General features: G+C 68.5%; 56 protein-coding genes (1 of these 56 cut by a window edge). 28 read left to right on the top strand and 28 right to left on the bottom strand.

Annotated features, from left to right (window positions below; all coding sequences use genetic code 11):
* A protein-coding gene (parE, locus tag MKK51_RS08635) for a DNA topoisomerase IV subunit B (protein ID WP_243976361.1) crosses the window boundary here: on the top strand, positions 1–1450 show its 3' portion. 641 nt of this gene lie to the left of the window's left edge; only the last 1450 of its 2091 coding nucleotides appear in the window; its start codon lies beyond the left edge, outside the window; the stop codon is at positions 1448–1450.
* Positions 1451–1701: 251 nt separating this feature from the next.
* On the opposite strand, the gene MKK51_RS08630 is transcribed toward parE, so the two are convergent.
* From MKK51_RS08630 to MKK51_RS08610, 5 genes are all read right to left on the bottom strand, one after another.
* Positions 1702–2529, bottom strand: a complete 828-nt coding sequence (locus MKK51_RS08630; protein WP_243976360.1) for an outer membrane protein — start codon at positions 2527–2529, stop codon at positions 1702–1704.
* Between the two features lie 772 nt (positions 2530–3301).
* Complete coding sequence (locus MKK51_RS08625; protein ID WP_243976359.1) at positions 3302–4102, bottom strand: formylmethanofuran dehydrogenase subunit C; 801 nt, start codon at positions 4100–4102, stop codon at positions 3302–3304.
* Positions 4099–5055, bottom strand: a complete 957-nt coding sequence (gene fhcD / locus MKK51_RS08620; RefSeq protein WP_243976358.1) for a formylmethanofuran--tetrahydromethanopterin N-formyltransferase — start codon at positions 5053–5055, stop codon at positions 4099–4101. Before fhcD ends, MKK51_RS08625 begins: the two co-directional genes overlap by 4 nt.
* Before the next feature lie 67 nt (positions 5056–5122).
* A complete protein-coding gene (locus MKK51_RS08615) occupies positions 5123–6766 on the bottom strand; it encodes a formylmethanofuran dehydrogenase subunit A (RefSeq protein WP_243976357.1) in 1644 nt (547 codons plus the stop codon).
* Positions 6760–7839 (bottom strand): formyltransferase, encoded by a 1080-nt coding sequence (locus MKK51_RS08610; protein ID WP_243976356.1) that lies wholly within the window; start codon positions 7837–7839, stop codon positions 6760–6762. The genes MKK51_RS08615 and MKK51_RS08610 overlap by 7 nt, the downstream gene beginning before the upstream one ends.
* 378 nt (positions 7840–8217) lie before the next feature.
* Here MKK51_RS08610 and MKK51_RS08605 point away from each other — a divergent pair, with 378 nt between their 5' ends.
* The 7 genes from MKK51_RS08605 (at position 8218) to fae (ending at position 15145) form a co-directional block, all read left to right on the top strand.
* Positions 8218–9201: a beta-ribofuranosylaminobenzene 5'-phosphate synthase family protein gene (locus tag MKK51_RS08605; protein WP_409565650.1), complete on the top strand. Its 984-nt coding sequence runs from the start codon at positions 8218–8220 to the stop codon at positions 9199–9201.
* 112 nt (positions 9202–9313) lie between these two features.
* A complete protein-coding gene (locus MKK51_RS08600) occupies positions 9314–10207 on the top strand; it encodes an NAD(P)-dependent methylenetetrahydromethanopterin dehydrogenase (protein WP_243976354.1) in 894 nt (297 codons plus the stop codon).
* Positions 10208–10301: 94 nt separating this feature from the next.
* The gene (locus tag MKK51_RS08595; RefSeq protein ID WP_243976353.1) at positions 10302–11471 is read left to right on the top strand and encodes an ATP-grasp domain-containing protein; all 1170 of its coding nucleotides are present in this window, start codon (positions 10302–10304) and stop codon (positions 11469–11471) included.
* A complete protein-coding gene (mch, locus tag MKK51_RS08590) occupies positions 11468–12454 on the top strand; it encodes a methenyltetrahydromethanopterin cyclohydrolase (protein ID WP_243976351.1) in 987 nt (328 codons plus the stop codon). The genes MKK51_RS08595 and mch overlap by 4 nt, the downstream gene beginning before the upstream one ends.
* 163 nt (positions 12455–12617) lie before the next feature.
* Entirely contained in the window at positions 12618–13532 is a 915-nt protein-coding gene (locus MKK51_RS08585; protein WP_243976349.1) for a RimK family alpha-L-glutamate ligase, read from the top strand.
* Positions 13529–14374 carry a triphosphoribosyl-dephospho-CoA synthase gene (locus MKK51_RS08580; RefSeq protein ID WP_243976347.1) on the top strand — a complete coding sequence of 282 codons (846 nt, stop codon included), beginning with the start codon at positions 13529–13531 and terminating at the stop codon, positions 14372–14374. Before MKK51_RS08585 ends, MKK51_RS08580 begins: the two co-directional genes overlap by 4 nt.
* 258 nt (positions 14375–14632) lie before the next feature.
* On the top strand, positions 14633–15145 hold the full coding sequence (gene fae / locus MKK51_RS08575; protein WP_018043473.1) for a formaldehyde-activating enzyme: 513 nt from the start codon (positions 14633–14635) through the stop codon (positions 15143–15145).
* 139 nt (positions 15146–15284) lie between these two features.
* Here fae and MKK51_RS08570 read toward each other — a convergent pair whose 3' ends face one another.
* A complete protein-coding gene (locus MKK51_RS08570) occupies positions 15285–15968 on the bottom strand; it encodes a HisA/HisF-related TIM barrel protein (protein ID WP_243976345.1) in 684 nt (227 codons plus the stop codon).
* Positions 15969–16013: 45 nt separating this feature from the next.
* Here MKK51_RS08570 and MKK51_RS08565 point away from each other — a divergent pair, with 45 nt between their 5' ends.
* Both MKK51_RS08565 and MKK51_RS08560 read left to right on the top strand, forming a co-directional pair.
* The gene (locus MKK51_RS08565) at positions 16014–17057 is read left to right on the top strand and encodes a hydantoinase/oxoprolinase family protein (RefSeq protein WP_243976383.1); all 1044 of its coding nucleotides are present in this window, start codon (positions 16014–16016) and stop codon (positions 17055–17057) included.
* A gap of 20 nt (positions 17058–17077) precedes the next feature.
* On the top strand, positions 17078–17278 hold the full coding sequence (locus MKK51_RS08560; RefSeq protein WP_018043476.1) for a hypothetical protein: 201 nt from the start codon (positions 17078–17080) through the stop codon (positions 17276–17278).
* A 35-nt stretch (positions 17279–17313) separates the two neighbouring features.
* On the opposite strand, the gene ruvX is transcribed toward MKK51_RS08560, so the two are convergent.
* Both ruvX and MKK51_RS08550 read right to left on the bottom strand, forming a co-directional pair.
* Entirely contained in the window at positions 17314–17814 is a 501-nt protein-coding gene (gene ruvX, locus MKK51_RS08555) for a Holliday junction resolvase RuvX (protein ID WP_243976343.1), read from the bottom strand.
* Entirely contained in the window at positions 17811–18350 is a 540-nt protein-coding gene (locus MKK51_RS08550; RefSeq protein WP_243976341.1) for an SMI1/KNR4 family protein, read from the bottom strand. Before MKK51_RS08550 ends, ruvX begins: the two co-directional genes overlap by 4 nt.
* A gap of 108 nt (positions 18351–18458) precedes the next feature.
* On the opposite strand from MKK51_RS08550, the gene MKK51_RS08545 reads away from it, so the two are divergent.
* From MKK51_RS08545 to MKK51_RS08520, 6 genes are all read left to right on the top strand, one after another.
* Positions 18459–18689, top strand: coding sequence for a hypothetical protein (locus MKK51_RS08545; protein ID WP_243976340.1), 231 nt, complete (start codon positions 18459–18461; stop codon positions 18687–18689).
* Between the two features lie 104 nt (positions 18690–18793).
* A complete protein-coding gene (gatC, locus tag MKK51_RS08540) occupies positions 18794–19081 on the top strand; it encodes an Asp-tRNA(Asn)/Glu-tRNA(Gln) amidotransferase subunit GatC (RefSeq protein ID WP_243976338.1) in 288 nt (95 codons plus the stop codon).
* A gap of 92 nt (positions 19082–19173) precedes the next feature.
* Positions 19174–20655 (top strand): Asp-tRNA(Asn)/Glu-tRNA(Gln) amidotransferase subunit GatA, encoded by a 1482-nt coding sequence (gene gatA, locus MKK51_RS08535; protein WP_243976336.1) that lies wholly within the window; start codon positions 19174–19176, stop codon positions 20653–20655.
* 193 nt (positions 20656–20848) lie between these two features.
* Positions 20849–21148 (top strand): hypothetical protein, encoded by a 300-nt coding sequence (locus MKK51_RS08530; RefSeq protein ID WP_243976334.1) that lies wholly within the window; start codon positions 20849–20851, stop codon positions 21146–21148.
* Between the two features lie 68 nt (positions 21149–21216).
* Positions 21217–22689, top strand: coding sequence for an Asp-tRNA(Asn)/Glu-tRNA(Gln) amidotransferase subunit GatB (gene gatB, locus MKK51_RS08525; protein ID WP_243976332.1), 1473 nt, complete (start codon positions 21217–21219; stop codon positions 22687–22689).
* A gap of 53 nt (positions 22690–22742) precedes the next feature.
* A complete protein-coding gene (locus MKK51_RS08520; RefSeq protein ID WP_243976330.1) occupies positions 22743–23246 on the top strand; it encodes a GNAT family N-acetyltransferase in 504 nt (167 codons plus the stop codon).
* Positions 23247–23655: 409 nt separating this feature from the next.
* On the opposite strand, the gene MKK51_RS08515 is transcribed toward MKK51_RS08520, so the two are convergent.
* Entirely contained in the window at positions 23656–25419 is a 1764-nt protein-coding gene (locus tag MKK51_RS08515) for a methyl-accepting chemotaxis protein (protein ID WP_243976328.1), read from the bottom strand.
* Positions 25420–25618: 199 nt separating this feature from the next.
* The gene (locus tag MKK51_RS08510) at positions 25619–26407 is read right to left on the bottom strand and encodes an SDR family NAD(P)-dependent oxidoreductase (protein WP_243976327.1); all 789 of its coding nucleotides are present in this window, start codon (positions 26405–26407) and stop codon (positions 25619–25621) included.
* A gap of 109 nt (positions 26408–26516) precedes the next feature.
* Here MKK51_RS08510 and MKK51_RS08505 point away from each other — a divergent pair, with 109 nt between their 5' ends.
* Entirely contained in the window at positions 26517–26684 is a 168-nt protein-coding gene (locus tag MKK51_RS08505) for a hypothetical protein (protein ID WP_243976324.1), read from the top strand.
* A gap of 35 nt (positions 26685–26719) precedes the next feature.
* Here the strand turns inward: MKK51_RS08505 and MKK51_RS08500 are convergent, their stop codons facing one another.
* The 5 genes from MKK51_RS08500 to MKK51_RS08480 all read right to left on the bottom strand — a co-directional run bounded on the left by MKK51_RS08500 (position 26720) and on the right by MKK51_RS08480 (position 30741).
* On the bottom strand, positions 26720–27730 hold the full coding sequence (locus tag MKK51_RS08500) for an HlyD family secretion protein (protein ID WP_243976323.1): 1011 nt from the start codon (positions 27728–27730) through the stop codon (positions 26720–26722).
* Positions 27731–27765: 35 nt separating this feature from the next.
* A complete protein-coding gene (locus MKK51_RS08495; protein ID WP_243976320.1) occupies positions 27766–27960 on the bottom strand; it encodes a DUF1656 domain-containing protein in 195 nt (64 codons plus the stop codon).
* Between the two features lie 12 nt (positions 27961–27972).
* A complete protein-coding gene (locus MKK51_RS08490) occupies positions 27973–29994 on the bottom strand; it encodes an FUSC family protein (protein ID WP_313898802.1) in 2022 nt (673 codons plus the stop codon).
* Positions 29991–30407 (bottom strand): DUF4345 domain-containing protein, encoded by a 417-nt coding sequence (locus MKK51_RS08485; RefSeq protein WP_243976318.1) that lies wholly within the window; start codon positions 30405–30407, stop codon positions 29991–29993. The genes MKK51_RS08490 and MKK51_RS08485 overlap by 4 nt, the downstream gene beginning before the upstream one ends.
* 64 nt (positions 30408–30471) lie before the next feature.
* Entirely contained in the window at positions 30472–30741 is a 270-nt protein-coding gene (locus MKK51_RS08480) for a hypothetical protein (RefSeq protein WP_409565647.1), read from the bottom strand.
* Between the two features lie 211 nt (positions 30742–30952).
* Here MKK51_RS08480 and MKK51_RS08475 point away from each other — a divergent pair, with 211 nt between their 5' ends.
* Positions 30953–31588 carry a glutathione S-transferase N-terminal domain-containing protein gene (locus tag MKK51_RS08475; RefSeq protein ID WP_243976317.1) on the top strand — a complete coding sequence of 212 codons (636 nt, stop codon included), beginning with the start codon at positions 30953–30955 and terminating at the stop codon, positions 31586–31588.
* 4 nt (positions 31589–31592) lie between these two features.
* Here the strand turns inward: MKK51_RS08475 and MKK51_RS08470 are convergent, their stop codons facing one another.
* A complete protein-coding gene (locus MKK51_RS08470; RefSeq protein ID WP_243976316.1) occupies positions 31593–32132 on the bottom strand; it encodes a DUF2147 domain-containing protein in 540 nt (179 codons plus the stop codon).
* A gap of 268 nt (positions 32133–32400) precedes the next feature.
* Here MKK51_RS08470 and ndk point away from each other — a divergent pair, with 268 nt between their 5' ends.
* Together ndk and MKK51_RS08460 are read left to right on the top strand one after the other, a co-directional pair.
* Positions 32401–32823, top strand: coding sequence for a nucleoside-diphosphate kinase (gene ndk, locus MKK51_RS08465; RefSeq protein ID WP_243976315.1), 423 nt, complete (start codon positions 32401–32403; stop codon positions 32821–32823).
* A 213-nt stretch (positions 32824–33036) separates the two neighbouring features.
* A complete protein-coding gene (locus MKK51_RS08460; protein WP_243976314.1) occupies positions 33037–33414 on the top strand; it encodes a hypothetical protein in 378 nt (125 codons plus the stop codon).
* Between the two features lie 155 nt (positions 33415–33569).
* Here the strand turns inward: MKK51_RS08460 and MKK51_RS27175 are convergent, their stop codons facing one another.
* The 5 genes from MKK51_RS27175 to MKK51_RS08435 all read right to left on the bottom strand — a co-directional run bounded on the left by MKK51_RS27175 (position 33570) and on the right by MKK51_RS08435 (position 38057).
* A complete protein-coding gene (locus tag MKK51_RS27175; RefSeq protein WP_279601034.1) occupies positions 33570–33911 on the bottom strand; it encodes a type II toxin-antitoxin system HigA family antitoxin in 342 nt (113 codons plus the stop codon).
* 71 nt (positions 33912–33982) lie between these two features.
* Entirely contained in the window at positions 33983–34264 is a 282-nt protein-coding gene (locus MKK51_RS08450) for a type II toxin-antitoxin system HigB family toxin (RefSeq protein ID WP_243976313.1), read from the bottom strand.
* A gap of 77 nt (positions 34265–34341) precedes the next feature.
* Positions 34342–35013 (bottom strand): phosphoribosylglycinamide formyltransferase, encoded by a 672-nt coding sequence (purN, locus tag MKK51_RS08445; RefSeq protein WP_243976312.1) that lies wholly within the window; start codon positions 35011–35013, stop codon positions 34342–34344.
* Positions 35010–36092 carry a phosphoribosylformylglycinamidine cyclo-ligase gene (purM, locus tag MKK51_RS08440; RefSeq protein ID WP_243976311.1) on the bottom strand — a complete coding sequence of 361 codons (1083 nt, stop codon included), beginning with the start codon at positions 36090–36092 and terminating at the stop codon, positions 35010–35012. The genes purN and purM overlap by 4 nt, the downstream gene beginning before the upstream one ends.
* A gap of 213 nt (positions 36093–36305) precedes the next feature.
* Positions 36306–38057 carry a methyl-accepting chemotaxis protein gene (locus tag MKK51_RS08435; RefSeq protein WP_243976310.1) on the bottom strand — a complete coding sequence of 584 codons (1752 nt, stop codon included), beginning with the start codon at positions 38055–38057 and terminating at the stop codon, positions 36306–36308.
* Positions 38058–38282: 225 nt separating this feature from the next.
* Between MKK51_RS08435 and MKK51_RS08430 the strand changes: the two genes are divergently transcribed.
* From MKK51_RS08430 to MKK51_RS08410, 5 genes are all read left to right on the top strand, one after another.
* Positions 38283–39374, top strand: coding sequence for an AI-2E family transporter (locus MKK51_RS08430; RefSeq protein ID WP_243976309.1), 1092 nt, complete (start codon positions 38283–38285; stop codon positions 39372–39374).
* 8 nt (positions 39375–39382) lie between these two features.
* Positions 39383–40105, top strand: a complete 723-nt coding sequence (locus tag MKK51_RS08425) for a DnaA ATPase domain-containing protein (protein ID WP_243976308.1) — start codon at positions 39383–39385, stop codon at positions 40103–40105.
* Between the two features lie 97 nt (positions 40106–40202).
* Positions 40203–42749 carry an RNA degradosome polyphosphate kinase gene (locus tag MKK51_RS08420; RefSeq protein WP_409565646.1) on the top strand — a complete coding sequence of 849 codons (2547 nt, stop codon included), beginning with the start codon at positions 40203–40205 and terminating at the stop codon, positions 42747–42749.
* A gap of 25 nt (positions 42750–42774) precedes the next feature.
* Complete coding sequence (ppx, locus tag MKK51_RS08415; protein WP_243976306.1) at positions 42775–44325, top strand: exopolyphosphatase; 1551 nt, start codon at positions 42775–42777, stop codon at positions 44323–44325.
* Between the two features lie 43 nt (positions 44326–44368).
* A complete protein-coding gene (locus MKK51_RS08410; RefSeq protein WP_243976305.1) occupies positions 44369–44692 on the top strand; it encodes a DUF1648 domain-containing protein in 324 nt (107 codons plus the stop codon).
* A gap of 16 nt (positions 44693–44708) precedes the next feature.
* Here MKK51_RS08410 and MKK51_RS08405 read toward each other — a convergent pair whose 3' ends face one another.
* The gene (locus MKK51_RS08405; RefSeq protein WP_243976304.1) at positions 44709–46151 is read right to left on the bottom strand and encodes an acetamidase/formamidase family protein; all 1443 of its coding nucleotides are present in this window, start codon (positions 46149–46151) and stop codon (positions 44709–44711) included.
* Positions 46152–46275: 124 nt separating this feature from the next.
* Here MKK51_RS08405 and MKK51_RS08400 point away from each other — a divergent pair, with 124 nt between their 5' ends.
* Complete coding sequence (locus tag MKK51_RS08400) at positions 46276–46410, top strand: hypothetical protein (RefSeq protein WP_279601033.1); 135 nt, start codon at positions 46276–46278, stop codon at positions 46408–46410.
* Positions 46411–46514: 104 nt separating this feature from the next.
* Here MKK51_RS08400 and MKK51_RS08395 read toward each other — a convergent pair whose 3' ends face one another.
* Positions 46515–48848 (bottom strand): NADP-dependent malic enzyme, encoded by a 2334-nt coding sequence (locus MKK51_RS08395; RefSeq protein ID WP_243976303.1) that lies wholly within the window; start codon positions 48846–48848, stop codon positions 46515–46517.
* A 63-nt stretch (positions 48849–48911) separates the two neighbouring features.
* Here MKK51_RS08395 and MKK51_RS08390 point away from each other — a divergent pair, with 63 nt between their 5' ends.
* Positions 48912–49556 (top strand): CatB-related O-acetyltransferase, encoded by a 645-nt coding sequence (locus MKK51_RS08390; protein WP_243976302.1) that lies wholly within the window; start codon positions 48912–48914, stop codon positions 49554–49556.
* 76 nt (positions 49557–49632) lie between these two features.
* Positions 49633–49884, top strand: coding sequence for a DUF3297 family protein (locus MKK51_RS08385; RefSeq protein ID WP_027173633.1), 252 nt, complete (start codon positions 49633–49635; stop codon positions 49882–49884).
* A gap of 6 nt (positions 49885–49890) precedes the next feature.
* Here MKK51_RS08385 and MKK51_RS08380 read toward each other — a convergent pair whose 3' ends face one another.
* The 5 genes from MKK51_RS08380 to aspS all read right to left on the bottom strand — a co-directional run bounded on the left by MKK51_RS08380 (position 49891) and on the right by aspS (position 54955).
* A complete protein-coding gene (locus MKK51_RS08380; protein WP_243976301.1) occupies positions 49891–50547 on the bottom strand; it encodes a hypothetical protein in 657 nt (218 codons plus the stop codon).
* A gap of 35 nt (positions 50548–50582) precedes the next feature.
* Positions 50583–51638 (bottom strand): hypothetical protein, encoded by a 1056-nt coding sequence (locus tag MKK51_RS08375; RefSeq protein ID WP_243976300.1) that lies wholly within the window; start codon positions 51636–51638, stop codon positions 50583–50585.
* Between the two features lie 175 nt (positions 51639–51813).
* The gene (locus MKK51_RS08370; protein ID WP_243976299.1) at positions 51814–52110 is read right to left on the bottom strand and encodes a hypothetical protein; all 297 of its coding nucleotides are present in this window, start codon (positions 52108–52110) and stop codon (positions 51814–51816) included.
* Positions 52107–52976 (bottom strand): glycosyltransferase family 2 protein, encoded by an 870-nt coding sequence (locus tag MKK51_RS08365; RefSeq protein ID WP_243976298.1) that lies wholly within the window; start codon positions 52974–52976, stop codon positions 52107–52109. Before MKK51_RS08365 ends, MKK51_RS08370 begins: the two co-directional genes overlap by 4 nt.
* Before the next feature lie 164 nt (positions 52977–53140).
* A complete protein-coding gene (gene aspS, locus MKK51_RS08360; RefSeq protein ID WP_243976296.1) occupies positions 53141–54955 on the bottom strand; it encodes an aspartate--tRNA ligase in 1815 nt (604 codons plus the stop codon).
* Positions 54956–55044 lie beyond the last annotated feature (89 nt).

The following is a 55044-nucleotide window of genomic DNA, read 5'->3' as shown; positions in this document are numbered from 1 at the left end:
CGGCACGCGGGTGCGCTTCCACCCCGATGCGCAGATCTTCGGGGCGCTGAAGTTCGATCCGCGCCGGCTGTTCAAGATGGCGCGCTCCAAAGCCTACCTGTTCGGCGGCGTCGAGATCCGCTGGCGCTGCGCCCCCGCCCTGCTGGAGGGGATCTCCGACGTGCCGGCCGAGACCGTGCACCGCTTCCCCGGCGGCCTGCGCGACTATCTCGCCCGCGACCTCGACGGCAAGGAGCTCGTCACCGACGCGGTCTTCGCCGGCAAGGTGACGAAGCCCGGCGGCCACGGCTCCCTCGAATGGGCCGTCGCCTGGATGGTGGTGGAGGACGGGGTCTCGCACTCCTACTGCAACACGATTCCCACCGCCGAGGGCGGCACCCACGAGAGCGGCCTGCGCGTCGCCCTGCTGCGTGCCCTGCGCGAGCATGCCGAGCGCGTCGGCCAGGCCAAGCGGATGACCTCCGTCACCACCGACGACGTGATGGCGACCTGCGCCTCGATGCTCTCCGTCTTCATCCGCGAGCCGGAATTCCAGGGCCAGACCAAGGACAAGCTCGCCACGGTGGAAGCCTCGCGCATCGTCGAGACGGCGATCCGCGACGCCTTCGACCATTGGCTCGCCGCCTCCCCGGCCCAGGCCAACAAGCTCCTCGACTGGGTGATCGACCGGGCCGAGGAGCGCCTGCGCCGGCGCCAGGAAAAGGAGGTCGCGCGCAAATCGGCCACCCGCAAGCTGCGGTTGCCGGGCAAGCTCGCCGATTGCTCGAAGGCCGGTACGGCGGGCTCCGAAATCTTCATCGTCGAGGGTGATTCCGCCGGCGGCTCGGCCAAGCAGGCACGTGACCGCGCCAGCCAGGCGATCCTGCCCCTGCGCGGCAAGATCCTCAACGTGGCCTCGGCCAGCCGCGACAAGATGGGCGCCAACCAGCTCATCTCCGACCTGACCCAGGCCCTCGGTTGCGGCACGGGCAATGGCTACAAGGGCGAGGACCTTCGCTACGAGAAGGTCATCATCATGACAGACGCGGATGTCGACGGCGCCCACATCGCCTCGCTGCTGATCACCTTCTTCTACCGGCAGATGCCCAAGCTCATCGACAAGGGCCATCTCTACCTTGCGATCCCGCCGCTCTACCGCCTCCAGCATGGCGCCAAGACGGTCTATGCCCGAGACGACGCCGACAAGGATCGGGTGATCAAGACCGTCTTCAAGGGCGGCAAGGTGGAGATCAGCCGCTTCAAGGGCCTGGGCGAGATGATGCCGGCGCAGTTGAAGGAGACCACGATGGACCCCAAGAAGCGCACGCTCCTGCGCGTCGCGGTCCTCGACGAGGCGCGGGACTCCACCGGCGATGCCGTGGAGCGACTGATGGGCAACAAGCCGGAAGCCCGTTTCGCCTTCATCTCCGAACGCGCCGCCTTTGCCGACGAGGCGACACTCGACATCTGAGGACGGGTGGGGCGCGAAGTCGATTGATCCGCGCTCGCTGCCTTCCTCGGACGGGTGAAGCGCGCGAGCGGGCCCTCAAACGACAAGCCGCAGAGGCGGCACGTCCCGCGTGGGATCCGGACGTCCGAGAACGGATGAGGTGCAGGGGCGGATCAACGCAAAAAACCCGGCCGCGAGGCCGGGTTTTTCACAGTGACGACCCCGATGCCGCGCGATCCTCGATGAGGACCGCGCGACGATCATGGACGATCCTAGTAGGTGCCGAACTTGTAGTTCAGGCCGGCGCGGACGACGGCGAACTCGTCGTCGCGACGACCGGTGCTGACCGAGCGCACAACCGAGTTGTCGGTGGTGTCGATGATGAAGGCACCCTGGTTGCGGTTGCCGCGATCGAGGTTCACGTACAGGCCTTCGACCTTCAGCGTCACAGCGGAAGCGCGGAAGAAGTTGAAGAACGAGTCGGTGGGGAGAGCGTATTCGATACCACCGCCGACGGCGTAGCCGGTGCGGAAGTCGTCGTTGCCACGGAAGCCGCCGAAGCTACGCTCGGTGCTGCCGGCGCCGTAGGCGAAGCCGCCGGTGCCGTACACGAGGGTACGGTCGAAGGCGTAGCCGAGACGACCGCGGACGGTGCCGAAGTAGTCGAGGCTGGAGAGGCTGCGCGGGTCGTTGATGGCGAAGCCCGGAGCGGCAACGATGCCCGAGTCACGACGCTTGGCGCCGAAATCGAGGTACTGGGCGTCGGCTTCGATACCGACGACCACGCCCGAACCCGGGGTGAACTGGTAGTTGTAGCCGATCTGCGCGCCGCCGGTGAAGCCGTCCTGGCTGTCGTTGCGGAACGTGGCGACCTGCGGGACGCCGGTCGCGGTGAAGCGGCCCGGCACGGCGAAGGAGTTCGGGCCTTCCTTGCCAGCGTCGAAAGCGTAACCGGCGTTGATACCGGCGTAGAAGCCCGTCCACGTGAAGACCGGGACCGGGACGAAGACCGGCGGGGCGGCGCGACGGGGAAGGTCGGCGGCCGAAGCGACAGCGGTCAGGCCGGCGAGAACGGTCGTAGCGAGAAGCAGTCTTTTCATTGTGTGTCTGGTCCTGATGGGCATTAAGCCTGAGCGCTTGTAGGCTTGGACGGGCGTGAGGTCTGTCGCATTCCTGCAACAACACTCATCGAATACAGCGGCAGCCGTCAACGAAGGGTAAAGGTTAGGCGCAAGTGAGGAACGAGAGACCAGTCACGTGCTCTGGCGCACTTCCGGCACCTGGTCCGCTCACCTCGGCGTGATCCAGATCACGCCACCGCGACGACGGGTTTCCACTTCCCGCAAGCATTTATTAAGCGGAACAATTCTGCAGCATGCCGGTTAGGAACAACTTTTTGTCCTGGCTCGCGATGCGAAGATTGCTTGCGGGGAGGGCGGCACGAAGGCTTCGGCCTATCGGCAGGGTTCGGCAAGCAAATGCAGGCAACGAGACGTTAAGGGCGTCCGGCGGTCCCGCGGTCGCGCGTCTGTGGCCGGTTTGACGTTCGCCCCGGCATTCGCCGGGCCTGTCGCAGCGGAATCGATTCCGGTGATCCGGTCGTCCGTTGAAGACCGGACCGAGCCATGCGGCGGCAAACACACCGCGGGGATGGCCGCTCTGCCATGGGCGGTCAGCGTCGTCCTCGTCGTGACGGCGGCCGGACGCTCGGCGGGAGTGCCCGGCGCACCGGCGACGCCGGACGCTATCGCGCAAGGCGGCGGGTCGTCCGGCAATGTTCGGCCGGTCCCCCTCGATCGAAGCCGTGACCTTCAGGCTTCGCTGATCGTCTCGCCGACAGCGTCGTGCGCCGCCGGGGAGGGATCGCCGGGCCTATCGCCCGGCCGTGACCCAGAGTTCACCCTTGCCGAGGGTGGCGAGATCGCCGGAATAGCGCTTGAGCGCCCCGGCGGCGAGGTCGGCATGGGCGGGGCTGAGGGCACGCAGGGACCGGGCGAGCAGGCGCAGGAACACGAGATCGTGCGTTCCGGTCTCGACGAAGCTCGGGCTTAGGGCACCGTGTCCGCCGGTGAGGATCGTCCCGCGCCGCATGCCGTAGCCCGGATGGTCGCCCACCGAGAGGGCGGCGATCGTGCCCGCGATCATCCGCGATCCGGCATGGGCGCCCGCGGCGCCGACCAGGATAAGCCCGCGCCGCATGCGGTCACCGAGGTAATCGCCGGCCGATCCGCGGATCACCAGCGTGGCGCCATCGAGCCCCGCCTTGGCGGCATAGACCGCGCCGCCCGCGTGATCGCCGGCATCGCCCTCGATGGTGATCGTCCCGCCCTTGGCGCCGGATCCGGCATAGGGGCCGGCCGATCCCGTGACCGTGACGGATCCCGACGCCATGCCGGCGCCGAGGCGCTGACCGACATCGCCGACGACATGGACCGAACCGCCGCTGAGGGAAGCGCCGACATTGTCGAAGCGGGATGAGCCGCCTTCGATGGTCAGGCTGTCGGAGCCGTCGAGGCTGATCGTGAAGACGTCGCCGAGGGTCAGGCCGCGTCGGCTGGTGCCGATGGGGAGCCTGGCCGCCTCGGTCTCGGAGAGGGCGCTCAGGGAGAGCGGATTCACGTGGAGGAAATCGAGCCGCTCCGGCGGCTCCTGGCGCAGGGTGAGGGTGCTCATGCCGCTCCAGCCTCGCTCGCCGGCTCCTTCGAGAGCAGGTCCTTCAGGTGATAATGGTGGCGGCCGAGATTGCCGCCGTAATTGCCCGCCGTCACCGCCACGAGCCCGTGCGCGGCACCGGCCTCGGTGGAAGCGTGGAGCGCAGCGCGCATGGATTCGGCCACCGAGCGCGAGGTGAGGCCGTCGATGACGATCTCGAGCACCACGCCGACCTCGGCCGCGAGTTCCGAGCCGGCCCGTCCCTTGAGGGTCGGGCAATAGGCGTCGTTGGTGGAAGCCATCATGCCCTTGGTGCGCGCGCCGACCTTCGAGCCGGAGCGGACGATGCCGCCGGGGAAGGGCAGGATCACGTCTGGCACCGAACGGGCGGCGTCCACCGCGATCTCGGCGACCTTGAGGGTCTCGGCATGGTTGCGACCGAGGAACAGCAGGTTGCCGCCGCCCACCGCCCCGTCCACCGCGCGGACGAAATCCTCGCACAGGAACTCGCCGTCCATGACCGGCACGCGCCAGTAGCGCCGTGCCTTGCCGGAAACGGGGTCGGTCAGGCGCTTGGCCACCGCGAACCCGTCGCCGAAATAGCGGATCGCGCCACCGAGCTTGATCTTGTGCGGCCCGTCGACGCCCGCATAGCAGGCCGTGCCGGGGCAGGTGAGGATGCACTGGCCGACGCGCTTCAGGAGCTGGTCCTTGAGGCCGTTCGGCTCGAAGCCGAACAGCAGCACCCGCACGCCGGGGCGGCCGTCCGGCGTTTCCTCCGGCGAGAGTTCGCAATCGATCCCGGCCTCGGCGCCGCAGCCGATCACCGAGGTGGCGAACCCGGTCATGGTCACCGCGGCGATCATCGCCCATTTGGCGGTGTCGTTGGTGATGATCAGCGCCGTGCCGGCGACGTCGAACGCCTCGGCGAAGGTGTCGATCACCGGGATGCCGTTGAGGGTGAGGTCAGTCATGCTTGGTCATCCGTCCTCACGCGACGCATCGTCATCAAGTCCGGCGGGATCGTCACCGGCAGGATCTTCAAACGCGACATGCCACGTCCTCGAACACATCGCTCACGGGGAAGGCCTCGTCCGGCACGGTGAAGCTGTCGAGGCCGGCGCCGAAGCGGGCGTCGAGATAGGCATCGGTGCGCGTCTCCATCGCCTTGTCGGATTCCACCGTGAGTTCCAGGGTATGGCCGGCGCGCCAATCGACGATCTCGCCATCCTCGACGATGACATGGCCGTCCTTGAGCACCAGTCTGGCGCGGGCGAACATCGCGGTCCGGTTCGTGTCGTCGCGGTAGATCGCGACGTCGGCGCGCGCGCCCTCGCGCAAATGGCCGCGATCGGCGAGGCCGAGGAGTTTGGCCGGGCCGGAGCGCGTCAGCTGGGCGATCTCGGAGAAAGTGTATTCCCGCTCGATCCCGCAGAGGCCGGAGCGCTCGGCGATGACCTTGTGCAGGCCCGCGATCTCGCGGTCGCGCTCCTCCTTGTCCATCAGCAGATGGATGATCCGCGGATATTCGGTGAAGGGGCCGCCGTTGGGATGGTCGGTGGTGAGGATGGTGCGCTCGGGGTCGCCCGACAGCAGCATCAGTTCGAGGCCGATCGCCCATTGCAGGGAGCTCACCGGGCCGCGCGGCTTGTAGAGGAACGGCACGATGCCGCCGCCTTCCGCGTCGCCCGCCGTGATGATCCACTTCTTCGGGTTCGCGCCCTTGCGGCCGGCGAACTGGCGGATGACGTCCAGCGAGATCGTCACCGTCTGACCGAAGGCGACCTGACCCACGTCGAAGGTGGCGTTGGGGTGTTTCTCCATCGCCTCCGTGATGCGCTCGGCCGCCGAGCGGAAGCCGCCGGTGCCGGGATTGGCCGGATCGACCGCGCCGTAGGCGTAGAACTGCGCATGGGCGAAGTGGATGCGCCGGCCTTCCGCCGCCTCCATCGTCGCCACGAAGGAATCGTCGGCACCCGGAATGCCGAGGTTGTTGGCGTGGACGTGCAGCGGATGCGGCACGCCGATTTCCTCCACCGCGTCGAGGAGGGCGTTCATGATCTTGCGGGTGGAAAGACCGTAGACCGGGATCTCCTCGTCGAGGCTGAGATTGAGCATCCCGTCCTTGAAGGCCGAGGCGCCGCCCGCGTTGATGCACTTGACACCCAGGCCCCGCGAGGTGGCCACCGACAGGGCGACGAGATCCCGCACCGCCGCCTTGCCTTCGCGCTGGCGCAGCAGGTCGAGGAGCTGGTCGTCGTTGCCCATCACGGTGAGGGCGCCGCGGTCGAGGAGGGGGATGTCGGCGAGTTCGAGCTGGGTCGCCAGCGCGTTGGTCGGCGGCATCGCCGGCTCGACGGCGATGGTGTAGCCCATCCGCGCGTAGTTCGCGCCGATCCAGGCAGCCGAGCCGCCGGCATGTGCGAAGGGATGGCCCTCGGGCGCGGCTTCGCTGACATAGAGGTCGGGCAGGAGTAGGCGGCTCATCACCACGTTGCCGCCGGCGATATGCGAATGGACCTCGACGCCGCCCGCCATCACGACGCAACCGGTCGCGTCGATGGTCTTGTTGGGCTTGCGCTCGGACGGGGCGACGACGCGGCCGTCCTCGATCCAGACGTCGCCGACGCCGTCGCGGCCGGCGGTGGGATCGACGACCCGGCCGCCCTGGATCAGGATCAGCATGAGGCGCCCTTCTTCTGCGTGAGGCGATTCTGGATGGCGGCGAGCACGCCGGCCGCGTTCAGGTCGGCCGGCTGGCCGGAAGGAGGCGTATAGGTGATCGCCGCGCGGCGCTCGTTCCACAGGGCGCCACCGGCCGTCTCGCCGGGGACGCCCACCGCGATGACGATTTCGGCGACGTCCCCCGTGGCGTCGGCGCTACCCTCGCCGACGATGGCGATGGTGGGCAGGGTGCCGAGCCAATCGGGGCGCGGGGCGGGGAGGGGGGCGAGCCACAGGGCGGCGTCGGCCTCACCGGCGGCCACCTGGCGCTGGCTGTCGAAGCGCCAGGGATCGTGTTCGGGCAGGGCGCGGCCGAAGCCCACCCGCGGCGGCTGCCCGGTGGTCCAGGACGCGAGCTGGGTCACGGCCCGCCCCTGGAACCCGTCCGACAAGGAGAGCGCGAAGAAGCGCGTCAGGTCGTTGAGATCGCGCACCAGCCCCTGCAGCATCTCGACGCCGAGCTCGCCGAGTTCGGCGGCGTCGTAGAGGACGACACCGTATTGCGCCGTCGTCAGGCGCCGGCCGAGATCGGCATAGGCCGCTTCCCCGGAGAGGTTGCCCTTCACGTAGGCGCGCAGATGCGCCACCGAGACGGCGAGACCGCCGGCGGCGGCCGGATAGGAGACATGGCGGGTGGCGCCGTCGCCGGGGCCGCCGAGGGAGAGCAGCGTGCGTTCGGAACCGGCGGCGCGGCCGCGCGACGGCACGGAGGCGGCGATCTCCTGCACGATCGGCCGGTCCCACGGGCGCAGGCCGACGATCAGCACCGCATCGGCCCGGCCGATCGCCTCGGCCGGCGTGGTGTTGAGATTGCCGAACTGGCTGAGGGGGCGGAGCTCCGCATAGAGGCCGTCGCCGCCGACGGGATCGACGGAGGCACCGATGAGCCCGGCCAGATGATAGGCCGCCCGCACCGCGCTCGTATCCGCACTCAATCCCGTGACGATCGGAGTCTTCGCTGCGGCAAGGAGCGTGGCTGCGGCCTCCACCGCTGCGCTCACGTCCGCCGCACCACCCTTAACCCAGGCAGCCATGCCTACACCTTGGAGAACGAGGGCCCGGCACGCGCTGTGTTCAGCGTCGCGCACGGCGGGACTGCGCCAGTCCAATCCTAGTGGGCCGGCACGTTTGCATCGCGGAGGCGCCGCAAGCAACCCCCCACCGGCCGCCGCCGGCCCCCTTCTGTCAAGCTGCCACGCCGCGCCTCCCCGGCGTCCGGCGGAGCCCGGCCCTGCGGAAGCCCGACGATTGATGGTATGGCGACGCTTGCGACCGATCCGTCCTCCGTGGGAGAAGCCCGCGCCGGCAAGCGCCATGCGATCGCCATTTCGGTCCGGTCTCACCGGGGGCCGATGAGTTCGCGGCCCGCGCGGCGCTAAGGATGAGAGCTTTTTTTAATGAAAGGGGTCGACGTGGACCAGATCCCGGATCAACGGCCAGCCGAGACGGCGGACCAGGCCCGTGCGGTGCGGGTGCACGCGCCGGCGCGGCTCCACTTCGGCTTCCTCGATCTGCACGGGGGACTCGGCCGGCGCTTCGGCAGCATCGGGCTCGCGGTCGACGCCCCCTCCATCGCCCTCACCGCGCATGCGGCCCCCGTCCTCGACGTGGTCGGGCCGGAGGCGGCCCGCGCCCGCACTTATGCCGAGGCCGCGTCGCGCCATCTCGGCCTTCGGGGAGCGGCCGCCATCCGGGTGGACGAGGCGATCCCGGCCCATGCCGGATTCGGCTCGGGCACGCAGCTGGCACTGAGCGTCGCCGCGGCCCTCGCCGCCCTCGACGGTCGCCCCTTCTCGCCCGACGCCTTCGCCGACGCCCTGGATCGCGGCAACCGCTCGGGCGTCGGCCTCGCCGCCTTCACCCAGGGCGGCCTCATCGTGGATGGCGGCCGTGACGCCAGCAACGGGCCACCGCCGTTGATCGCGCGTCTCGCCTATCCCGAGGCGTGGCGGATCGTGCTGATCCTCGACGAGAGCATGACCGGCGTGCATGGCACCCGCGAGGTCGAGGCGTTTCGCGATCTCCCACGCTTTCCCGAGGAGCAGGCCGCCGCGATCTGCCGGATCGTGCTGATGCAGGTTCTGCCGGCCGTAGCCACCGCCGAACCGGACGGTTTCGGCGCCGGCATCACCACCATCCAGCGTCTCATCGGCGACCACTTCGCGCCGCACCAGGGCGGGCGCTACGCCAGCCCCGCCGTGGCCGAGGCACTCGCCGCCATCGCCGCCCAGGGAATCGCCGGATACGGCCAGAGCTCGTGGGGACCGACGGGCTTCGCCCTGGTGCCGTCCGAGGCGGCGGCACGTGCCCTCGTGGCATCCCTCGAGCGGCCCGGCCCCTTGCGTTTCGTGATCGCGCGCGGGCGCAATACGGGCGCCTCGGTCACGCCACTTTAAGACAACAAGCGCATCAGCGATGCTTGACGCAGCCGGTCTGTCCGGTTCCGACGGTACACATGCGAGAGGTGGCGCTGCGATGGCGCCGGACACTTGCGGAGGGAGAGACACGATGGCCCGCTCGATTCTGCATATGCTGACGCCCCTCAAGCACATGAGCCCGTTCGACGTGAACATGGCCGTGGATGCGGGTTTCGAGACGATCGCGACCTATACCGACGTGACCCTGCCGGACGTGACCTCCCTGGTGCAGGATTCGATCTTCTCCCGCTCCCCGCAGGATGGCGCCCGCACGACCATCTTCATCGGCGGCAAGAACGCCGAGGACGCCCTCGACATGATGGACCGGGCCAAGAAAGCCCTGGTGCCGCCGTTCGCCAATCACATCGTCGCCGACCCGGCCGGCTCCTTCACCACCGGCGCCGCCATGGTCGCCGAGGTGACCCGCGCCCTGAAGGCGAAGTTCGGCACCGACCTGAAGGGCAAGCGCATCGTCATCTTCGGCGGGGCCGGCGTCGTCGCCTACGTGGCGGCGGTGATCGGAGCGCTGGAAGGCGCCAAGTCCGTCCTCGTCGGGCATGACGGCGAAGAGCGCGTCTCGAAGATCGCCTTCACCATGAAATGGCGCTTCGGCATCGATGTCGGCGCCGTGGACGGCTCGACCCCCGAGGCGCGCCGCGCCGCCATCGCCGAGGCTGACGTGATCCTCTCGGCCGGCCCGGCCGGTATCCCGATCCTGTCGGCGGCCGATCTGGAATCGGCACCGAAGCTCCTCGTCGCCTCCGACGTGAACGCGGTGCCGCCCGCCGGCATCGCCGGGATCGACGTCAATGCCAAGGACGTGGCCCTGCCCGCCGGCCGGGGCATCGGCATCGGCGCCCTGGCCGTCGGCAACGTCAAGTACCAGACCCAGTCCCGCCTGTTCCGCCAGATCCTCGCCGCCAGCGAGCCCCTCTGCCTCGACTTCCGCGACGCCTACAAGGTCGCCGTCGAGGTCGCCGGCTGACAGGCGCTCACCCGCCCACCCGATCCGGCCCGTGACCTCGGGATGAGGCAGGGTGGTGGGAGCAGCGTGGGCGTGATCCGAAGCGATCGCCGCGATGGCAGCATCATCCGAACGGCCGCCGCCCCGGGGCGACGCGATCCTCATCGCCGCCCAGTCCGGGCGCGCCCTGGCGCAGGCCGCGCGCCGGGCGGGACTGCGCCCCTATGTCCTCGACCTCTTCGGCGATGCCGACACCCGCGCCCTCGCCGAAGGCTATCGCCCAGCCCAAGGCCGGTTCGGCGACGGGCTGGCGGGGGAGGGCGTGCTCGCCGGGCTCGATGCCCTGGCCGCCATGGCGGAGAAGCCACCGATCGGGATCGTGCTCGGCAGCGGCTTCGAGGGTGCGCCCGACCTGATGGCGAGGATCGGCCGGCGCCACAGGCTTCTGGGCGCCGGGCCCGATACGGTCCGGGTCCTGAAGGATCCCCTCGCCTTCGCCGCCCTCTGCGCCCGCCTCGCAATCCCTCATCCGGCGGTGACGCGGGAAGCCGTGACGGACCGGCCGGACTGGCTCCTCAAGCGTTCCGGCGGGTCCGGCGGCAGCCATATCCGTCCCGCCGGCGCGGGGAGGGCACCGCCGGGCGCCTATTTTCAGAGGCGGGTCGACGGCACCGCCCACGCCGTCGCCTTCCTCGCCGACGGGCGCGGGGCGGCGATCCTCGGAGTGACCGAGCAATGGAGCGCGCCGTCCCCCTTACGCCCCTTCCGCTTCGCCGGGGCGCTGGAACGCGCGGCTCACGAAGCGCCGGTCCTGTCGGCCGCGACCCTCTCCCGAGTGACGGCGGCCCTCGCCGGACTCGTCGCGGAAACCGGGCTTGCCGGTCTCGCCAGCGCCGACCTCCTCGTCGCGGAGGAGGGGTGGTGGCTCACGGAGATCAACCCGCGCCCGGGGGCCACCCTCGACGTCCTCGACCGCCGCGACTCGCCGCTCCTGGCCGCGCATATCGACGCGAGCCTCGGCGTTTTGCCGCGAATCGACCCATCGCCGGTGGATGCGGCGGCCACGGAAATCTGTTACGCGGCAGCCGGCTACGCGCCGATGCCGCCCCTCGACTGGCCGGATTTCGTTCGCGACCGCCCACAATCCGGCACCTGCGTGCCACGCGATGCTCCCCTGTGCACCGTGTTCGCCGCAGGCCCGGACTCGGCCGCCACCCGAGACCTATTGCGCGTCCGGGCCGCCACCCTGCGGACCCTGCTCGCCACGACGGAGGAAGCCCGATGACCACCCATCCCCCCGCCACGCTCCGGACCACGCCGAGCCTGAACGCCCTCGCCAATCCCCTCGTGGAGAAACTGGTGGCCGATGCCGAGGCCCTGCGCCTTGCCGTCACCACGGAGAACGGCGCGCGCATGGTCGATGCCGGCGCCACCGTGCGCGGCTCGATCGAGGCCGGCCGGCGCATCGCCGAGATCTGTCTCGGCGGCCTCGGCACCGTGTCGATCGTCCCCACCGGGCCGATCGCGGCCTGGCCCTATTCCGTGGTGGTGCATTCCGCCGACCCGGTGCTCGCCTGCCTCGGCAGCCAGTATGCCGGCTGGTCGCTGGCCGACGAGACCGGCGATTCCGGTTTCTTCGCCCTCGGTTCCGGCCCCGGCCGCGCGGTCTCGGTGGTGGAAGACCTCTACGCCGAGCTCGGCTACCGTGACACGGCCAGCCGGACGGCCCTGGTGCTCGAAGCGGCCGGCGGACCGCCGGCCTCCGTCATCGCCAAGGTCGCCGAGGCCTGCGGCCTGTCGGCGGACGCGCTGACCTTCATCTACGCGCCGACCCAGTCGCTGGCCGGCTCGACCCAGGTCGTCGCCCGCGTCCTCGAAGTCGCCCTGCACAAGGCCCATACCGTGGGCTTCGACTTGCACAAGATCGTGGACGGCATCGGCTCGGCCCCGCTCTCGCCGCAGCATCCCGACTTCATCCAGGCCATGGGCCGCACCAACGACGCCATCATCTACGGCGGCCGGGTGCAGCTCTTCGTCGAGGCCGACGAGGCGGATGCCAAGCAGCTCGCCGAGCAGCTGCCCTCCACCACCTCCGCCGACCACGGCGCCCCCTTCGCCGAGATCTTCGGCCGGGTGAACGGCGACTTCTACAAGATCGACGGCGCACTCTTCAGCCCGGCCGAGGTCATCGTCACCTCGGTGACCACCGGCAAGAGTTTTCGCGGTGGCCGGCTGATGCCGGAGCTGGTGGACGCCTCCTTCAGCTGAGGCCCATCACGCAACCCTCCCCCCTCTGCGGGGGAGGGTGGTCGCGGAGCGACCGGGAGAGGGGAAGCCCTGTCCGGAACCTCTGCTCCCCTCTCCCGACCCGCTTCGCGGGCCACCCTCTCCCGCAAGGGGGAGAGGGATCGACGTCGAGGTTGCGAACAACATGCGCATCGGGCTCGCGGCCGATAACGGCAATTGGCACAAGGCACGCCTGAGGGCCGCCCTGGAACATCTCGGCGCCGAGCCGGTGCTGTTCTCCCTCGCCGACGTGGCGGTGGTCACCGGCGCGGGCGAACCGCTCCGGGTGCCGGGCTTCGAGGACGGGCTGCCCGACGGCGTCCTCCTGCGCACCATCGCCGGAGGCACCTTCGAGGCCACCACCATGCGGCTCGGCGTCCTGCATGCCCTGGTCGCCTCCGGGGTCACGGTGTGGAACTCGCCCGGCGCCATCGAGCGCTCGGTGGACAAGGCGATGACGAGCCTCCTCGTCGCCAGGGCCGGCCTGCCCACCCCCGACACCTTCGTCTTCTCCAGCCGCGAGGCCGCCGCCGCCTGCGTCGCCCGCGAGGCGGGACCGGGCCGGCCGCTGGTGCTCAAGCCGCTCTTCGGCTCGCAGGGGGAGGGCCTGCAGCTCATCACGCGGCCGGAAGACCTGCCCGGCGAGGAGGCCGTGTCGCGGGTCTACTATCTGCAGCGCTACATCGCGCGGAACGACGGATTGTGGCGCGATTACCGCGTCTTCGTCTGCGAGGGCAGGGCCATCGCCGCCATGATCCGCGAGGGCGACGGCTGGATCACCAACGTCCATCGCGGAGGCCGGCCCCTGCCCTGGGCCATGCCGGCGCAGGCCGCCGAACTCGCCGAGCGGGCGGCGGCGGCCATCGGCGTCGACTATACCGGCATCGACCTCGTGGAGGACGGGGAGGGCGGCTACCTCGTCCTCGAAGTCAACTCGATGCCGGCCTGGTCGGGCCTGCAGCAGGTCACCGAGGTCGATGTCGCGGCCGCCGTGGCCCGGGGCTTCCTCAACGCCGTGCGGGCGGCAAGGCCCCCCCGGCTCCTGGCGGCACTGGGATGAGCGGGCTTTCGCCCGAGGCGATCGCCGCGGCCTACCGAGCATGCTGCCTGGCCGAGCTCGACGCCCTGAAGCCCGGCAACGTCCATGTCTTCGCCGACGGCCACCGCATGGCGGTGGCGGATTTCGTCACGAGCGCCGAGATCTCCGCCCCCCATCTGGCGGAACCCGGCGCGGGGGTCGGCCGGCGCGTGCGCAGCGCCATGGAGGCGACCCTCGACGCCGTGGGGCAGAACACCAATCTCGGCATTCTCCTCCTCTGCGCGCCCCTGGCGCTCGCCGCCGAGCGCGGCGGCCCATTGGGCGACACGTTGGGCCACGTTCTCGATACCCTCGACGCCGCCGATGCGGCCGATGTCTTCGCCGCGATTCGCGCCGCCAATCCCGGCGGCCTCGGACGGGCCGAACGCCACGACGTGACCGGATCGGAAGCGCCGGCCAGCCTCATCGCGGCCATGGCGGAAGCGGCCCCGCGCGACCGGATCGCCCGCGCCTACGTCACCGGCTTCGCCGACCTTTTCGGCATCGGTCTGCCCGCTCTGGCGGAGGCGCGCCGCAAGGGCCTTGCGCCTCCCTGGAGCACGACGGCGGTGTTCCTCGACTACCTCGCGGCGGTTCCCGACAGCCACGTGGCGCGCAAGCACGGGGCGGACCGTGCCGACGCCCTGCGCGCCGAGGCGGCGGAGCTCCTCTCCCTCGATCTCGCCACGCGCCCCATTGCCGAACTCTTGGCGCGGGACCGCTCGTGGAAGGGCCAGAACCTCAATCCGGGCACCAGCGCGGACATGACGGTGGCCACCCTCTTCGCCGACCGGTTGCTGGCGGGCGGGGCGGAACCCCCGTGACGCCGATGGTCCCGGCGGCGGCGGCGTGCCTTAATCGATGCCGCGGCGCGTTCAAGCCCCCGTTGGACAAAGATTTTGCTCGAATCCGCCCCCCCTGCAGGGTTGTTCCGGTTGAGACCCCAGAGTAGGGTCCGCGCCGCGATCCGGGCAAACCGGTCCGGTCCCATTGGGGCTGGACGCCGTGAACAAGGATGGCTTTCGGCCGCGCCAGATTACGGGGCGGTCATGCTTTTTCAAGACTCCTGGGAGAAACCCCACATGGCGAAGATCAACAAAGTTCTGGTCGGCGAGGCTCTCGTCGGCGACGGCAACGAGGTCGCCCACATCGATCTCATCATCGGACCGCGCGGTTCGCCGGCCGAGACGGCTTTCTGCAACGGCCTCGTGAACAACAAGCACGGCTTCACCAGCCTGCTCGCGGTCATCGCGCCGAACCTGCCCTGCAAGCCGAACACCCTGATGTTCAACAAGGTCACCATCAACGACGCCCGTCAGGCCGTCCAGATGTTCGGCCCCGCCCAGTACGGCGTTGCCAAGGCCGTGCAGGACGCCGTTGCCGAAGGCATCATCCCCGCTGACGAAGCCGACGACCTGTTCATCCTGGTCGGCGTGTTCATCCACTGGGAAGCGGCCGACGACGCCAAGATCCAGAAGTACAACTACGACGCCGTGAAGCTGTCGATCCAGCGCGCCGTCAAGGGCGAGCCCACCGCTGCCTACGCCACCGAGCAGCGCAACTCCGCTTCGCACCCCTTCGCGTCGAACGCTTAGATCGGGGACAGTCCTGGGCAGAGCGCGCCTCCGCCCGCACCGCGGGGCCTGCTCCAGCGACTGGCTTCCATCTTCCTCGGACGATGAAACATGAAACGAGGCGGCTCCGGCCGCCTCGTTTTTTTGTGGCTCCGGCGCGTTACGTCCGTAATGTCCCGTCGTGGATCGCGGACGCCACCAAGGCCCCCGTGACGCCGATCTCCTCCAGCGCGGCGACATCCGCCGGTCCGCGCACCCCGCCCGCCGCGTAGAGCCGCGTCATCGGACTGGCCCGGCGGATCTCGGACAGGCGGTCGAGGTCCGGCCCGGTCCCAGCGCCGACCCGGCTCAGGGTCATCACGATGACCTCGGAGGGCCAGTGCGCCGGCTCGTCATGGAGCTCGGCCGGCCCCATCCGCTCCGCGCCCCGGCTGTCGAGGGAGAAGACCGCGCGGTCTCCGAGCGCCCGCACCAGGGCGGCATCGTGCTGGCTCTCGCTGCCGATCACCGGGCGGCCCACCCCCTCCGCCAGGAACGCATCGACGCCGGGGCCGCCCGCGAATCCGGCATCGACCCAGAGCTGGACGCCGGGACAAGCGCGCGCGACCCGCGTGAGGCTGCCGAGATCGGGGGGGCTGCCGTCGATGATCGCATCGAGATCGGCGACGTAGAGGATGCGCGCGGCGATCGCGGCCAGGAGCCCCTGGGCGACATCCCCGGGCGACGATCCCTTTGCCAAGGGCGTCACGATCGGGGCATAGGAGGCGCGATCCCCGGCCCTCGCCCGCACCACCTCCCCGTGGCGCAGGTCGATCACCGGAACGATCCGAAACCCGTCCTTCATCCCGTTTCTCCCTGTACGGACCTGCCCGTGACGCCTGCCACATCCATGCACAACCCGGTGATCGGCTGGGATCTCGGGGGGGTCCATGTCAAGGCGGCCCTGGTTCGCGGCGGCCGCGTCGAGGCGGTGGTCCAGGCACCCTGCCGCCTCTGGCGCGGCCTGCCCGCCCTCGACGAGACGTTTGCGCAGCTGCCCGATTGGGCGCGGGCAGAGGCCGACCATGTGGTGACCATGACCGGGGAGCTCACCGACTGCTTCTCCGACCGCACCGACGGCGTGGCGCAGCTCTCCGCCTGGGCGAGCGCGAATCTCGCCGGTTCGGTCCGGATCTACGGCGGCCGGGCCGGGCTCCTCTCGCCCGGCGAGGCGACGGGCGCCGCGATCGACGTGGCCTCGGCCAACTGGCACGCCACGGCGGCCCTCGCCGGCCGCCACGTGCGGAACGGGCTCCTCGTCGATATCGGTTCCACCACCGCCGACCTGATCCCCATCGTGGACGGCCGCCCCGCCGCCACGGGCTACAGCGATGCCGAGCGCCTGGAGACGGGGGAACTGGTCTATTCCGGCGTGGTGCGCACGCCCGTCCTCGCCTTCACCGCCTCCGCTCCGTTCAAGGGCCGGCGCACCGGCCTGATGGCGGAGACCTTCGCCACCACGGCCGACGTCTACCGCCTCACCGGCGACCTGCCCGAGGGGGCGGACCAGCAGCACAGCGCCGACATGAAGGGCAAATCGATCCCCGAGACCGAGATCCGCCTCGCCCGGATGATCGGCCGCGACCATGCGGAGGGAACCTCGGCCGACTGGCGCGCCCTCGCGGCCCATTTCGCCGAGTGCCAGTTGCGGCCCCTGCACGACGCGGCGGCGATCCTGCTCTCGCGCCCCGACCTCGCGGCCGATGCGCCCCTCGTCGTCTGCGGGGCGGGGCGGTTCCTGGCCGAGCGGCTGGCCCGGCGGCTGGGACGCCCTGCCGTGGCGCTCACCGACCTCATCGCGCCGTCGCTCGCGGAGGAGGGCGCCGGTTGGGCCTCCACCTGCGGCCCGGCGGTGGCGGTGGCCCTGCTGGCCGCCGATCCGACCCTGTCCTGAACCCCGAACGGGAGACCCGCATGAGCGCCACGCACAAACTCGCCCGCATCCTCGCCACGCGCTCCGGGGCGGGGATCGAGCTCGCCCTCGCCACCGAGAGCGGCCAGACCCTCAAGGTGCTGGCGAGTCAGGACCAGATCGACATGCTGGTGGACGAGTTGGAGGACATCCTCAATTCGCCGGTCGAGCCCGGAGACGACGAGCCGCCGGCGGCGGCGTGACGCGCAGGCGTCCTCGCCGCCCTCCGTCGCTCCCCTCAGAAGACGTCGCGCTCCTCGCGTTCCTCGTCCCCCATCAGGCCCCGGATCTGATCGAGGCAGCCCTGGAGGATGTAGGCGGCCGCCAGCATGTCGACGACCTCGCCGCGCTTGGCCCGCGAGGCGTCCGCCGCGATCAGGGCCCGCGTCACCGCCGCCGTGGACAGGCGCTCGTCGCAGAACAGCACCGGCAGGTCGAGCAGGGGCTTCATGTTGCGCACGAAGGAACGTGTGGCCTGGACGCGCGGCCCTTCGCTGCCGTCCATGTTGAGGGGCAGGCCCATGACGAGGCCACCGACCCGGTGGGTCTCGCACAAGGCGCGCAGGCGCGCGACGTCGGGGGTGAATTTCACCCGGCGGATGGTCTCGAGGGGCGAGGCGATCTGCCGGCCCACATCCGACAGGGCAAGACCGATCGTCTTGGTGCCGAGGTCGATCCCGATGAGACGCCGGCCGCCCGCGGACGCCGCGACGAAGGCCCGGACCTCGTCTTCCGTCACGAGACCTGTCCCAGGAAGCTGGAGGGCAGGGGCTCGGCGCCCATGCCGAGAATGCCGCGCACGGCGGGACCCTGAAGCCGGCGCATGAGATTGGGGAGGTCGGCGCCCCCGAACCTCACCGATTCGAGATCGGCACCCATCACCCAGATTTCGTATTCCCGGCGTTCGGCCCCGTCTGCCCCAAGGACCACGTCCCAGAACAGGAACTCGCCCGCCTCGGTCTCTCCAAAGAAACAGGCGCGTTCGACCACGCTCGGGTCGTCGCCCTCCACCTCGAAGCGGTGCCCCTCCCGCGTCTCCAGCACGCAGGCGATGCTGTGCGCGATCAGCTCCGAACGGGTGACGAGGTCCGCGCTCTCGCTGGGACTCGGGATCGCGATGCGGAGGGAGCCGCAAGCGAGGCCGATTCCGCAGTCGAGGCAGAAGCCGCGGTAGCTCTCAGGCAGCGGAAACCCCAGCTCGGCCTCCGCGCGGTCGAGATCCACCGGATCGGCCTTCGGCCCGGCGGTGAATTCGGCGAACACCGTCTGCCACATGATCCCTATCCCCAACGCGATCCGATCCCACGTCCGACGGGGAATAGCCGCACGGGGAGCCAATGCGCCATAAGTCCGTTAAGGATTTGTTGACGATACGGAGACAGCATGGATCGGCTCGGCCGCCTCTCCCAGGTTCTCGGCATGTTGCGACCGCGCGGCAAAGGCGGCAGCGCCTGGGCCGTCGACGCCACGCGCGAGCTCTCGTTCCGGCACAAGCTCATGCTGGCTTTGGCGCTCGAGATCCTGGTCCTCGGCTTCCGTCAGTCGGAAACGCTCCGCCAGCATAAGGGGATCGTGGTGGAAGCCCCCTCTCATCCCGGCAACGCCATCGTCTGAGACGACGCTTCCGTCCGCCCCGGCGTTGCGGGGCCGCGAAGCGCGGTGCTATAGCCCGGCCCCTGACGCGCGTTCCGGCGCAGGTCCCGAGGTCCGAAGGCAGCATGTCGGTCGACGCAACCACAGTGAGGCGCATCGCGCATCTGGCGCGTATCGCGGTGAGCGACGAGGAGGTCGCGCCGCTTCAGGGCGAACTCAACGCCATTCTCGCCTTCGTCGAGCAACTCTCCGAAGTCGATGTCGAGGGCGTCGAGCCGATGACCTCGGTCACGCCGATGGCGATGAAGAAGCGCAGCGACGTGGTGACCGACGGGGGCCATGCCCGCGACATCGTCTTCAACGCCCCCGAGACCGAGGACCATTATTTCCTCGTGCCGAAGGTGGTGGAGTAGCGCGCTCGATTTCGTGATGCATGCCCGGCTCGGACCGCGCGGCGCCTGAGAATGGCGACGGGGTCCGGCGGGCTCTGAGGACAGCAGGCGGCATGACCCATCTCAACGAACTCACCCTGGCCGAGGCTCGCGACGGGCTCAAGGCCAAGGACTTCTCGGCAACCGACCTCGCCAAGGCCCATCTCTCGGCGATCGAGGCGGCGCGCGGCCTCAACGCCTACCTGCTGGAGACGCCCGATCGCGCCCTGCAGATGGCGGGGGTGGCCGACGCCAAGATCGCCTCCGGCGAGGCCCGGCCCCTCGAAGGCCTGCCGTTGGGCGTCAAGGACCTGTTCTGCACCCACGGGGTCGCCACCACGGCGGGCTCCAAGATCCTCGAAGGCTTCCAGCCGCATTACGAATCGGCGGTGACCCACAATCTGTGGCGCGACGGCGCGGTGATGCTGGGCAAGCTCAACCTCGACGAGTTCGCCATGGGCTCCTCCAACGAGACCTCGGCCTATGGCGACGTGGTCTCGCCCTGGCGCAGGGCCGGCTCCGAGACGAAGCTGGTGCCGGGCGGCTCCTCCGGCGGTTCGGCCGCTGCCGTGGCCGCGCATCTGTGTCTCGGCGCCACCGCCACCGATACCGGCGGTTCGATCCGCCAGCCCGCCGCCTTCACCGGCACCGTGGGCATCAAGCCGACCTACGGGCGCTGCTCGCGCTGGGGCACGGTGGCCTATGCCTCGTCCCTCGATCAGGCCGGCCCCATCGCCCGCACGGTGCGCGACTGCGCGATCCTGCTCGGCTCCATGTCCGGGGCGGATGCCCGCGACACCACCTGCGCCGACCTGGCGGTGCCCGATTTCGAGGCGGCGGTGGCGCGGGGCGTGAAGGGCCTCACCATCGGCATTCCGAAGGAATACCGGGTCGAGGGGATGTCCGCCGAGATCCAGGCTCTCTGGGACAAGGGCGCCGCGATGCTGAAGGATGCGGGCGCCACGATCCGCGAGATCTCGCTGCCGCATACCCGCTACGCGCTGCCGGCCTATTACATCGTGGCCCCGGCCGAGGCCTCGTCGAATCTCGCCCGCTACGACGGCGTGCGCTACGGCCTGCGCGTGCCCGGCAAGGACATCGCCGGGATGTACGAGAACACCCGCGCCGCCGGCTTCGGCCGCGAGGTGAAGCGCCGCATCATGATCGGCACCTACGTGCTCTCGGCCGGCTATTACGACGCCTATTACGTCCGCGCCCAGAAGATCCGCACCCTGATCAAGCGCGACTTCGAGGAGGCCTATGCCTCCGGCATCGACGCGATCCTCACCCCCGCCACCCCGTCCGCCGCCTTCGGCATCGGCGAGAAGGGCTCGGGCGATCCCGTGGAGATGTACCTGCAGGACGTCTTCACCATCACGGTGAACATGGCGGGCCTCCCCGGCATCTCGGTGCCGGCCGGGCTCGACGCGCAGGGGCTGCCGCTGGGGCTCCAGCTCATCGGCCGTCCCTTCGACGAGGAGACGCTGTTCGCCGCCGCCCAGGTCATCGAGACGGCGGCCGGGCGCACGCAGCTGCCGAAGGCGTGGTGGGCGTGAGCGGAAACCCGATGGCCGGCTTCGCCACCCAGAGCGAACGGAGCGCGGGTCCCCGCTCTTGGAAGGAGAGGGACAGGGTGAGGTGTGCGAACTCTCCGGACACCTCACACACTTCACCCCAACCCTCTCCTTTCAGGAAAGGGAGCGCGTCGCGGTCATCCCAATGCGCCGCCTCGCCTCAAGGACGCCACCGATGACCGTCCCGGTCTATCCCTTCGACGTCTGGATCTGGGCCGCGTTCGATCCCGTCCTGATCGCCATCGCGCTGGTCATGGGCTGGAAGTCGGACCAGTTCGTGAAGGTCATCCTCGTGTCGCTGATGGCCTTCGCGATTTCGGTGCTGGTGTCCTGGGCCGTCACGGCCATCGGCATTCCCTGGCCGGCGCCGGTGAGCCACGACGGACCGACCTTCTTTCCCATCCGCTGGATGGCGGGCTTCCTGTGGGGCACCCTGGGCTTCATCGCCCACCAGCTCTATCGCCTGCGCGCTTGACCGCGCCGGCCGGTCCTTCCACCTTTCCGGCGCGCCTTCGCGCCGCGCAACACTGAATCCGGGCCATCATGACCGTTGCCGTGAACCCCAAGAAACTCATCAAGGGCGGCCTGCACGACTGGGAGGTCGTGATCGGCATGGAGATCCATGCCCAGGTCACGAGCCGCTCGAAGCTGTTCTCCGGCGCGTCGACGGAATTCGGGGGCGAGCCCAACGACCACGTCTCCCTGGTGGACGCGGCGATGCCCGGCATGCTTCCCGTCATCAACGAGGAATGCGTAGCCCAGGCCGTCCGCACCGGCCTCGGCCTGAAGGCGCGGATCAACCACCGCTCGGTGTTCGACCGGAAGAACTACTTCTATCCGGACCTGCCGCAGGGCTACCAGATCAGCCAGTTCAAGGACCCCATCGTCGGCGAGGGCGAGGTGCTGGTGGACCTCCCCGAGGGCGAGACCATCACGGTGGGCATCGAGCGCCTGCACCTGGAGCAGGATGCCGGCAAGTCCCTGCACGACCAAAACCCCACCCAGAGCTTCGTCGACCTCAACCGTTCGGGCGTCGCCCTGATGGAAATCGTCTCGCGCCCCGACCTGCGTTCGTCCGAGGAGGCGCGCGCCTATGTCACCAAGCTGCGCACCATCCTGCGCTACCTCGGCACCTGCGACGGCGACATGGAAAAGGGTTCGCTCCGCGCCGACGTGAACGTCTCGGTGAGGAAGCCCGGCGAGCCGCTCGGCACCCGCTGCGAGATCAAGAACGTCAATTCGATCCGCTTCATCGGGCAGGCGATCGAGGTCGAGGCGCGTCGCCAGATCGCGATCATCGAGGATGGCGGCACAATCAGCCAGGAGACCCGGCTGTTCGATCCGGGCAAGGGCGAGACCCGCTCCATGCGCTCGAAGGAAGAGGCGCACGATTACCGTTACTTCCCCGACCCCGACCTGCTGCCGCTGGAATTCGACCAGGCCTACGTCGACTCCCTGGCCGAGGGCCTGCCGGAACTGCCGGACGCCAAGAAGGCGCGCTTCATCGAGTCCTACGGCCTCTCCCCCTACGATGCCGGCGTGCTCATCGCCGAGCGGTCCTCCGCCGATTATTTCGAGGCGGTGGCCAAGGGCCGCGACGGCAAGGCCGCGGCGAACTGGGTGATCAACGAGCTGTTCGGCCGCCTCAACAAGGAAGGCAAGGACATCGAGACGAGCCCGGTCTCGGCGACCCAACTCGGCGCCATCGTCGACCTCATCGGCGAAGGCGTCATCTCCGGCAAGATCGCCAAGGACCTGTTCGAGATCGTCTGGTCGGAAGGCGGAGATCCGCGCGCGCTCGTGGAATCCCGTGGGATGAAGCAGGTCACCGATACCGGCGCCATCGAGGCGGCGGTGGACGAGATCATCGCCAAGAACCCCGACAAGGTTCAGCAGGCCAAGGAAAAGCCGACCCTGCTCGGCTGGTTCGTCGGCCAGACCATGAAGGCCACCGGCGGCAAGGCCAACCCGGCGGCGGTGAACGCGCTGCTGAAGGCCAAGCTCGGGATCGAGTAGCGCCGTGCCGCCCCGTCGTCGAGGATAAAGCGTTGCGTTCGCGGTTCACACATATGATCCGCAAACTCGAGCCCAGCGATGCGGCAGCCTTTCGATCGCTCCGCCTCGACGGCCTCAGCCGCCACCCCGAAGCCTTCGGAGCGTCCTGGGAGACCGAAGCCGAGCAACCGCTCGCTTGGTTCACGGCGACCCTGGAGAAGCATGCCGTGTTCGGCGCTTGGGGTGGCGACGATGACCTCGTCGGCGCAGCCGGTCTCCATATCCCGGACTCACCCAAGCTTCGTCATAAGGCTACGCTCTGGGGCGTCTTCGTCAGGCCGGACGCGCGCGGAGGCGGCATCGGAACGGCTCTCATCGCCGCCGTGATCGACCACGCGGCGACATGTGTCGAGGATGTTGTTCTGTCTGTCGGAGCCACCAACACGACTGCGATCCGACGCTATGAAGCTGCCGGTTTCGTGAAATACGGCCTCGAACCGCGCGCCCTCAAGGTCGGCGATCGCTACCATGCGGAAGTCTTGATGATCTTGAGCCTCAGCCACGTCAGCCGAGGATGACGGATCGGCGGCGGAAGCGGTCGAGTTGGGGCATTCTGCGCATTCGAAGTCGTGCCGTATCGGCCGCTTCTGCGCCCCGAAGACCGCTTCCGTCCCGTGATTCGCGTCTGTGCTGCTCAACGTCCAGGCCGAATTAATCCCGGATGATCGTCGCAGCATCCTGCTGGGGTGGAGTCATTCCCGTCTCCTGCCTCTAAGTTGGTCGAGATCGACAACCGATCTACGCCTCCTCGTTGCTTGAGCTGTGCTTTGCTTCGAAGCACGTGATCAAGGTGCGACTAGTTCGTCCCTGCGTCAAGCCCCTATCTCATCTTTCCGGCAACTGTCTTCTTTCCCATTCTGCGACATCCTAAAAAGTGCTGCCCATTCAGGTGGTTGGCAAAAGATCTCCCGCGATCCGGGGCCGGGTTCAGGCGACGCTCCGAAGCGCCGCGCTGCTGTGCACAGAAGCGAGGGCGGGCATCCTTCCCGTCGCCGCCTCGTAATCGGCGGCCAGCTCCGCCGCGCCGCGCAAGCCTCCCGGCTCGTCACGGTAGCCGCCCGTGCCGGCGATGGCGCCGCCCTGCCATTGCCGCTCGATCGCGGCACGCTCGGACGTGACTTTGAAACCGGCGATGAAGGCATCCGCCGCCATGAGCAGGCGGCAGGCGCTCGGATGGTCGGCCACGGCGGCGGTGTAGTACCAGGGCGCGGGCGCGATGTTGCCGGGCACGATCTCGATGCGGCCACGCCACGGGCTGTCGGCGCCGGTGCAGGCCCAGTGCATGATCGGCGCGTCCACGGCGAAGGCATCGACCACGCCCTCGGCCAGGGCATCGTGGATGCGGCCCTGGTCGGTGATCGGCACGAGGCTGCCGAGGGTCGCCACCCGCCTTCCCTTCGCCTGGAGGTTCTCCGCCCAGCGCAGCCCGGCGGCTTCCAAGGTGGCGTAGGCGCTCGGATCGTTGATGATGCCCAGGGTCCGGCCCTCGAGGTCGGACAGGCTGCGGATGCGCGTGTCGCCGGCGCGGCGCGCCAGCACGTAATGGAGGTGGGTATAGGCCTGGGAATAGGCGATGGCGCCGAATCCCGGGCTCGGCGGCAGGGCCGACCAGACGATGTCGGCGGGTGCCTCGGCGGCGGTGCGGCCCGCATCGAGCAGTTCCGTGCACTGGTCCCAGGGGCATTCGACGAAGACCGGCGCGACGCCGAGGGAGCGCGCGAAGGCCGTGGCATAGGCGATGTCGAGGCCGAGCAGGGCGCCCCCGGCGGCCTTGCGGAAAGACAACCCCTTGAAATCGGGCTCCACGGCGATCCGCAGGGTACCGCGCGCCTGGATATCGTCGAGGAGATCGAAGCCCTCCGGACGGCGGGCGAGGCCGTGCCGGGCCGTGTCCGGCGCGGGCCGGCCCGAGGCGGCGGCCTGCAGGGTGGCATCGGCCAGAGCCAGGGCGCGGACGGCCTTGGCCTCCGTCCGGTCGATGCTGCTCTGCATGGCGCCGAGAGCCTCGCCGATGGAGGCGTTGCGGGCGCTGATCGCGGACACTTCGACGCCGACTCCGCCGAGGAGGGTCTCGATCCGGTCGGCGGTCGCCCGCACGGCGCCGGCCAGCCCGTCCAGGGCCTGGTCCGTCGAAACGCGAAGGGCGGCGAGATCGGCGCGGACATCGGAGAAATCGATGATGCCGGCCGCGTTGCGCGCGCTCTCCCGGGTCTGGTCGGCCAGGGCACGGACCTCGGCGGCGACGACGGCGAAGCCGCGCCCGTGTTCGCCGGCTCTCGCCGCCTCGATCGTCGCGTTCAGCGACAGCATCCGGATCGTCGCGCCGATCCCGTCGATGGCGGCGACGATCCGGCTCGCCTCGGCAGCCTTGGTGTCGATGCGCGCCCCGATGCGGGCGATCTCGGTATTGATCGCGCGCATGGCCTGCCCGACCGCATCCACGAGTTCCCCGCGAAGGCGCTCGGCCGTGCCCGCCGCCGTGTCGCGGCCGACGCTGCCGAGGGTCGCCGCCAGGGAACGGTCGACGCCGGTTGATTGTCGACGGATCTCGCGGGTGAAGCTTCCGGCCTGTCCATTGGCGCGGGCAGCGTGGCGCATGAGCGTCGCCATGCCGGCGAGCGCGGCGGAGACGCCCGCACTGTCCGGAGCGGAGGTCACGTCGCTGGAAAGATCGTCGAGCGATGTCGGCAAGTGATGTCACCTAGCAGAGGAAACATCCACAAGATTACCCGAAGTCCATTAAACATGGCTGAAGGCTATCTCTCATGGATGCTTAATTTGACGGCATGACTGAGGAATTTCGCGCCTCCCCGGCCGGGATGCCCCGCCGGGGATCCGGAGAGGCCGCTTCCTCGGGGTGACGCTCGCCGGTGGCAAAAAGCCGGCCACGTCAACGCGTCGTGCGATAGCGCTCCGCGGCCTGGTCCTGCGCGAAGTTGGGCAGCATGGCCATCCTGGCCATCTGGTAGCTGTCCCACTGCCCGGCATCGGGAAGCGGCGGAATGGTCACGGTCTCGCGCCGGTCGAACCCGACGAGGGCAGCATCGACCAGGTCACCGGCCTCCATCACGCCCGACATCGTATTCACGTCGGCACCGGAGCGCCCCCAGATCTCCGTGCGGGTGGCCGCCGGCAGGACTGCCTGGACGTAGACGCCCTTGGGGCCGAGTTCGAGATGGAGACCCTGGCTCAGATACAGGACGAAGGCCTTGGTGGCGCCGTAGACCGTCATGCCGAATTCGGGCGCGAGGCCGACGACCGAACCGATATTCACGATGGCCCCCTCGCCGGACGCGGCAAAACGGGGTGCCACGGCGCCTGCCAGCCGGGTGAGGGCGGTGACGTTGAGGCCGATGAGGTCGGCCATCCGCTCGGTCGACTGATCCTCGAATCGTCCGAGAAGGGCGGCGCCGGCATTGTTGATCAGAATGCCGATCCGGGCATCCTCGCGCAGCCGGGTCTCGACGCGGGTCAGATCGTCGGCCTTCGTCAGATCGGCCGGAAGGACGTCGACGGCGACTCCCGTCTCGCCGCGAAGTCGCTGGGCCAGGGAGCCCAGCCTGTCGGCGTCACGTGCGACGAGAACGAGATCGTGGCCTCGCTTGGCGAAGCGGTCGGCATAGACGGTGCCGATACCCGACGAGGCGCCGGTGACGAGGATGGTGGGTCTGCTGGCCATGACGGAACTGCCTATCGATTAACATGATGGATATCATGTCAACCAAACATGATGACCGTCATAATTATCGTCAAGCCGTGGCCGTCGGGGTTTGAGTGAGGTGGCGCACATGAAGCTCGGTCGGGGGCAGGTGGCGGAGAATCGGCGGGCCGCCATCGGCGGTTGGGCCAATCCGGTCGGCGCCTTGGTGCTCGCGCGCATGAGCGACGATCCCGCCTTGTCCGACGACCCGCTCACGGAGGCGCGCGCCTGGCTCGGGCGGGACGAAGGCTCCTGATCCGCGGCGCGATCCGGTCGCGCGGTCGCGGAACGCTATCGCCGCGGTTCGGTCGATGCCGGGGCGTCGCCTCCGGCGAAGCGGTCGCGCAGGGTGTTCCAGAGCTTGCCGCCATGGGCACCGGGCTCGCCCACGGAGACGGTGGCATTCATGCCGGCCACCAGGGTGACGCCGTCGGGGACCCTGTCGATGCGGATCCGTACGGGGACGCGCTGGGCGAGGCGCACCCAGGTATAGACCGGGTCGACATTGGGCAGGCCCTGCGTGCTCGGCGACGCGTTGGCGTTGCTGATGCCGAGGGTGATGCTCTCCACCCGGCCGTCGATGAGGGCCGAGTAGCCGAGGAGTTCGGCCTTCGCCCCGTCGCCCACATGGATATGGGCCAGCTTCGTCTCCTCGAAATAGCCGTCGATCCAGAACGAATCGGTATCGATCACCGCGACGTTGACGGTGCCGGCGGTGGCGTAGTCGCCCGCGCGCAGGAGGAGGTTGGTGACGCGCCCGTTCACCGGCGAGCGCACTTCCGTGCGCCCCCGGTTGACCCGGGCCTGATGCAGTTGCGCCTTCGCGGAGGCGAGCGCCGCCTCCGCGATCTTGGCGGTGCCCGCATATTGCTGCTTCTCCTCCACCGAGGTGGAGAGGGTGGTCAGGGCCTCGCGCCGGGCCGCCTGGGTGCGCTTCACCTGAAGGTCGGCCTCGCGGTTCTCCAGCTCGGCCTGGGCGGTGGCGATGGCAATGTCGAAATCGACCGGGTCGATCACGTAGAGAACCTCGCCCCTGGCGACGTTCTGGTTGTCGGTGACGCGCAGTTCGGCGATCTGGCCGGAGACCTGGGGCGCCACGCTGGCCACCTGCACGCGGACGCGCCCGTCGCGGGTCCAGGGCGCGGTGACGTAGAACTGCCAGACCAGGGCGGCCGCCACGCAGGCGCAGGCCAGGATCACCACGGTCGCCAGCACCCGCAACACGCGCCACCACCGGCGCCTCGCAAGGGCCGGTGTGCGCTCGCGGGAGGGGGAGGCATCGGAGAGATCGTCGTCGGCCATTGTCAGGCAGGACCCATGTCGGCGGGACAGATTGCTCAGAAGAGAACGATGAGAAGCGCGAGGATGCAGACAAAGATCCCCGCCTCGGCCAGCGGCGGGTTGGCGACGTAGCGGCTGAAGCGGAGGCGGCTGAAGCCGAAGCGCAGGAGCACCATGATGGCCAGGGCCGCCAGCACATAGGCGACGAAGGGCGAGATCAGGACGCCGCCGAGATCGATGTCATGCCGCATGGGGTGCCTCCATCAGGCCGGTCGCAGGAGGCCGAGGCGGCGCAGGAGACGGTGCTGGCTCTCCATGACGCCCCCCGCCGTCACGAGGTCGCTGACGAGGCGGGCGATGTGGAGCCGCGTCGGGGCGTTCATGGATCGGCCGTGACGGAGGAACGCGCGAACGGACCGGGCGAGCGTGGCCGCGTCCGCCGCCTCCAGTCCCTCCCGCGCCTGCCTCATGGCATCGTTCAGGGCGGGATCGTCGGGGAGACGGCACAGCTGGACATGGGCGCGGGCGGCGGCGGATTCGAGGCGGGCCAGGTCGAAGGCGCGGTCCAGGCTCGCCGCGCGGACGGCGCCGCTCCCCGAACTCCACTGCGAGAATTGCAGCAGCCGGTCGCTGTTGAGGCTGGTACGGGTCGTGGCGTCGCCGCCATCGCCGGCCAGTGCGTCCAGAACCGAATCCCGGGCCGAATCGAGGGCGAAGACGCGGCGCTGGGCGCGCGAGATCGGCAGCACGATCCGCACCGCGACGAACAGGATGCACGCCGCCATGGTCACCAGGAACGCGTTCGTGAGGAAGGTCTGCGCGTCGTAGGTCTGCGGATTGGACGGCGACAGGAGGACCATGAAGAACACGAGCAGGATGAAGCCGATTCCGAAGGTCGGCGGGTTCAGGCTGAGAAAGCACGCCACGAAGACCACGGGCGCGATGGCGATGGCGAGGAGCGGGAAGCCCTGCTCGCCCCCCAGGACGCCGAACAGCACGATCCCGGCGCAGAGGGCCGCGAGGGGCATCCCGATGAGGACGCCGCGGGCGAAAGCCTTCGAGTCCGGCGCGATGGCCGAGAGCGAACAGGTCGCCGCCACCTGCACCAGGGCGAAGGACGTGGCGGGCCAGCCGGCGGCGACGAGGAGGAGGGCGGTGGCGGCAAAGGCGATCCCCACCCGCGCCGCGCCGCGGAGGGCCACGGGCAGGTCGCGATGCGTCGGCAGGGCGACGTCGCGCCTCGGTCGGCAACCCGTGGAGAGGGCGTTCAGACCGTCCTCGGCGAAGGAGACCGCGCGGGCGAAATCGAGACCGCGCTGGAGAGCCAGAATCTCCAGAGGATCGCTCGTCCCGCCCTGGATCGCCTCGTCCACCAGGGCGCCGAGGCGGTCCGAGGCCGCGTCGGCATCGGACCCCGCCTCGGTCAGGCCGAGGCAGATCCGCCGGGCCTCGGCGACGGCCTCGCTGTCGCGGCCCAGCATCCTGCCGGCGGCGGTGAAGGCGCGGCTCGCCGCCGCCATGGCATAGAGCGCGGCGATGGCACTGCGCGCGCCGGCGGCCCGGCGCGCGCCGTCATCGAGTTCGCCGCCGATGGCGCTGGCATCGGCGCGCATCACCGCGATCCGGCGGATCAGCGCCGCCGCCCGCTCCGAGCCGGGATCCGCCTGGGACAGGGTCTCGCTGGCGAAGACCCGGGTGGCCGAGAAGGCCTCCGAGAGGGGCTTGCGCAGGGTGCGCCATGTACTCGGCGAGGCGAGGGCGTCGTTGATGAAGGTGATGGCGACGATGCCGATGGTGATCGCCGCGACGCGGTCGATGGCGGCGTCGAAGACCGCCTGCGGCGTGTCGATATGGGCAACGGCGACGATGGCGACGGTGTAGCCCGCGAGCATCGCGCCATAGGCCCGCGTGTCCTGCAGGAAGTGGGCGACGAAGACGCAGAGGCCGAGCCAGGTCGCCACGGAGACCAGGAGGAGAACCCTGTCCTGTCCGAACGCACCGATCAGCAGGATCGATATCGCGCCCCCCGCCAGGGTGCCGAGAAAGCGGTACAGCGCCTTGGACAGGGCCTGGCCGCGTTTGGGCTGGGCCAGGATCGCCACGCAGACGGCGGCCGACGAGGCGCCGGAGAGCTGGAGCCAGAAGGCGGCGTAGAGCGCCAGCACCATGGCGAGCCAGATCCGCAGGGCGAAGGCCCAGGCGGAAGGCGCGGGGACGATGCGCTCGATGAGCGAGAGCGCGCGGTCGGCCGGGGAGGGGCGTGGTCCGGCGGAAACCCCGCTCACGGAGAGGACCCGGCCGCCGCCGCATCCGCGGCCTTGGCCGCAACCCGCATCTGCCACAGGCAGAGGAGGGGCGTCACCACCAGTTCCATCGCCAGGGCACCCAGCATCACCGCCGAGGGCAGGCCGGTGAGGTAGAGGCCCAGCAACCGCGCCAGCCCGCCGAGCACGACCACGAGGGTCAGGAACCGGAACAGGCGCGATTTCGCTTCGATGGCCGGAACGCAGCTCCAGAACAGGATGCCGATTCCCGTCAGCAGGCCCGACAGGTAGCGGAAATGGCTGTCGGCGGAGATCTGGGACAGGCTGTCGCCGCCGACGCCTCCGAGGCCGAACAGGATTCCGAAGAGCCCCGAGGCCACCGGTATCATCGCGGCCACCGCCACGACCCGCTGCAGCGCCTCGCGCTCCCGCATCCGTCCGTTCCCCTGTTACGGCCCGGCGGATCCCTCCCGCGCACCGGTTCCCAGCGGAACTAGATCAGGCCTTGATCTCCTTCAAGCGCTTGACGCATTTGCTGAAATATTGCGGCCATTTCGGCCCCTGCGCCGCCTTGTCGGCCACCGAGAGGGCGCGCCATTCGGCACCGCACTTCTTCTGCCGCTCCCGAGCAGCACTCTGCCCGACAGTCGGCTCCTTCGCGCCGGACTCGGGCGAGGCGGCCACGGGGTCCTTGGCGGAGGCCATGGCCGTGAAACCCAGCATCATCGACGCCGCGACCACCACGGCTGGAAGAAAAGGAAACCGCATGATTGCAACCCCAGGTCGTTGTCCTGCGCTCACGGTGAGGCGCCGGAACCGGCACCATCACAGCCAGAAGTCGGGCAAAGGGCAAGGTCCTTCGCCGTGCCGCGGCGCACCGTCCACCGTTCAATGACGGCGTGGATCCTGCAACCATCCGCCCTGCGCCCGGTTTGATCCGGCTCTATGACGCGACCCTGACAGGAGCGGAACGTTTCCCATGGCCGCCGCCACCCAGAAGCCCATCGACCTCCACACCTGGGGTACGCCCAACGGTTGGAAGATCCCCATCATGCTCGAGGAGTGTGGGCTGCCCTACCGGGTGGTGCCGGTGAACATCGGCAAGGGCGACCAGATGGCGCCGGATTTCCTGGCGATCTCGCCCAACAACAAGATCCCGGCCATCGTTGACCCGGAGGGTCCGGGGGCCAGGCCGATCACGGTCTTCGAATCGGGGGCGATCCTGCAATATCTCGGTCGCAAGACCGGCTGTCTCTACCCCGTCGACGAGCGCGCCCGGACGATGGTGGACGAGTGGCTGTTCTGGCAGGTGGGGGGCTTCGGTCCGATGCTCGGCCAGATGCACCATTTTCGCATCTACGCGGAGGAGAAGATCCCTTACGCCATCGAACGGTTCTCGGCGGAATCGCACCGCCTCTACGGCGTACTCGACCGGCGCCTCGCGGATCGCGACTACATCGCCGATACGTATTCCATCGCCGATATCGCGCTCCTGACCTGGGCCAAGCATCACGAGAAGCAGGGGATCGATCTGGCGGCCCTGCCGAATGTCCGGCGCTGGCTCGACACCGTCCTGGCGAGGCCCGCCGTGAAACGGGGCCTCGCCGCGATCTGACGCGTTACTTCTTGGCTTCGACCTGAGGCGCGGCCGGCTTGGCCGCGGGCTTCGGCGCCGGCTTGGGGGCCATCTCGGCGGCCGGAACGACGGCGGCCTGCTGGTTCACGTCCGGCACGCGGGTCCAGGTCTCCGAGCCGCACAGAACCTTGAGGAGGCATCCGGACACGCTGAGTTCGGAGCCGGATTCACGCTCCAGGCTGACCTGATAGATCTTGCCCTCGTCGATGTTGTAGATATCGCCCGAGAACTTCTCCTCGTCGGGGGCGAGACCCTCGATGAGCTGCAGGCCGATGACCGGGCGCAGGCGCTTCTTCGGGTCTGGGTTCTTGGCGTCGGTGCGCGGGGCGCCCGTCTCCGTGGTCGGGGTCTTCAGCCAGACGACCTTGCCGCAGACATTCGCGTTGTTCGCGCCGCAATGATCGATGCGGATCTTGGCGCGGCCGTCCTTCGTGAGCCAGGTACCGGAGGGGTCCTTCGAAGGGGCGGCAGAGGCGGCGACAAGTCCGGAGAGCAGGAAGGCGGAGGTCAGGGCAACGCGCATGGCTTTTGGTCTCCTGGTGCCTGTGAAGGGCCGCGACGCACTGGCGGGAGCGTCGCGAAGGGTCGTGAGCCTTGGTGTCGAATTCGTCTGGGGCGACAACACCCCCGCAATCAGGCGATTTTCCGGCAGTGTTGCGCCGGAGCCATGGCCAAACGAATTCCGCTGTGGATGCCCGCCTTTCGTCCGTCGGGTTGAGGCAACGGGGCGTGGCCGCTATAAGCCGCCCGCCGAAGCCGTTTTCGGCCGAGCGACATCAACCGGACTGATCATGGCCACCGAGCGCACTTTCTCCATCCTGAAGCCCGACGCGACCAAGCGGAACCTCACCGGAGCGGTGAATGCCGTGATCGAGAAGGCGGGCCTGCGCATCGTCGGCCAGCGTCGCATCCAGATGACCCAGGCCCAGGCCGAAAAGTTCTATGAGATTCACAAGGAGCGCCCGTTCTTCGGGGAACTCGTCTCCTTCATGACCTCGGGTCCCGTCGTCGTGCAGGTGATCGAGGGCGAGAACGCCGTCGCCGCCTACCGCACCGTGATGGGCGCCACCAACCCGGCCAATGCCGACGAGGGCACCATCCGCAAGACCTTCTCCGAGTCGGTCGGCGAGAACACCGTGCACGGTTCGGACAGCGCCGAGAACGCGAAGATCGAGATCGCGCAGTTCTTCCAGGATTCCGACATCGTCGGCTGAACCTGTTCAGGTTCGCGCTCCCCGGGCGGGTTTTCTCGGCATTCGCCAAGAGATCCCGCGCGACGTCGTTCGATAGGGCATCGGTTCCTTCCGGGAACCGGGATACGCGCAACGGAACGATGCTTGGTGTGGCGCGAACGCTCTTGCGCGGGAGTCCCGCCGGGCGTGAAAGGAATTCCCTTATCCAAATCCCTTTCACGGACCCCACATTCCATGCGCTCCATCGCTCCGCGCACCGGCCGGATCCTGCTCGCCGCCGGCCTCATCTCCCTGCTCGCCGCGTGTAACGCGAACAAGGGTACGCCCACGGCCTCCCTCGAAGGCTACACGCCCGATCCGGCCCTAAAGACGGCCTCCGCCGGCAACCTCACCGGACGCGTGCGCCACGCCTGCACGGTGACCCAGTCCCGCCTGCAGAGCGTCCCCGAGGCGTCGCTCGCCCGCCCGTGTGGCTGCTACGCCAAGCAGACCCTGGCGAGCCTCAACCCGGCCGAGCTCGAATCCTACCGCACCACCGGCTACTTCAACGATTCCGCCCGCGCCAAGGCGCTCGCGGCCCTCGACAGCTGCCAGCTGCCGCGCCCGGCATAGGCCATTCGACAAGAGGCCTCGGCGGAGCACCGTCTACGCCGGGATTTTGAGACGAAGCGCGTTTGCTTTGGCAAGCCAACGCTTCGGCTCGCTTAGGTCGCTGGGGTGTCGACGGTACTGAAACCAGAAGCGGTGATAACTTTTCCCAAACGTGCTTAGAGAAAAGTCGCCGGCTCGATCCCGAACCGCGTCGCCAAGCGCTTGATCTGACCGAGGTTGAGGTCACGCTTGCCACTTAGAATTTCGGACACGACACCCTGGCTCCCGATCTCGGGCAGATCACTCTGCTTCACGCCGTTCTGCTCCATGAGCAGTCGCAGGATCTCGGCGGGCGGCACATCCGGCAGACCGTGATGCGTTCTGTCGTAATCGGCGATGAACCCGCCGAGGAGACCGAGCACCCCCGCGAGGGGATGATGGTCCTCACCAGCACCTGCATCGAGAAGGCCGTTCATCACGTCCACCGCAGTCTCGTACTCGGCGTCAGTCCGGATCACGCGAAGCGGCACATAATCCGATATGGCCCGAAAATGACCCGCGATCGTATCGACGTCAGCACGGCTCAAGCTCACAGATTCCATGCATCGTACTCCTTGTGCGTAAAGACGTGCCGGACAAATAATTTTTGCGTATCGAAGTGAATTGCGGCGATCAGCCGGTATTTATTGCCTCCGACATCAAAGACATAATAGCCACGCGCCCGATCTACTGTATTGAACGTCTTCTTGAGCTCGGAAAAATTTGCAAATCCATTCGTCTCCACGATCTTGCGCCAAGCCTGCAAAGGAGCAGACGCGCTTGCGTGAGTGGCTGCGAATGCGACGAGAGACTTGTTCGAAATAACCCGCATGACTATTCGTATCTCAAAATGAGATTCGACGCAACGGATTCATCTCATTTTGAGATGACCGGCTGATCAGCTCGATCTCACCCTGCCGACGGAAGGCTGATCAACGCTCCGTCCGCCGCAGCGATGTCCTCGGCGAAGACCACGCGCCCGTCCTCAAGCTTCGCCCGTCCGCCGGCAATCAGCGCCAAGGCGCGCGGATAGAGCCGATGCTCCTGGACGAGGATGCGCGCCGCGAGGCTGTCGGCATCGTCGCCGGGCAGGACGGGAACGGCGGCCTGGGCCACGATCGGACCCGCATCGAGTTCCGGCACCACGTAATGCACCGTGCAGCCGTGCAGGCGCACGCCCGCCGCCAGGGCCTGCTCATGGGTGTGGACGCCGCGGAACAGCGGCAGCAACGAGGGATGGATGTTGATCATCCGTCCGGCCCAGGATTCGACGAAGCCGGCGGAGAGGATCCGCATGAACCCGGCGAGAACCACGAGTTCGATTCCGGCCGCTTCGAGTTCCGCGTTCAGGGCGGCATCGAAGCCTGCCCTGTCGGGATAGGCGCGGTGATCGAGGGCCTTCGTGGCGATCCCGGCACTCGCGGCATGGGCGAGCCCGCCCGCCTCCGGCCGGTTGGAGGCGACGAGAACGATCTCGGCGGGATAATCCGGCGCCTTTGCGGCCTCGATCAGCGAGACCATGTTCGAGCCGCGTCCCGAGATCAGGATCGCCACCCGCATCCTGGCGCGCGGGGCCGTCACAGGGCGAGCTTGCCCTGGAAGGTCACCGCTTCCGGTCCGCGCTCGGTGATGAGCCCGAGTCGGATCGGCGAGGCACCGGCGGTATCGAGCGCCCGGGTCACCGCCGACACGCTCTCCGGCGAGACCACCGCCACCATGCCGATGCCGCAATTGAAGGTCCGCAGCATTTCGGATTCGGCGACCCCGCCGACCTTCGAGATCCATCCGAAGACGGGCGGCGGAATGATCGCGTCGAGATCGATGGCGATGCCGACGCCGTCGGGCAGGACGCGGGGCAGGTTGTCGGGAAAGCCGCCGCCGGTGATGTGGGCGAGGGCCTTGATCCCGTCCGTGGCCTTCAACGCGGCGAGGAGCGGCTTCACGTAGATCCGGGTCGGCTCCAGCAGGGCGTCACCGAGCGAGCGCGACGGTTCGAACGGGGCCGGGTCGTCGTAGGAGAGGCCGCTCGCCTCGACGATCCGGCGGACCAGCGAGAATCCGTTGGAATGCACGCCGGAGGACGGCAGGCCGAGGACGACGTCGCCGGGGGCGATGCCGGGGCGTGGCAGGAGCTTTCCACGCTCGGCGGCGCCGACGCTGAACCCGGCGAGGTCGTAATCCGAGCCGTCGTAGAGGCCGGGCATCTCGGCGGTCTCGCCGCCGATCAGGGCGCAGCCGGCCAGCCGGCAGCCCGCCGCGATGCCGCGCACGATGTCGGTGCCGACGCCGGGGACCAGCTTGCCGGTGGCGTAATAGTCGAGGAAGAACAGCGGCTCGGCGCCCTGGACGATGATGTCGTTCACGCACATCGCCACGAGATCGACGCCGATCGTGTCGTGGCGGCCGGTCTCGATGGCGATCTTCACCTTGGTGCCGACGCCGTCATTGGCCGCCACCAGGATCGGGTCGGAGAAGCCGGCCGCCTTGAGGTCGAACAGCCCGCCGAACCCGCCGATCTCGGCATCCGCCCCGGGCCGGCGGGTGGAGCGGACCAGCGGTTTGATCGTCTCGACCATGGCGTTGCCCGCATCGATGTCGACGCCCGCATCCGCGTAGGTCATTCCGTTCCGGCTCTCGCCGTTCTTGCTCTCGGCCGTCATCGGCACCTCGTCTCAACGTCCTGTCCCGGCTGCTCTAACGGGTCGCGGCGGTCTCGGCGAGTCGTCGCGGACGAGTTCGGCACCCGGTGCCGGGCGCGGAAGCACATTTCGATCGACTCCACCGTTCAACGGGCGCGGCACCGGGCGCGCCGATCCCGCGCCCGCTTCGATGAAACGGGCAGGCAACGCCTTGCGCGGACCGGAGCATCGTCCTCAGGCGGCGCGAAGCTGCGCCAGAAAACGGGTGACCTCGGCATCGAGATGGTCGGCATCGCAGGAGACCGAGGAGGCGACGGAAAGCACCCGCTCGGCCGCCCCGCCGGCCCTCTGCGCCGCGTCGGCGACGTCGCCGATATGAGACGTGACCTGACCGGTGCCATCGGCGGTCTGGCGGATGTTGCGAACGATCTCCCGGGTCGCCGCCCCCTGCTCCTCCACCGCGGCCGCGATCGCGCTCGAGATCCCGCTCAAGTCGTCGATACGCCCGGCGATGGCGCCGATCGCCGTCACCGCCTCCCGGGTGACCGACTGGATGTCGCCGATCTGGGAGGCGATCTCGTCGGTGGCCCTGGCGGTCTGGGTGGCGAGTTCCTTGACCTCGGCCGCCACCACCGCGAAGCCGCGTCCCGCCTCGCCGGCACGCGCGGCCTCGATGGTGGCGTTGAGAGCGAGCAAATTGGTCTGGCCGGCGATACCGTTGATCATCGCCACCACGTCGCCGACACGGGTCGCAGCCCGGCTCAGATCCTGGACCAGCCCGGCGGTGCGCCCGGCCTCCGTCGCGCTCGCCTGCGTCAGCGCCGCCGAACTGTCGACCTGACGGCCGACCTCCGACACCGAGGCACTGAGTTGCTCCGCCGCTGCCGCTACGGCGGCGACGTTGGCCGAGGCCTCCTCCGCGGCACGGATCACCGCGCCGGAACGGTCGGCGGTGTCGCCGGCCATCTGCGACATCGCCTGCGCGGTGTCCTGCAGCTCGCCCACGGAGGTCGCTACGGCGCGGACGATGCCGCCGAAAGCCGCCTCGAAGGCCTGCGCCAGGGTCTCGGTCTGAGACCGGCGCGCGCTCTCGCGCTGTCGGGTTTCGCGGGCGTGGCGCTCCGCCACGTCCCGGGCGAGGTTGGCCTTGAACGCTTCGAGCCCCCGGGCGAGGCTGCCGACCTCGTCCCGGCGGTCCAGGCAGGGCACCGCGGCGGCGTAATCGCCTTCAGCGATCCGGCCCATGGCCAGGCCGACCGCGCCGTAGCCGCGGACCAGCGCCTCATGGGCGAACCAGCCGAGAGCCAGGAAGGTGGCGACGGTGGCGACCAGCGTGCCGACGACGGCGGCGAAGTAGAAGTGCGCCCGGGCTTCGTCCGCCGCGACGGCCGCGTCGGTGCGGGACTGCATCAGCCCGTAGAACGCGTCGAGCGGCTTCATGATCTGCGCCTTGAAACCGTGATAGGCCTCCGAATGGACGAGCCCGATCGCCCGATCGCGGTCTCGGGCCGGGTCCGGCTGTGCCAGGGGCTGGCCATCCTTGTCCTTGCCCTCGACGAGATTCATCGCCTCGACTTCGAGATGAACCAGCCCGTCCGAATTCCGGACGGATTCCGCCAGCATGTCGGTTTCCTGCCGGCTGAAGCCGAGACGCTTCATCAGGTCGTGCACCGACACGGTCTCGCCGTCGGGGCGCGGCTTCGCCACGCCGGCCGCGACGAAATCCCAGTAGATGCGATGATACTCCTCCGGGCGCGGCTTACGGCCGGAGCGGATGTCGAGGATGTCGAGGTATTGTTGTTTGTACGACGCATCGCCGGTGACGACGTAGGTGCGGCCGAGCCGGGTGAGGTCGTCCGAACTCTGCCGGATCTCGTCGGCGAGGAGGATCGATTTCTGACGGGTCGCGTATGCCGCGCTCACCTGGTCGACAGCCCGTGCATAAAGGATGATGGACCCGGCCAGCAGCAGGCTGGATACCAGCATAGCCGTGATCAGACCAATAAATCTGTGCGATAGACTCATTGTACCCCCCCGATTTGGGGGAAATTACAGTCTAGCTCGTTAAAAATCTGCTTTCTTGAGAATGAAAGTCGTTCAAGCCCGTTCCCCGGCCGCGGGCCGTGCGGGGCCTTCGCGGACGAGCCTTGACCCCGCCGCACCGCCTTCCCACTCTTGTGCGCGGGCGACGGGCGAGACGGAGGAGGGCCGATGCGCGGCAGGGCGGTGATCGGACTGGTGGGCCTCGGCGTCATCGCGCTGCTGCTCTACCTGCTCTCGGGGGTGATGCTGCCTTTCGTGGCGGGTCTGGCGCTCGCCTACCTCCTTGATCCCATGGCCGACAGGCTCCAGCGCTTCGGCCTCGGCCGACTCTCGGCCTCGCTCCTGATCCTGGCCATGTTCGTCGTCGGGCTCGTGGTCCTGCTGCTGATCGTGGTGCCCCTGGCCGCCAACCAGATTTCAGCGCTCGTGACGACCCTCCCCGGTATGATCTCGCGATTGCAGGGCATCATCGTCGAGCGGGTCGGGCCGATCCTGACGCGTGTCGGCGGCGCGGACGTCCTCAACGATCTGCAATCCTCCGTCGGAACCCTGGTGGGGCAGGGCGGGACCTGGTTCCTGGCCTTCCTCAAGTCCCTGTGGTCCGGCAGCCAGGCGCTGGTCTCCATCGCCTCGCTGCTCGTCGTCACCCCGGTCGTGGCCTTCTACCTTCTGGTCGACTGGGACCGGATGGTCGCCACCGTCGACGGCTGGACGCCGCCACGCCACCGCACCACCGTGCGCCGCCTGGCCGGCGAGATCGACCGCGCGATCATCGGCTTCGTCCGCGGGCAGACCCTGGTCTGCCTCATCCTGGGGACGTTCTACGCCGTGGGCCTGTTCTTCGTCGGCGTGAATTTCGGCGTTCTGATCGGGATGATCGCGGGCTTCCTCACCTTCATCCCCTATGTCGGTACCCTCGTCGGGTTCCTGCTCTCGGTGGGCGTCGCCCTGGTCCAGTTCTGGCCGACTTCCGATTGGCTCCATATCGGGCTGACCGTCGCCGTGTTCGTGGTGGGCCAGTTCTTCGAAGGCAACGTCATCTCGCCCAAGCTTGTGGGCGATTCGGTCGGCCTGCATCCGGTCTGGCTGATGTTCGCGCTCCTCGCCTTCGGCTCGCTGTTCGGGTTCCTCGGCCTGCTGCTCGCCGTCCCCGTCGCGGCCTCCATCGGCGTCATCGTCCGGTTCGCGATCGCGCGTTATCTCCAGAGTCCGCTCTACTATGCGGAAGAACCGATCCTGATTCAGAAGCGCGAGGGATGAGATCGCCGATGCGCGAGGCCGCCCCCCCGAAGCAGCTCGCCTTCGACCTGCCCCTCGATCCCCGTTACGGCCGGGAGGATTTCCTCGTGGGACCGGCCAACGAGGCGGCCTACGGGCTGATCGAAGCCTGGCCGCGCTGGCCCGATACGGTCTGCCTCATCACCGGGCCGTCGGGCAGCGGAAAGAGCCATCTCGCGTCGATCTGGGCGACGCGTTCCCATGCCTGGACCGTCCCGGCTTCCGAGGTCACCGCCGATTCGGTGACGCATCTCGTCTCCAACGGTGCCCTGGTCATCGAAGATATCGACCGCCCCGAGGGCCGTGAGGAGGCGGCCCTGTTCCACCTCCTCAACCTCGCCCGCGAGAATGGCAGCCCTGTCCTCATCACGGCGGCCGCACCGGTGGAGGCGCTCGGCCTCGCCACCGCCGATCTGCGCTCACGCCTGAGACTGGCGCCGGGCGCCACCATCCTGCCCCCCGACGACGCGCTGATGCGGGCGGTGCTGGTCAAGCTCTTCGTCGACCGCCAGCTCGTGGTCGACCTCAGCGTCGTCGAGGCCATCGCCCTGCGGATCGACCGCTCCCTCGCCAGGGCCAGGGCCGTGGTGGCCGAACTCGACCGTGACGCCCTGAGACGTGGCCGCCGCATCACGAGGCCCTTGGCCATGGCGGTGCTGGCGGAGCTCGGTGTGTCGGACGGCGAGGCCGACGACGACGATGCGCCGGCCTGATCGCCCGCTCGTCCCGATTGTCATGGAATTGTCAGACGCGACGGCCCGGCAGCATGCTACGAGGCCGCTCGTTTCAGTAGAGTGAGGAGAAGACCCGTTGCCGGAAATGGATTCGGACGCGATCGCCCAGGGGTCGGACAGCGAGAGGACGGCTGTCGAGGAGCGGAAGATCGCTCCGGCCAGCGACTCCACCGACGAGACCCGCTCCGGTGACGACGGCCACGGCCCCGTGGTGCCCGAATCCGTGCCGCAAAAGCGCCCCGCCGCCCGGCGCCGACCGGCGGAGGCTGGTCCGGTTCGCGTCGCGACCGTCCGGGCCCAAGCCACGAAGACAGCGCCGAAGCCCGGCCCCGGAGCCACTCTCCCGGCCGACGCGGCCTCGATCGGCGAGGCCTCCGAGGCAGAGACGGAATCAGGCTCCATTTTGGCGGAGACGATCATGGCCGACACGGCGACTGAACGAGCGACAGCCGAACCCGTGGCGCGGGAGACCGTGCTCGCCGCCGGCCGCGCCCTGCGCCATTCGCCCGAGCGCTTCGTGAACCGGGAACTCTCCTGGCTGCAGTTCAACCGCCGGGTGCTGGAGGAAGCCTCCAACACCAGCCACCCGCTGCTGGAGCAGCTGCGCTTCCTCTCGATCTCGGCCAACAACCTCGACGAGTTCTTCATGGTCCGCGTGGCGGGCCTGCACGACCAGGTCCGCGCCGGCCTGATCCAGCCGTCGCAGGACGGGCTGAGCCCGTCCGAGCAGCTTAGCCGCATCGGTTCCGAGGTCTCGCGCCTCGCCCTCGACCAGCAGCGGCGCTGGCGCGAGTTGCGCGACGACCTTCACGGTGTCGGCATCGATCTGGTGGAGCCCGGCGATCTCAGTCCCGATCACAAGGCCTGGCTGGAGGAGTACTTCCTCAGCCACGTCTTCCCGGTGCTGACGCCGCTCGCCATCGACCCGGCCCATCCGTTCCCGTTCCTGTCGAACCTCGGCTCCAGCATCGCCCTGATGATGGTGCGGCCCCGCGACGGGCGCACCCTGCGCGCCCTGATCCGCCTGCCCGCCGTCCTCGACCGCTTCGTGCGCCTGCCGGAGGTCACGGGGGAATCCACCGCCCGCTTCATCGCCATCGAGCAGGTCATCGTCCTGTTCACCGGCCGCCTGTTCCCCGGCTACTTCGTCAAGGGGCAGGGGGCGTTCCGGGTGATCCGCGATTCCGACCTCGAGATCGAGGAGGAGGCCGAGGACCTCGTCCTGCATTTCGAAAGCGCCCTGAAGCAGCGCCGCCGCGGCGTCGTCATCAGGCTCGAGGTCGAGACCGGGATGCCGGAGGATCTGCGCGCCTTCGTCGCCGACGAACTCGAGATCGGCTACGACGCGATTTTCGTGGTCGAGGGCATGCTCGCCCTCAACGAACTGTCGCAGATCGTCGGGATCGACCGGCCGGACCTGAAGTTCAAGTCGTACAACCCGCGTTTCCCCGAGCGCATCCGCGAGAGCGGCGGCGACGTCTTCGCCGCCATCCGGCAGAAGGACTTCATCGTCCACCACCCCTACGAATCCTTCGACGCGGTGGTGCAGTTCCTGGCCCAGGCCGCCCGCGACCCCAACGTGGTGGCGATCAAGCAGACGCTCTACCGCACCTCCTCGAACTCGCCGATCGTGGCGGCGCTGGCCGAGGCCGCCGAACTCGGCAAGTCCGTGACGGCGCTGGTGGAACTGAAGGCACGCTTCGACGAGGAGGCCAACATCCGCTGGGCCCGCGACCTGGAGAAGGCCGGCGCGCAGGTGGTGTTCGGCTTCATCGAGTTGAAGACCCACGCCAAGCTGTCGATGGTGGTGCGGCGCGAGGGCGACAAGCTCGTGAGCTACTGCCATGTCGGCACCGGCAACTATCACCCGATCACGGCGCGGGTCTACACCGACCTGTCGTTCTTCACGGCCGACCCCGCAGTGGCCCGCGACGTCAGCCGTATCTTCAACTACATCACCGGCTACGCGGAGCCCGCCGAACTCGAGCGCATGGCGGTCTCGCCGCTGACCATCAAGCCCCGGCTCCTGGAGAACATCGCGGCCGAAGTGGCCCATGCCAAGGCCGGGCGGCCGGCGGCGATCTGGATCAAGTGCAACTCCCTGGTGGACGGGCAGATCATCGACGCGCTCTACGACGCGTCCCAGGCCGGGGTGCAGATCGACTGCATCGTGCGCGGCATCTGCTGCCTCCGGCCGGGTATTCCCGGTCTGTCGGACACGATCCGGGTGAAATCCATCGTCGGGCGCTTCCTCGAACACGAGCGGATCTACGCCTTCGGCAACGGGTTCGGCCTGCCGCACCCGAAGGCGACGGTGTCGATCTCGTCGGCCGACCTGATGACCCGCAACCTCGAACGGCGCGTCGAGGCGCTGTTGCCGATCACTAACCAAACCGTGCATCAGCAGGTGCTGGACCAGATCATGCTCGCCAACCTCCTCGACAACCAACAGAGCTGGCGTGTACTGGCGTCTGGCGCGAGTGAACGTGTCCAGCCCTCCGAGGGCGAGGAGCCGTTCAACGCGCACAAGTACTTCATGACGAACCCGAGCCTGTCCGGCCGGGGCAAGTCCTCGAAGAAGTCGAGTCCGCGCGCTCTGAGCCGCAGAGCCCAGCGCCCCTGAGCGGACGACCCACTAGGAGCCGGTCATGGGCCTCCCTCGTACCAGTGCTGCGCAGAGCGGCCTCGCGCTTCAGGGAGACCGCCGCGTGCAGGATTGCGTGGAGCCGGTGGCGATCATCGACATCGGCTCGAATTCCGTGCGGCTCGTGGCCTATGACGGCCTGAACCGCGCACCGACGCCGCTCTACAACGAGAAGGTCCTGTGTGGGCTGGGCCGTAACGTGTTCAGCACGGGCCGGCTCAGCGAAGAGGCGGTCCGGCGCGCGCTCAGCGCGCTCGCACGCTTCCGCATCCTCTGCGAGACCATGCGCGTCGGCCGCGTCTTCGTGCTGGCCACGGCCGCCGCGCGCGACGCGCAGAACGGCCCGGAATTCCTCGCTGCGGCGGAGGCCGCCTGCGGCCACCGGATCGAGCTCCTGTCGGGGCGGCGGGAGGCGGAGCTGTCGGCCCTCGGCGTGATCTCCGGTTTCCATACGCCGGACGGGGTCGTCGGCGATCTCGGCGGCGGCTCCCTCGAACTCGTGGACGTGCGCGGTGCCACGGTGGGGCAGGGGGTGACGATGCCGCTCGGCGGCCTCGCCCTCCAGGATCTCTCCGGCGGGTCGGTGAAGAAGGCCCTCAAGATCGCTCGCGAGAATCTCGCGAAGGCGGCCCCCCAGCTGGAGACCCTGCGCGGGCGCAGCTTCTACGCGGTGGGCGGCACCTGGCGGGCGCTGGCCCGCCTGCATCAGGCCGCGCGGGGCTACCCGCTCCACGTCATGCACGGCTACAGCATCGAGCCTTCCGACGAACTCAGCTTCCTCGAAGTGGTGGAGCGCACCGACGCCGCCCTGTTGCAGGACGTGGAGGCCGTCTCGGAGGCGCGCCGGCCCCTCCTCGCCTACGGCGCCGTGGTGCTGGAGGAGATCATCCGCATCGGCCGCCCGCGTGAACTCGCCATCTCGGCCTCCGGGGTGCGCGAGGGGCTGCTCTACGAGCAGCTCGACCGCGATACGCGCTTGGCCGATCCGCTCCTGGCGGCGGCCGGGGAACTCAACGGCCTGCGCGCCCGCTCGCCCGGACACGGTGCCGACCTCATCGCCTGGACCGACCGGTTCGTGGCCACCCTCGACGGCCCGGAGACGGCCGACGAGCGCCGCCTGCGCCACGCCGCCTGCCTCCTGTCGGATATCGGCTGGCGCGCACATCCCGACTACCGGGGCGAGCAGAGCATCAACGTCATTACCCATGCCGCCTTCGTGGGCGTCGACCACCCCGGCAGGGCCTATCTCGCCCTCGCGGTCTATTTCCGTCACGAGGGCATGGCCGCCGAGAAGGCGAGCCCGATGCTGCGCAGCCTCGCCGGGCCGCGCCTGTTCGAACGCGCCCGCCTCGTCGGAGCGCTCCTGCGGGTCGCCTTCCCGATCTCGGCGGGCATGGAGGGGGCGCTCTCGCGTCTTCCCCTCATCGTCGAAGATCGGCGGGTGACCCTGACTCTGCCGTCGGATATGGCCGCGTTGCCGGGCGATCGCCTCCTCAACCGAGTCCGCGGCCTCGGCCGGGTGCTGGGGCTGGAGGGGCGGATCGTCACGACCTGATACGGTCGCGGGTTCGTAGCCTCGGCCGTTCGGAGGATCTTCGATGCCGACCGTCTACGTCTTCGCCGTCGTGACCCTCGCCATCCTGTCATGCCTGTCGGCCCTCGCGGGCTTCTGGGTGGGTGATCTCGACCGGCTTCCGATGCAATGGGGCCTGGACGGGCGGCCGACCTGGTACGCGCCCAAATGGATCGCGCTCGGGTTCATCCCGGTCATCGGCGTGATCGTCATGGCGACGGTGGCCGTGAGCCATGGACCCGGCGGCGACGGGTCCGGTGTCGCCCGAAACATGGCGACGGTGGGAGCGATCCTCGTCGCCGCCGAAATCGTCTATCTCTTCATGCTGCGAAGGCACCTCACCGGCTGACCGACCTCGCGGCGCGTCAGGACGGCCTGTCCGCGAAGATCGCCTTCTTGACGATGGCATGGACGCCCCAGTTGCCGTCCACCACCTGGGTGATGCCGAAATCGACGGCGATGGACATGAGCGAGATCGCCTCGTCCTCGGTGAGCCCCTTCGCCTGCATCAGGAAGGACCGCATCTTGCGGAAGGCGTCGCGCATGGCGAGGTCGATGGAGGATTTGGAGAAGATCTCGCTCTGTGCCTCGGGTCCGAGATCGGCGAGGTAGTTCGGATAGCTGAAGCCCGAGAGCACCCAATCGTCCTGCGTCTCGATCATCGGGAAATCGAGGGTCTCCAGGGCCGTGCCGGCGAGATCCGCCTTCTTGTGCAGGATGAACTGGAAGGTGCCCGTGAGCGAGCACTCGATGGCGGTGCCGCAGAGTTCGGAATCGCCCTGGCTCGCATGCGGGTCGCCCACCGAGAACAGGGCGCCCGGCACCGCGACGGGATAGTACATCGTCGCGCCCTTGCCGATGCGCCAGTTGTCGATGTTGCCTCCGGTGTAGCTCGGGGGAATCGAGTTCACCATGTCGGCCTCCCTGGGCGCGAGGCCCATCGTGCCGAAATGCGGGCGGATCGGCACGCGCACGCCCTTGAGGACGTCGAAATTGCGCTGCGTGTTCGCGTGGTCGACGGGGATGCCGGGATAGTCGATGGTGGGATGCGCCACGCCGAACGGATCGGTGACTCCCGGCCAGCGGAAATTGTACACCGCCTTCGCCCAGTCGCGGGCGCCGCTCACGTCGACTTCGTAGATGGTGACGACCTCGCGCGTCCGGTCGCCGGTGATCATGTCCTTGTAGTGATAGCCCCACCAGGCGGCGGCGTTGCTGCCGAAACTGCGGCCCTTGAAGGCGGGGTTGGCGCAGGGGCGGGGCGCCACGTCGAGGATGCGCACCTCCAGCACGTCGCCGGGCTCCGCGCCGCGGATCGCCACCGGGCCGGTACAGATGTGGACGCCGAGCCCCCCGCCCGGTCCGAGGGGGCCGGTCTCCGGTCCGGCGCCGCGGCGGGCGACGCCCTTCTTCTCCTTGGTCCAGAGGAACACGCTCTCGGCGCCGGGATCGCCCGTCACCATGCGCTCGGCATCGTCGTTGGCGTGGTGGGTCAGGGTCTCGATGGTGACGTAGTCACCGGACGCGATCTCGACCTGGGGCTTCAGCAGCTTCGAGAAGTAGCCCCAATGGACGGTCTCCGCGGTGGCCGGCAGGTGGTAATGCGCCGTCTGCCGGATACCCTTGGCGCTCGTCTGCGCCAGCGCGGGGCCGACGAGGGACAGTCCGCCGGCCGCCATCGCCGCCGCGCCCCCGGTGGCGACGAAACCGCTCTTGAGGAAGGCCCGACGCTCGGGCGCGAGGTCGCCGAGGAAACGGCGGCGATGCTCGGCGAAATGGGTGCAGTTCGGATCGTCACCACGGCACATTGAAATCTCCCGACCGGCCCTTGATCCGAATCCTGTATGCAATCCGGTGGCCAGTTCTCCACGCGTCCGGGCGGAAGGGAAGGTCCCGGCGGGATCCGATCGCCTTTGGGCGAAAGAGGGTGGGATGACCCGCAGCGCCGCTGCGCAGGGCGCTCTCCAAGGCGCCCTCGCCCTGATCCTCGGAGGCCTGGCCGCCTTCCTCGGCGGCCGCCTCGGCGCCGTGACCCCGGCCGTCGCCCACGGCGACCGCCGCGTCTGATTCCATCCCTTCTGGGCACACGAACGAAAAAGGCCCCCGAGAAATCGGAGGCCTTTTTCCCATGGCGTCAGACGTGGAGGATGCGCGACATCCCGGCCGTCGCTCTATTCGGAGAGGGGCATCAGACCAGGCTCGGGCGATGCGGTCGTCGGCTCGACGACGCTCGCCTGCGCCTCCACCACCGCCGCGGCGGTGACGTTGACGATGCCGCGCGCCGTCACCGACGGCGACAGGATGTGCGCGGGCCGGGCCGGGCCGATCAGCAGCGGCCCCACGGGTAGGGCGTCGGCCAGGACCTTGGAGAACTGGAAGGCGATGTTGGCGGCGTCGAGATTGGGGAAGATCAGGACGTTGGCGGAGCCCTTGAGGGGCGAGCCGGGCAGCACCCGGTCGCGGATCAGGCCGGACAGGGCGGTGTCGGCCTGCATCTCGCCATCCACCTGCAGGTCCGGCCGGCGGCCCTGGATCAGACCCAGCGCCGCACGCATCTTCTGAGCGGAGCGGGAATCGGACTGGCCGAAATCCGAATGGCTGAGGAGGGCGATCTTCGGGGTGAGGCCGAAGCGCGCGACGTGGCCGGCACAGGCCACCGCCACATCGGCGATCTCCTCGGCGCTGGGATCGGGCCGGACATGAGTGTCGGCGAGGAAGTAAGCGCCTTCCTTGGTGACGATGAGGCTCATGGCGGCGAAATCGAGCACGCCCGGCGCGAGGCCGATCACGTCGCGGATCACCCGCAGGCGCGTCTCGAACCGGCCCTCCAGGCCGCAGATCAGCGCGTCCGCCTCGCCCCGGCGCACGGCGATGGCCCCGATCACCGTGTTGTTGGTGCGCACCAGCGTGCGCGCGGCATCCGGCGTGATGCCACGACGGCCGGCGACTTCGAGATAGGTCGCGACATAGTCGCGGTAGCGTGGATCGTCCTCGGGATCGATCAGGTCGAAATCGGTCCCCTGCCGGATCGACAGGCCGAAGCGCTTGATCCGGGTCTCGATCACGCGCGGGCGTCCCACCAGGATGGGCCGGGCCACGTGATCCTCGACGATGGCCTGGGCGGCGCGCAGCACGCGCTCGTCCTCACCCTCCGCATAGAGGACGCGCTTGGGGTTCTCCTTCGCCTTGGAGAAGATCGGCTTCATGATGAAGCCGGAGCGATGGACGAAGCGGTCGAGGCCCTCGACATAGGCCTGGACGTTCTCCAACGGCCGGCCGGCGACGCCCGAATCCATCGCGGCCTGCGCCACGGCGGGGGCGATGCGCAGGATCAGGCGCGGATCGAACGGGCTCGGGATCAGCGAATGCGGGCCGAAGGGTCGGGCCTCGCCGCCATAGGCGCGGGCGACCACGTCGGAGGGGCTCTCGCGGGCCAAAGCCGCGATCGCCTTCACGGCGGCCTTTTTCATCTCCTCGTTGATCGAGGTGGCGCCGACATCGAGGGCGCCGCGGAAGATGTAGGGGAAGCACAGGACGTTGTTGACCTGGTTGGGAAAATCCGAGCGCCCGGTGCAGATCATCGCGTCGGGGCGCTTCTCCTGCGCGAGATCCGGCATGATCTCCGGATAGGGGTTGGCCAGCGCCATGATCAGCGGCTTGTCGGCCATCTTCTCCAGATATTCCGGCTTCAGGACGCCGCCCGCCGAGAGGCCGATGAAAACGTCGGCGCCCGGAATGACCTCGGCCAGCGTCCGGGCCTCGGTCTCCTTGGCGTAGACGTCCTTCCAGCGGTCCATCAGTTCGGTGCGGCCCTTGTAGACCACGCCCTTGATGTCCGTGACGGTGATGTTGTCGACCCGGGCGCCCAGCGACACCAGCAGGTTGAGGCAGGCGAGCGCCGCGGCGCCAGCGCCTGAGGTGACGATGCGGACGTCGGAGAGCTGCTTGCCGGCGAGTTCGAGGGCGTTGAGGACGGCCGCCGCCACGATGATCGCGGTGCCGTGCTGATCGTCGTGGAAGACCGGGATGTTCATCCGCGCCCGGCACTGCTCCTCGACCTCGAAACACTCGGGTGCCTTGATGTCCTCGAGGTTGATGCCGCCGAAGGTCGGCTCCAGGGAGCAGACCACGTCCACGAGCTTGCCGACGTCGTTCTGGTCCACCTCGATGTCGAACACGTCGATTCCGGCGAACTTCTTGAACAGGACCGCCTTGCCCTCCATCACCGGCTTCGAGGCCAGCGGGCCGATATTGCCGAGGCCGAGTACGGCGGTGCCGTTGGTGAGCACGGCCACGAGGTTCTGGCGGATGGTGAGGGTGGCGGCCTCCTGCGGATCGTCGTAGATCGCCATGCAGGCTGCGGCGACGCCGGGGGAATAGGCGAGCGCCAGGTCGCGCTGGTTGCCCAGAGGCTTCGTCGCCTGGATCTCGAGCTTTCCGGGCCGGGGCAGGCGGTGGTAGACGAGGGCTCCGGACTTGAGATCGTCGGACATGTTGTCGCCCATGAGCCTCACTCCCTTCATCGCGGGCTCTGACGGCGCCGCGGAGCTTTCCCGCCGGTCTTCGGGATGCATTGGTTGAAAACTCTGTTGCACCGCTTGCGGAGTGGGCGCAACCCGCACAACGAAACCCGCCTGCACCTCGCCAGAATGGTGAAAACCCACGGTTTCTCCATCGGCTCGTACTCCTATGGCCGCCCGAAAGTGCGGTTCCCGGAAGCGGGGCGGCTCCTTACGATCGGCCGGTATTGTTCCATCGCCGACAGGGTCGAGATCCTCCTCGGCGGCGGGCACCGCCTCGACTGGGTGACCACCTATCCGTTCGCGGCCATGGCGGGACTCTGGCCGGGGGTGGAGGCGCCGGCCGATTATCATGCCTCGCGCGGCGACGTGACCATCGGCAGCGATGTCTGGCTCGGCTCCGGCTGCATGATCCTGTCCGGCGTCACCATCGGGCACGGCGCCGTGGTGGGGGCCCACGCCGTCGTCAGCCGCGATGTGCCGCCCTACGCGATCGTCGCCGGCAACCCCGCACGGGTGATACGCCACCGCTTCGATCCGGAGCAGGTGGCGGGCCTGCTGGAGACCGCGTGGTGGGACCTGCCCCCCGAGGCGGTGCGCGGTCTGGTGCCCCTGCTCCAGAGCGACCGCATCGGGGATCTCATCGCGGCGGCGCGGGCGGCCAGGGCCGGCGGCGTTGCGGGCGGGGCGTGAATCGCTTACCCGAACCCTTCGTCCCGACGCGTCAACGATCGCTCGACCCCGATCATCGATTCCCAAGGCCATGCCGATGTCCGACACGCCTCCCGACCGCCTCGCGGTGAACCCCACCAGCCCGTTCTACAACGAGGCTATCCTCGAACGCGGCATCGGCATCCGCTTCAAGGGCGTCGAGAAGACCAATGTCGAGGAATATTGCGTCAGCGAAGGCTGGGTCCGCCTGTCGGCCGGCAAGACCCTCGACCGCGCCGGCAACCCGATGACGGTGAAGCTGAAGGGCCCGGTGGAGCCGTACTTTCGCGACGATTCCAGCGAAGGCTGAGACAGCTCACCCCGGCGCCGTCTCCAGCGGGAACGGCGTCGGCTCCCAATAGGGCTCGATCTTCGTGCCACGGATGTTGGCGGCTTCCCAGCCGTGAAGGATCGTGGCGAGGGCGGCCCGGTCTCCGGCAAGGAGCGGGTCGGCGACGGCGAGGATCTTGTTGCGGGTCTGCCGGTATGAGGCCGAACTCGCGCATCCGTCCTCCCGGAAGTGAGGGAGGAGGTCATGCAGGATATCTTGAGCACTCGCGAGATGGCCTAGCGCTATGTCGATGATCAGCCGGTCCTCCGGTGCTCCGATCCGGGCGATCTCGAAGTTCTCCCGATAGAACGCGACGAACGCCTCCAGTGCATCCATCCCGCGCAGGAGCGGCAAAGCTCCGGTCTCGATCACGGATATCATATCCGTGATCGTGGAGGGATCGGACCAGCGCCAGACTGCGTATTTCGATCCGCCCGGTGGGCCAAGCTGCCCGGCGCACCAGCCGATGATGCCGAGCATGCCGTCGAGCGGACTGAAGATGTCGAGCATCGACCATTTCAGGTAAAACGCATCGGGATCGGATGTATCATCCACCATGATACGCAGGGCGACGTGGTGCACGGGCCTGATCCAGAGATCGCGGCTGCCGACATGGACGATGTCGGCATGACGATCCAGCAACGGACGATAAACGGCTTTGACTTGGCTCGTGCGTGTCACCGACGAGGCCTCATTTCCATGACAATGAAACGCTTTGCGGTAGGAAAATTCTTGCGTGCAAGCGCCGCGAAATCAACAGCTCTTGTAGGATCCAGTCCCGCATCGCCCGTCTTGTGGTCATAGATGCAGACCGTATCTGTAGGAGGTTTTTCAAGTATGTCGAGACGAATATAATTTCGCTCACCATATCGAGTGGGAAGATAGCTGATCTTTTTATAGGATATTTCCGCAATAAAATTTGGTTCTCTGAGAGCTTTTATCTGTTCTGACATAAGAAAATGAACTTCATTCCCCAGGGCTTGAGGGCTGCTGTAGAGCCCGGAAGATCGTACGTGGGCGGTAGTCGTATCGAGCATCTCTTGGACCTCGCTGTAGCGCGGGCAAGCCTGATCCAGGCTGCTTTGATCGACCCTTCCGACCCAGAATACTGGAAATTCGGGATCGTCGCTCAGTCCATATTCGCTCGCGGGCGCCACGAAGATCGCTGTAGTGTTGGAGCCGTTCCGCTGCGAGAGCACTGACAGCAGCGTTACGGCCGCTTCGATCGCTACGCCGATCCTCGAAGGCCTGCGCGTTGGAGTCCGAGCGTCCTGAACGAACGCCTCCGGCTCCACCCGATCACCGCTCAAGGTGCCGCGCGACAGGACTTCGCCGGTCTCGCCATCGCGGACCGTCTGAGTGCGGCCCGACATTTCGAAGACGGTCCGCGTGCCGTCCGGCGCTGTGACGGTGTGCTGCTCGTCCCAGTCCTGGGAGGGATGGCTCCGGATGCGGAGCGAGAGAACGCGCGATCCGTCCTCGGTGACGACCTCTTCGGTGGCCGGCGAATCGTGTGAACCAAGGGAACCCATCGTTGCCGGACCGGCCGATCCGCCATGTCCCGATGCCCAACGTCCGCCACCGGGCTGGCCGGCTGGCTCGCGTGGCTGATCGGGGCTGTACTTGCGGGCAAGGACGCGCTCGACGCGGATCAGTTCGACCTCGACGGCAAGCTCAGCCAGATCGGAGCGGATCGCAGCGAGCCGCTGTCTGCGGGTGTCGAGTCGCGACATCGGTGACGTTCCCAGCGCACGTGGCAGGGCCCATTATTTAGCGCATAATTCCGTTAATAGCAATAAAAACCTATTTTTGATGGTGCGATGGCCGTCCTATAAGACCGCTCCGGCAGGTTCGCCATGAGGTGCGAGGGCGCGATGGTGCAGGGCGCTGGGTCGAAACCGTGCGGCTTCAACCCTCCCGCTTGCGGCACTCGCCCGCGTAGTTCCGCAGGGCCTCCGCCACCAGGGCATCCACTTGGGCCGCCGTCTTCGGCTGCCGGATGACGAGGCTCGTCACTGAATCCGGGTGGTTCGCCCGCTGCTTCGGGGTTCGCGCATGGTTCGAGACCCGCAGGGCGAAAACGCTCCCCTCCGGCTTGAGATAGACGCTGTCGCCGCGCGTGTTGCGGGCGACGACGGCGAAGCCCTGCGCCGCGACGCCGGCGACGGCGCGGGCCAGGGCAGCCGTCGGATTGAGCAGGCTCACGCGAGCCCTTCCCGGGCGAGGGCGGTGCGCCCACGGATGGCAGCGAGGGCGCCGGCCGCCGAACCGGCATAGCGCTCGATCAGCGGCCGGCGGAAGCTCAAGGATGCCAAGGCCGCCTTCGGGGCGTTCACCGCGAGCATGGCCGGGCTCGGGTCCGGCAGGCCGTACTTGCGCGAGACATAGGCCCGCGACCAGGCCTGATGCCAGCGGGTACGGAAGACCCGGCCGGGCTCCGGCGCCGACGAGCGACCGCGCCCATGCAGGGCGACCGCGCCGTGGACATGGACCAGGGAGCGGGAGGAATCGGCGACCCGGCGGCACAGGTCGTCGTCTTCGTAGAACAGGAAGATATTCTGATCGAACCCGCCGAGGGCGAGGAACAGGTCCCGCCGGATCATCAGACAGGCGCCGGAGAGGAACGGCGCGCAGGCATCTCCGTCGGGCAGGGCGCGGTTGCCGGGCGGGTTGGTGAGGTAGGGCGCGAGCAGCGAGCGCGGCTGGTAGAAGAACCGCCCGTCCGGCTCCATCAGGCGCGGCGCCAGCAGGCCGGCCTCGGGATAGGCCGCAGATGCGCGCAGCAGGGCATCGACAGCGCCTGCCTGCAGCACGATGTCCGGGTTGAGGATGAGCACACGTTCGGCCCGTTCGGCAGCGCGGATCCCGAGGGTGTTGGCGCGGCCGTAGCCCTCGTTGCGGGCATTGCGCAGCACCCTGGCGCCGGCCGCCTCCGCCACCGTCGCCGACTCGTCACGACTCGCGTTGTCCACGACGATGGCCGGCACGTGCTCGGCGGCGAGCGCCGTGAGACAGGCCGGGAGCGCATGCGCGCTGTCATGGGCGACGACGACGGCGACGAGGGAGGGCATGTCGGCCCTGTCAATGTTGGAGGGATCGGGCTCTGCAAACCCTCCCCCTCTGCGGGGGAGCGAGGGGCGGGAGAGGGGAGCGCGGTGTCCGGAGAGGTCGCCCCCTCTCCCGCCTGCTCCAAGGTACCCTCCCCCGCAGAGGGGAGAGGGTGGTGTGTAGCGACTCAGCCCTGCTTCTCGGGCAGGTTCAACCGGATGTGGAGTTCGCGCAGCTGCTTCGGGGTCGCCTCGGCCGGGGCGCCCATCATCAGGTCTTCGGCGCGCTGGTTCATGGGGAACAGGACCACCTCGCGCAGGTTCTGTTCGCCGCAGAGCAGCATGACGATGCGGTCGATTCCCGGCGCGATGCCGCCGTGCGGTGGGGCGCCGAGCTTCAGCGCGTTGAGCATGCCGCCGAACTTTTCTTCGAGCACGTCCTGCCCGTAGCCGGCGAGACCGAACGCCTTCTCCATCACCTCCGGGCGATGGTTCCGGATCGCACCGGAGGACAGTTCCGTGCCGTTGCAGACGATGTCGTACTGGAACGCCTTGATGCCCAGGATCGTCTCCGCATCCGACGGGTCGAGGGCCAGGAACGCCTCGCGGTCGAAGTTCGGCATCGAGAACGGGTTGTGGGAGAAGTCGATCCGCTTGTCGTCCTCGTTCCACTCGTACATCGGGAAGTCCGTGATCCAGCAGAACGCGAACTGGTCCTTGTCGCAGAGGCCGAGTTCGTCGCCGATGCGGATGCGGGCCTTGCCGGCGAGCGCCGCGGCCTTGGCCTCGGTGCCGGCGGAGAAGAACACCGCGTCGCCGGCCTTCGTGCCGGTCTTTTCGCGGATGAGAGCCTGGATCTCGGAAGGAATGAACTTGGCGATCGGACCCTTGCCGGTGACCGTGCCGTTGTCGTCCTCGAAGATGATGTAGCCCAGGCCCGGCGCGCCCTCGGCGCGGGCGAAGTCGTTGAGCTTGTCGAAGAACGAGCGCGGTTGCGTCGCGGCCCCCGTGGCGGGGATCGCACGGACCACGCCGCCGGACTTGATCACGCCCTTGAACGCCTTGAACTCGACCTCGTCGCGGGCGAATTCGTCCGTCACGTCGGCGATCACGAGCGGGTTGCGCAGGTCCGGCTTGTCGACGCCGTATTTCAGCATCGCCTCGGCATAGGGGATGCGCGGGAAGGTCTCGGTGACCCGCTTGCCGTCGGCGAATTCCTCGAAGACGTCGCGCAGGACCGGCTCCACCGACTGGAATACGTCCTCCTGGGTGACGAAGCTCATCTCGATGTCGAGCTGGTAGAACTCGCCCGGCGAGCGGTCGGCGCGGGCATCCTCGTCGCGAAAACACGGGGCGATCTGGAAGTAGCGGTCGAAGCCGGCGATCATCGTCAGCTGCTTGAACTGCTGGGGCGCCTGCGGCAGCGCGTAGAACTTGCCGGGGTGCACGCGGGAGGGCACCAGGTAGTCGCGGGCCCCCTCCGGCGAGGACGCCGTGAGGATCGGCGTCTGGAACTCGAAGAACCCGCCTTCGCGCATCCGGCGGCGGAGCGAATCGATGATCGCGCCGCGCTTCATGATGTTGGCGTGGAGCTTGTCGCGGCGCAGGTCGAGGAACCGGTACTTGAGCCGCGTCTCCTCCGGGTAGTCCTGGTCGCCGAAGACCGGCACCGGCAGTTCGCCGGCGGGGCCGAGAACCTCGATGTCGTCGATATAGACCTCCACCGTGCCGGTGGGCAGGTCGGCATTCTCGGTACCGGCGGGGCGGGTGCGAACGCGGCCGTCGATGCGGATCACCCATTCCGAGCGGGCGAGGTTCGCCGTCTTGAACGCCTTCGAATCGGAATCGACCACGCATTGGGTGCGACCGTAATGGTCGCGCAGGTCGATGAAGAGGACGCCGCCATGGTCGCGGATGCGGTGGCACCAGCCGGAAAGGCGAACGGTCTCGCCGACGTCGGACGGGCGGAGGGCCCCACAGGTATGGGTACGATAACGGTGCATGACGGGCTCTTCAGATTGAGCGGCGCACCATGCGGGCGAAGGCGGGCAAGTCAAGGCGATTTAGCGAAATCGCTAAGCGCTTCGACTTG

This window comes from Methylobacterium sp. E-045, assembly GCF_022829685.1.
Lineage (GTDB): Bacteria > Pseudomonadota > Alphaproteobacteria > Rhizobiales > Beijerinckiaceae > Methylobacterium.
Note: the sequence above shows the minus strand (reverse complement) of the source record. Positions and strands in the feature narration are given on the sequence as shown.

Excerpts from the sequence above, each read along its gene's own strand:
- MKK51_RS08565 (WP_243976383.1), top strand. The coding sequence starts at position 16,014 with ATGCACAACCCGGTGATCGGCTGGGATCTCGGGGGGGTCCATGTCAAG.
- gatB (WP_243976332.1), top strand. The coding sequence starts at position 21,217 with ATGACCGTTGCCGTGAACCCCAAGAAACTCATCAAGGGCGGCCTGCAC.
- MKK51_RS08630 (WP_243976360.1), bottom strand. The coding sequence starts at position 2,529 with ATGAAAAGACTGCTTCTCGCTACGACCGTTCTCGCCGGCCTGACCGCT.
- MKK51_RS08385 (WP_027173633.1), top strand. The coding sequence starts at position 49,633 with ATGTCCGACACGCCTCCCGACCGCCTCGCGGTGAACCCCACCAGCCCG.
- purM (WP_243976311.1), bottom strand. The coding sequence starts at position 36,092 with ATGACGGCCGAGAGCAAGAACGGCGAGAGCCGGAACGGAATGACCTAC.
- MKK51_RS08510 (WP_243976327.1), bottom strand. The coding sequence starts at position 26,407 with ATGGCCAGCAGACCCACCATCCTCGTCACCGGCGCCTCGTCGGGTATC.
- MKK51_RS08395 (WP_243976303.1), bottom strand. The coding sequence starts at position 48,848 with ATGGGCGACAACATGTCCGACGATCTCAAGTCCGGAGCCCTCGTCTAC.
- MKK51_RS08615 (WP_243976357.1), bottom strand. The coding sequence starts at position 6,766 with ATGCTGATCCTGATCCAGGGCGGCCGGGTCGTCGATCCCACCGCCGGC.
- fae (WP_018043473.1), top strand. The coding sequence starts at position 14,633 with ATGGCGAAGATCAACAAAGTTCTGGTCGGCGAGGCTCTCGTCGGCGAC.
- MKK51_RS08400 (WP_279601033.1), top strand. The coding sequence starts at position 46,276 with ATGACCCGCAGCGCCGCTGCGCAGGGCGCTCTCCAAGGCGCCCTCGCC.
- MKK51_RS08485 (WP_243976318.1), bottom strand. The coding sequence starts at position 30,407 with ATGCGGGAGCGCGAGGCGCTGCAGCGGGTCGTGGCGGTGGCCGCGATG.
- MKK51_RS08600 (WP_243976354.1), top strand. The coding sequence starts at position 9,314 with ATGGCCCGCTCGATTCTGCATATGCTGACGCCCCTCAAGCACATGAGC.
- MKK51_RS08550 (WP_243976341.1), bottom strand. The coding sequence starts at position 18,350 with ATGTGGCAGACGGTGTTCGCCGAATTCACCGCCGGGCCGAAGGCCGAT.
- mch (WP_243976351.1), top strand. The coding sequence starts at position 11,468 with ATGACCACCCATCCCCCCGCCACGCTCCGGACCACGCCGAGCCTGAAC.
- MKK51_RS08475 (WP_243976317.1), top strand. The coding sequence starts at position 30,953 with ATGGCCGCCGCCACCCAGAAGCCCATCGACCTCCACACCTGGGGTACG.
- MKK51_RS08470 (WP_243976316.1), bottom strand. The coding sequence starts at position 32,132 with ATGCGCGTTGCCCTGACCTCCGCCTTCCTGCTCTCCGGACTTGTCGCC.
- MKK51_RS08375 (WP_243976300.1), bottom strand. The coding sequence starts at position 51,638 with ATGTCGCGACTCGACACCCGCAGACAGCGGCTCGCTGCGATCCGCTCC.
- MKK51_RS08530 (WP_243976334.1), top strand. The coding sequence starts at position 20,849 with ATGACCGTCCCGGTCTATCCCTTCGACGTCTGGATCTGGGCCGCGTTC.
- MKK51_RS08460 (WP_243976314.1), top strand. The coding sequence starts at position 33,037 with ATGCGCTCCATCGCTCCGCGCACCGGCCGGATCCTGCTCGCCGCCGGC.
- ndk (WP_243976315.1), top strand. The coding sequence starts at position 32,401 with ATGGCCACCGAGCGCACTTTCTCCATCCTGAAGCCCGACGCGACCAAG.
- MKK51_RS08520 (WP_243976330.1), top strand. The coding sequence starts at position 22,743 with ATGATCCGCAAACTCGAGCCCAGCGATGCGGCAGCCTTTCGATCGCTC.
- fhcD (WP_243976358.1), bottom strand. The coding sequence starts at position 5,055 with ATGACTGACCTCACCCTCAACGGCATCCCGGTGATCGACACCTTCGCC.
- MKK51_RS08560 (WP_018043476.1), top strand. The coding sequence starts at position 17,078 with ATGAGCGCCACGCACAAACTCGCCCGCATCCTCGCCACGCGCTCCGGG.
- MKK51_RS08410 (WP_243976305.1), top strand. The coding sequence starts at position 44,369 with ATGCCGACCGTCTACGTCTTCGCCGTCGTGACCCTCGCCATCCTGTCA.
- MKK51_RS08625 (WP_243976359.1), bottom strand. The coding sequence starts at position 4,102 with ATGAGCACCCTCACCCTGCGCCAGGAGCCGCCGGAGCGGCTCGATTTC.
- MKK51_RS08580 (WP_243976347.1), top strand. The coding sequence starts at position 13,529 with ATGAGCGGGCTTTCGCCCGAGGCGATCGCCGCGGCCTACCGAGCATGC.
- MKK51_RS08435 (WP_243976310.1), bottom strand. The coding sequence starts at position 38,057 with ATGCTGGTATCCAGCCTGCTGCTGGCCGGGTCCATCATCCTTTATGCA.
- MKK51_RS08585 (WP_243976349.1), top strand. The coding sequence starts at position 12,618 with ATGCGCATCGGGCTCGCGGCCGATAACGGCAATTGGCACAAGGCACGC.
- MKK51_RS08425 (WP_243976308.1), top strand. The coding sequence starts at position 39,383 with ATGCGCGAGGCCGCCCCCCCGAAGCAGCTCGCCTTCGACCTGCCCCTC.
- gatC (WP_243976338.1), top strand. The coding sequence starts at position 18,794 with ATGTCGGTCGACGCAACCACAGTGAGGCGCATCGCGCATCTGGCGCGT.
- aspS (WP_243976296.1), bottom strand. The coding sequence starts at position 54,955 with ATGCACCGTTATCGTACCCATACCTGTGGGGCCCTCCGCCCGTCCGAC.
- MKK51_RS08500 (WP_243976323.1), bottom strand. The coding sequence starts at position 27,730 with ATGGCCGACGACGATCTCTCCGATGCCTCCCCCTCCCGCGAGCGCACA.
- MKK51_RS08430 (WP_243976309.1), top strand. The coding sequence starts at position 38,283 with ATGCGCGGCAGGGCGGTGATCGGACTGGTGGGCCTCGGCGTCATCGCG.
- MKK51_RS08480 (WP_409565647.1), bottom strand. The coding sequence starts at position 30,741 with ATGCGGTTTCCTTTTCTTCCAGCCGTGGTGGTCGCGGCGTCGATGATG.
- MKK51_RS08610 (WP_243976356.1), bottom strand. The coding sequence starts at position 7,839 with ATGGCTGCCTGGGTTAAGGGTGGTGCGGCGGACGTGAGCGCAGCGGTG.
- MKK51_RS08405 (WP_243976304.1), bottom strand. The coding sequence starts at position 46,151 with ATGTGCCGTGGTGACGATCCGAACTGCACCCATTTCGCCGAGCATCGC.
- MKK51_RS08505 (WP_243976324.1), top strand. The coding sequence starts at position 26,517 with ATGAAGCTCGGTCGGGGGCAGGTGGCGGAGAATCGGCGGGCCGCCATC.
- MKK51_RS08570 (WP_243976345.1), bottom strand. The coding sequence starts at position 15,968 with ATGAAGGACGGGTTTCGGATCGTTCCGGTGATCGACCTGCGCCACGGG.
- MKK51_RS08595 (WP_243976353.1), top strand. The coding sequence starts at position 10,302 with ATGGCAGCATCATCCGAACGGCCGCCGCCCCGGGGCGACGCGATCCTC.
- MKK51_RS08495 (WP_243976320.1), bottom strand. The coding sequence starts at position 27,960 with ATGCGGCATGACATCGATCTCGGCGGCGTCCTGATCTCGCCCTTCGTC.
- MKK51_RS08450 (WP_243976313.1), bottom strand. The coding sequence starts at position 34,264 with ATGCGGGTTATTTCGAACAAGTCTCTCGTCGCATTCGCAGCCACTCAC.
- ppx (WP_243976306.1), top strand. The coding sequence starts at position 42,775 with ATGGGCCTCCCTCGTACCAGTGCTGCGCAGAGCGGCCTCGCGCTTCAG.
- gatA (WP_243976336.1), top strand. The coding sequence starts at position 19,174 with ATGACCCATCTCAACGAACTCACCCTGGCCGAGGCTCGCGACGGGCTC.
- MKK51_RS08365 (WP_243976298.1), bottom strand. The coding sequence starts at position 52,976 with ATGCCCTCCCTCGTCGCCGTCGTCGTCGCCCATGACAGCGCGCATGCG.
- MKK51_RS08545 (WP_243976340.1), top strand. The coding sequence starts at position 18,459 with ATGGATCGGCTCGGCCGCCTCTCCCAGGTTCTCGGCATGTTGCGACCG.
- MKK51_RS08390 (WP_243976302.1), top strand. The coding sequence starts at position 48,912 with ATGCATTGGTTGAAAACTCTGTTGCACCGCTTGCGGAGTGGGCGCAAC.